59 protein-coding genes (2 of these 59 only partly in view) are annotated in these 55,444 nt (G+C 71.3%); 16 read left to right on the top strand and 43 right to left on the bottom strand.

Going from position 1 to position 55,444, the window contains the following annotated elements; all coding sequences use genetic code 11:
• On the bottom strand, positions 1-209 hold the start of the coding sequence (gene menD / locus L3Q67_RS08235) for a 2-succinyl-5-enolpyruvyl-6-hydroxy-3-cyclohexene-1-carboxylate synthase (RefSeq protein ID WP_499188955.1). Its footprint begins 1,456 nt before the window's first position; only the first 209 of its 1,665 coding nucleotides appear in the window; it begins with the start codon at positions 207-209; the stop codon falls past the left edge of the window.
• Positions 210-245: 36 nt separating this feature from the next.
• On the opposite strand from menD, the gene L3Q67_RS08240 reads away from it, so the two are divergent.
• From L3Q67_RS08240 to L3Q67_RS08255, 4 genes are all read left to right on the top strand, one after another.
• Positions 246-1,190 carry a 1,4-dihydroxy-2-naphthoyl-CoA synthase gene (locus tag L3Q67_RS08240; protein WP_499188956.1) on the top strand — a complete coding sequence of 315 codons (945 nt, stop codon included), beginning with the start codon at positions 246-248 and terminating at the stop codon, positions 1,188-1,190.
• The gene (gene menE / locus L3Q67_RS08245) at positions 1,190-2,311 is read left to right on the top strand and encodes an O-succinylbenzoic acid-CoA ligase family protein (RefSeq protein ID WP_499188957.1); all 1,122 of its coding nucleotides are present in this window, start codon (positions 1,190-1,192) and stop codon (positions 2,309-2,311) included. Before L3Q67_RS08240 ends, menE begins: the two co-directional genes overlap by 1 nt.
• 55 nt (positions 2,312-2,366) lie before the next feature.
• Complete coding sequence (locus L3Q67_RS08250; protein ID WP_499188958.1) at positions 2,367-3,473, top strand: DUF8814 domain-containing protein; 1,107 nt, start codon at positions 2,367-2,369, stop codon at positions 3,471-3,473.
• A 124-nt stretch (positions 3,474-3,597) separates the two neighbouring features.
• Entirely contained in the window at positions 3,598-4,473 is an 876-nt protein-coding gene (locus L3Q67_RS08255; protein WP_209663867.1) for a 1,4-dihydroxy-2-naphthoate polyprenyltransferase, read from the top strand.
• A gap of 138 nt (positions 4,474-4,611) precedes the next feature.
• Here the strand turns inward: L3Q67_RS08255 and cds1 are convergent, their stop codons facing one another.
• Genes cds1 through L3Q67_RS08270 form a run of 3 tightly spaced genes read right to left on the bottom strand, consistent with a single transcriptional unit; the run spans position 4,612 to position 6,454 of the window.
• Positions 4,612-5,685, bottom strand: a complete 1,074-nt coding sequence (cds1, locus tag L3Q67_RS08260; protein ID WP_499188959.1) for a PLP-dependent cysteine synthase family protein — start codon at positions 5,683-5,685, stop codon at positions 4,612-4,614.
• Positions 5,682-5,969 (bottom strand): DUF4229 domain-containing protein, encoded by a 288-nt coding sequence (locus L3Q67_RS08265; protein WP_499188960.1) that lies wholly within the window; start codon positions 5,967-5,969, stop codon positions 5,682-5,684. Before L3Q67_RS08265 ends, cds1 begins: the two co-directional genes overlap by 4 nt.
• Before the next feature lie 11 nt (positions 5,970-5,980).
• Positions 5,981-6,454 (bottom strand): Lrp/AsnC family transcriptional regulator, encoded by a 474-nt coding sequence (locus tag L3Q67_RS08270; protein ID WP_499188961.1) that lies wholly within the window; start codon positions 6,452-6,454, stop codon positions 5,981-5,983.
• A gap of 282 nt (positions 6,455-6,736) precedes the next feature.
• Here L3Q67_RS08270 and L3Q67_RS08275 point away from each other — a divergent pair, with 282 nt between their 5' ends.
• Positions 6,737-6,946 carry a BldC family transcriptional regulator gene (locus tag L3Q67_RS08275; protein ID WP_209663863.1) on the top strand — a complete coding sequence of 70 codons (210 nt, stop codon included), beginning with the start codon at positions 6,737-6,739 and terminating at the stop codon, positions 6,944-6,946.
• A gap of 149 nt (positions 6,947-7,095) precedes the next feature.
• Positions 7,096-7,281: a hypothetical protein gene (locus L3Q67_RS08280; protein ID WP_209663862.1), complete on the top strand. Its 186-nt coding sequence runs from the start codon at positions 7,096-7,098 to the stop codon at positions 7,279-7,281.
• Positions 7,282-7,305: 24 nt separating this feature from the next.
• Here the strand turns inward: L3Q67_RS08280 and L3Q67_RS08285 are convergent, their stop codons facing one another.
• From L3Q67_RS08285 to L3Q67_RS08355, 15 genes are all read right to left on the bottom strand, one after another.
• On the bottom strand, positions 7,306-8,598 hold the full coding sequence (locus L3Q67_RS08285) for a MinD/ParA family ATP-binding protein (protein ID WP_499188962.1): 1,293 nt from the start codon (positions 8,596-8,598) through the stop codon (positions 7,306-7,308).
• Between the two features lie 74 nt (positions 8,599-8,672).
• Positions 8,673-9,653, bottom strand: coding sequence for a cytochrome c biogenesis protein (gene ccsB / locus L3Q67_RS08290; protein WP_499188963.1), 981 nt, complete (start codon positions 9,651-9,653; stop codon positions 8,673-8,675).
• Positions 9,654-9,656: 3 nt separating this feature from the next.
• The gene (gene resB, locus L3Q67_RS08295; protein WP_499188964.1) at positions 9,657-11,303 is read right to left on the bottom strand and encodes a cytochrome c biogenesis protein ResB; all 1,647 of its coding nucleotides are present in this window, start codon (positions 11,301-11,303) and stop codon (positions 9,657-9,659) included.
• Positions 11,300-12,073 carry a cytochrome c biogenesis CcdA family protein gene (locus L3Q67_RS08300; protein ID WP_499188965.1) on the bottom strand — a complete coding sequence of 258 codons (774 nt, stop codon included), beginning with the start codon at positions 12,071-12,073 and terminating at the stop codon, positions 11,300-11,302. Before L3Q67_RS08300 ends, resB begins: the two co-directional genes overlap by 4 nt.
• A 47-nt stretch (positions 12,074-12,120) precedes the next feature.
• Positions 12,121-12,690, bottom strand: a complete 570-nt coding sequence (locus L3Q67_RS08305) for a TlpA family protein disulfide reductase (RefSeq protein ID WP_499188966.1) — start codon at positions 12,688-12,690, stop codon at positions 12,121-12,123.
• Entirely contained in the window at positions 12,687-13,313 is a 627-nt protein-coding gene (locus tag L3Q67_RS08310; protein ID WP_499188967.1) for a histidine phosphatase family protein, read from the bottom strand. The genes L3Q67_RS08305 and L3Q67_RS08310 overlap by 4 nt, the downstream gene beginning before the upstream one ends.
• Positions 13,310-14,620 (bottom strand): glutamate-1-semialdehyde 2,1-aminomutase, encoded by a 1,311-nt coding sequence (gene hemL, locus L3Q67_RS08315; protein ID WP_499191462.1) that lies wholly within the window; start codon positions 14,618-14,620, stop codon positions 13,310-13,312. The genes L3Q67_RS08310 and hemL overlap by 4 nt, the downstream gene beginning before the upstream one ends.
• Positions 14,621-14,758: 138 nt before the next feature.
• Complete coding sequence (locus L3Q67_RS08320) at positions 14,759-15,103, bottom strand: hypothetical protein (protein WP_499188968.1); 345 nt, start codon at positions 15,101-15,103, stop codon at positions 14,759-14,761.
• Positions 15,096-15,554 carry a transport-regulating membrane protein Mce1N gene (gene mce1N / locus L3Q67_RS08325; RefSeq protein ID WP_499188969.1) on the bottom strand — a complete coding sequence of 153 codons (459 nt, stop codon included), beginning with the start codon at positions 15,552-15,554 and terminating at the stop codon, positions 15,096-15,098. The genes L3Q67_RS08320 and mce1N overlap by 8 nt, the downstream gene beginning before the upstream one ends.
• Positions 15,551-16,021, bottom strand: a complete 471-nt coding sequence (locus L3Q67_RS08330; protein WP_499188970.1) for a hypothetical protein — start codon at positions 16,019-16,021, stop codon at positions 15,551-15,553. Before L3Q67_RS08330 ends, mce1N begins: the two co-directional genes overlap by 4 nt.
• 11 nt (positions 16,022-16,032) lie before the next feature.
• Entirely contained in the window at positions 16,033-17,004 is a 972-nt protein-coding gene (gene hemB / locus L3Q67_RS08335) for a porphobilinogen synthase (protein WP_499188971.1), read from the bottom strand.
• Between the two features lie 409 nt (positions 17,005-17,413).
• Positions 17,414-18,946, bottom strand: a complete 1,533-nt coding sequence (locus L3Q67_RS08340; RefSeq protein WP_499188972.1) for a bifunctional uroporphyrinogen-III C-methyltransferase/uroporphyrinogen-III synthase — start codon at positions 18,944-18,946, stop codon at positions 17,414-17,416.
• 62 nt (positions 18,947-19,008) lie between these two features.
• Positions 19,009-19,950: a hydroxymethylbilane synthase gene (hemC, locus tag L3Q67_RS08345; protein ID WP_499188973.1), complete on the bottom strand. Its 942-nt coding sequence runs from the start codon at positions 19,948-19,950 to the stop codon at positions 19,009-19,011.
• Positions 19,947-21,275, bottom strand: a complete 1,329-nt coding sequence (locus L3Q67_RS08350) for a glutamyl-tRNA reductase (protein ID WP_499188974.1) — start codon at positions 21,273-21,275, stop codon at positions 19,947-19,949. Before L3Q67_RS08350 ends, hemC begins: the two co-directional genes overlap by 4 nt.
• Positions 21,272-22,084 carry a redox-sensing transcriptional repressor Rex gene (locus L3Q67_RS08355; protein WP_499188975.1) on the bottom strand — a complete coding sequence of 271 codons (813 nt, stop codon included), beginning with the start codon at positions 22,082-22,084 and terminating at the stop codon, positions 21,272-21,274. Before L3Q67_RS08355 ends, L3Q67_RS08350 begins: the two co-directional genes overlap by 4 nt.
• Positions 22,085-22,353: 269 nt before the next feature.
• Here L3Q67_RS08355 and L3Q67_RS08360 point away from each other — a divergent pair, with 269 nt between their 5' ends.
• From L3Q67_RS08360 to L3Q67_RS08380, 5 genes are read left to right on the top strand one after another with little or no spacing between them, the layout of a single operon-like run.
• Complete coding sequence (locus L3Q67_RS08360) at positions 22,354-25,026, top strand: AfsR/SARP family transcriptional regulator (protein ID WP_499188976.1); 2,673 nt, start codon at positions 22,354-22,356, stop codon at positions 25,024-25,026.
• A gap of 36 nt (positions 25,027-25,062) precedes the next feature.
• Complete coding sequence (locus L3Q67_RS08365) at positions 25,063-25,353, top strand: YbaB/EbfC family nucleoid-associated protein (RefSeq protein ID WP_499188977.1); 291 nt, start codon at positions 25,063-25,065, stop codon at positions 25,351-25,353.
• Positions 25,350-25,535, top strand: coding sequence for a hypothetical protein (locus L3Q67_RS08370; protein ID WP_499188978.1), 186 nt, complete (start codon positions 25,350-25,352; stop codon positions 25,533-25,535). Before L3Q67_RS08365 ends, L3Q67_RS08370 begins: the two co-directional genes overlap by 4 nt.
• A gap of 58 nt (positions 25,536-25,593) precedes the next feature.
• Complete coding sequence (locus L3Q67_RS08375; RefSeq protein ID WP_499188979.1) at positions 25,594-25,917, top strand: type VII secretion target; 324 nt, start codon at positions 25,594-25,596, stop codon at positions 25,915-25,917.
• On the top strand, positions 25,914-26,573 hold the full coding sequence (locus tag L3Q67_RS08380) for a hypothetical protein (protein ID WP_499188980.1): 660 nt from the start codon (positions 25,914-25,916) through the stop codon (positions 26,571-26,573). Before L3Q67_RS08375 ends, L3Q67_RS08380 begins: the two co-directional genes overlap by 4 nt.
• Positions 26,574-26,651: 78 nt before the next feature.
• Here L3Q67_RS08380 and L3Q67_RS08385 read toward each other — a convergent pair whose 3' ends face one another.
• Genes L3Q67_RS08385 through L3Q67_RS08395 form a run of 3 tightly spaced genes read right to left on the bottom strand, consistent with a single transcriptional unit; the run spans position 26,652 to position 30,068 of the window.
• Positions 26,652-28,163 (bottom strand): molybdopterin-binding protein, encoded by a 1,512-nt coding sequence (locus tag L3Q67_RS08385; protein WP_499188981.1) that lies wholly within the window; start codon positions 28,161-28,163, stop codon positions 26,652-26,654.
• Positions 28,164-28,220: 57 nt separating this feature from the next.
• The gene (locus L3Q67_RS08390) at positions 28,221-28,457 is read right to left on the bottom strand and encodes a glutaredoxin family protein (protein ID WP_282772976.1); all 237 of its coding nucleotides are present in this window, start codon (positions 28,455-28,457) and stop codon (positions 28,221-28,223) included.
• Positions 28,458-28,466: 9 nt separating this feature from the next.
• On the bottom strand, positions 28,467-30,068 hold the full coding sequence (locus L3Q67_RS08395; RefSeq protein WP_499188982.1) for an acyl-CoA synthetase family protein: 1,602 nt from the start codon (positions 30,066-30,068) through the stop codon (positions 28,467-28,469).
• 183 nt (positions 30,069-30,251) lie between these two features.
• On the opposite strand from L3Q67_RS08395, the gene L3Q67_RS08400 reads away from it, so the two are divergent.
• Genes L3Q67_RS08400 through L3Q67_RS08410 form a run of 3 tightly spaced genes read left to right on the top strand, consistent with a single transcriptional unit; the run spans position 30,252 to position 33,040 of the window.
• Positions 30,252-30,899: a sigma-70 family RNA polymerase sigma factor gene (locus L3Q67_RS08400; RefSeq protein ID WP_499191463.1), complete on the top strand. Its 648-nt coding sequence runs from the start codon at positions 30,252-30,254 to the stop codon at positions 30,897-30,899.
• A 51-nt stretch (positions 30,900-30,950) separates the two neighbouring features.
• On the top strand, positions 30,951-31,991 hold the full coding sequence (locus L3Q67_RS08405) for a DUF5667 domain-containing protein (RefSeq protein ID WP_499188983.1): 1,041 nt from the start codon (positions 30,951-30,953) through the stop codon (positions 31,989-31,991).
• A gap of 59 nt (positions 31,992-32,050) precedes the next feature.
• Positions 32,051-33,040: an HAD family hydrolase gene (locus L3Q67_RS08410; protein ID WP_499188984.1), complete on the top strand. Its 990-nt coding sequence runs from the start codon at positions 32,051-32,053 to the stop codon at positions 33,038-33,040.
• A 115-nt stretch (positions 33,041-33,155) separates the two neighbouring features.
• Here L3Q67_RS08410 and L3Q67_RS08415 read toward each other — a convergent pair whose 3' ends face one another.
• From L3Q67_RS08415 to proC, 5 genes are all read right to left on the bottom strand, one after another.
• Positions 33,156-34,169, bottom strand: coding sequence for a lysophospholipid acyltransferase family protein (locus tag L3Q67_RS08415; protein WP_499188985.1), 1,014 nt, complete (start codon positions 34,167-34,169; stop codon positions 33,156-33,158).
• A gap of 62 nt (positions 34,170-34,231) precedes the next feature.
• Positions 34,232-35,281 carry a Rossmann-fold NAD(P)-binding domain-containing protein gene (locus L3Q67_RS08420; RefSeq protein ID WP_499188986.1) on the bottom strand — a complete coding sequence of 350 codons (1,050 nt, stop codon included), beginning with the start codon at positions 35,279-35,281 and terminating at the stop codon, positions 34,232-34,234.
• 290 nt (positions 35,282-35,571) lie between these two features.
• Positions 35,572-35,673, bottom strand: coding sequence for a 30S ribosomal protein bS22 (locus L3Q67_RS08425; RefSeq protein ID WP_017986394.1), 102 nt, complete (start codon positions 35,671-35,673; stop codon positions 35,572-35,574).
• Between the two features lie 117 nt (positions 35,674-35,790).
• A complete protein-coding gene (locus L3Q67_RS08430) occupies positions 35,791-36,009 on the bottom strand; it encodes a helix-turn-helix domain-containing protein (RefSeq protein WP_113695703.1) in 219 nt (72 codons plus the stop codon).
• Between the two features lie 245 nt (positions 36,010-36,254).
• Positions 36,255-37,061 carry a pyrroline-5-carboxylate reductase family protein gene (proC, locus tag L3Q67_RS08435; protein ID WP_499188987.1) on the bottom strand — a complete coding sequence of 269 codons (807 nt, stop codon included), beginning with the start codon at positions 37,059-37,061 and terminating at the stop codon, positions 36,255-36,257.
• 145 nt (positions 37,062-37,206) lie between these two features.
• On the opposite strand from proC, the gene L3Q67_RS08440 reads away from it, so the two are divergent.
• Positions 37,207-38,163, top strand: a complete 957-nt coding sequence (locus L3Q67_RS08440) for a hypothetical protein (RefSeq protein WP_499188988.1) — start codon at positions 37,207-37,209, stop codon at positions 38,161-38,163.
• 137 nt (positions 38,164-38,300) lie between these two features.
• Here L3Q67_RS08440 and L3Q67_RS08445 read toward each other — a convergent pair whose 3' ends face one another.
• From L3Q67_RS08445 to L3Q67_RS08480, 8 genes are all read right to left on the bottom strand, one after another.
• Entirely contained in the window at positions 38,301-39,122 is an 822-nt protein-coding gene (locus L3Q67_RS08445; protein ID WP_282772980.1) for a thioesterase family protein, read from the bottom strand.
• Positions 39,119-40,039 (bottom strand): proline dehydrogenase family protein, encoded by a 921-nt coding sequence (locus tag L3Q67_RS08450; RefSeq protein WP_499188989.1) that lies wholly within the window; start codon positions 40,037-40,039, stop codon positions 39,119-39,121. The genes L3Q67_RS08445 and L3Q67_RS08450 overlap by 4 nt, the downstream gene beginning before the upstream one ends.
• A gap of 66 nt (positions 40,040-40,105) precedes the next feature.
• On the bottom strand, positions 40,106-40,897 hold the full coding sequence (locus tag L3Q67_RS08455) for a sugar phosphate isomerase/epimerase family protein (protein WP_282772982.1): 792 nt from the start codon (positions 40,895-40,897) through the stop codon (positions 40,106-40,108).
• A 12-nt stretch (positions 40,898-40,909) separates the two neighbouring features.
• On the bottom strand, positions 40,910-42,409 hold the full coding sequence (locus tag L3Q67_RS08460; protein WP_499188990.1) for an Rv0497 family membrane protein: 1,500 nt from the start codon (positions 42,407-42,409) through the stop codon (positions 40,910-40,912).
• A complete protein-coding gene (locus L3Q67_RS08465) occupies positions 42,406-43,404 on the bottom strand; it encodes a Ppx/GppA family phosphatase (RefSeq protein WP_499188991.1) in 999 nt (332 codons plus the stop codon). The genes L3Q67_RS08460 and L3Q67_RS08465 overlap by 4 nt, the downstream gene beginning before the upstream one ends.
• 60 nt (positions 43,405-43,464) lie before the next feature.
• Positions 43,465-44,154, bottom strand: a complete 690-nt coding sequence (locus L3Q67_RS08470; protein ID WP_209663830.1) for a response regulator — start codon at positions 44,152-44,154, stop codon at positions 43,465-43,467.
• Positions 44,151-45,383, bottom strand: a complete 1,233-nt coding sequence (locus L3Q67_RS08475) for a sensor histidine kinase (protein ID WP_499188992.1) — start codon at positions 45,381-45,383, stop codon at positions 44,151-44,153. The genes L3Q67_RS08470 and L3Q67_RS08475 overlap by 4 nt, the downstream gene beginning before the upstream one ends.
• A gap of 107 nt (positions 45,384-45,490) precedes the next feature.
• On the bottom strand, positions 45,491-46,345 hold the full coding sequence (locus L3Q67_RS08480; protein WP_499188993.1) for an aldo-keto reductase family protein: 855 nt from the start codon (positions 46,343-46,345) through the stop codon (positions 45,491-45,493).
• Between the two features lie 67 nt (positions 46,346-46,412).
• On the opposite strand from L3Q67_RS08480, the gene L3Q67_RS08485 reads away from it, so the two are divergent.
• Positions 46,413-47,039, top strand: a complete 627-nt coding sequence (locus tag L3Q67_RS08485; protein WP_499188994.1) for a helix-turn-helix domain-containing protein — start codon at positions 46,413-46,415, stop codon at positions 47,037-47,039.
• 15 nt (positions 47,040-47,054) lie between these two features.
• Here the strand turns inward: L3Q67_RS08485 and L3Q67_RS08490 are convergent, their stop codons facing one another.
• The 8 genes from L3Q67_RS08490 to L3Q67_RS08525 form a co-directional block, all read right to left on the bottom strand.
• Positions 47,055-47,969: a GNAT family N-acetyltransferase gene (locus tag L3Q67_RS08490; protein ID WP_499188995.1), complete on the bottom strand. Its 915-nt coding sequence runs from the start codon at positions 47,967-47,969 to the stop codon at positions 47,055-47,057.
• A 181-nt stretch (positions 47,970-48,150) separates the two neighbouring features.
• Positions 48,151-48,894 (bottom strand): 2,3-diphosphoglycerate-dependent phosphoglycerate mutase, encoded by a 744-nt coding sequence (locus tag L3Q67_RS08495; protein WP_499188996.1) that lies wholly within the window; start codon positions 48,892-48,894, stop codon positions 48,151-48,153.
• Between the two features lie 961 nt (positions 48,895-49,855).
• The gene (locus L3Q67_RS08500; RefSeq protein ID WP_499188997.1) at positions 49,856-50,800 is read right to left on the bottom strand and encodes a DUF4349 domain-containing protein; all 945 of its coding nucleotides are present in this window, start codon (positions 50,798-50,800) and stop codon (positions 49,856-49,858) included.
• A gap of 55 nt (positions 50,801-50,855) precedes the next feature.
• Entirely contained in the window at positions 50,856-51,368 is a 513-nt protein-coding gene (locus L3Q67_RS08505) for a type III secretion system chaperone family protein (RefSeq protein WP_499188998.1), read from the bottom strand.
• The gene (gene mshA, locus L3Q67_RS08510) at positions 51,365-52,660 is read right to left on the bottom strand and encodes a D-inositol-3-phosphate glycosyltransferase (protein WP_499188999.1); all 1,296 of its coding nucleotides are present in this window, start codon (positions 52,658-52,660) and stop codon (positions 51,365-51,367) included. The genes L3Q67_RS08505 and mshA overlap by 4 nt, the downstream gene beginning before the upstream one ends.
• Before the next feature lie 29 nt (positions 52,661-52,689).
• Positions 52,690-53,520 (bottom strand): alpha/beta fold hydrolase, encoded by an 831-nt coding sequence (locus tag L3Q67_RS08515; protein ID WP_499189000.1) that lies wholly within the window; start codon positions 53,518-53,520, stop codon positions 52,690-52,692.
• A 9-nt stretch (positions 53,521-53,529) separates the two neighbouring features.
• Positions 53,530-54,705 (bottom strand): L,D-transpeptidase, encoded by a 1,176-nt coding sequence (locus L3Q67_RS08520; protein WP_499189001.1) that lies wholly within the window; start codon positions 54,703-54,705, stop codon positions 53,530-53,532.
• A 99-nt stretch (positions 54,706-54,804) separates the two neighbouring features.
• Positions 54,805-55,444, bottom strand: the 3' portion of a protein-coding gene (locus L3Q67_RS08525; protein WP_499189002.1) for a UDP-N-acetylmuramate dehydrogenase. It continues 434 nt past the right edge of the window; only the last 640 of its 1,074 coding nucleotides appear in the window; its start codon lies off the right edge, out of view; its stop codon occupies positions 54,805-54,807.

Below are 55,444 nucleotides of genomic sequence, written 5' to 3' on the forward strand. Positions count from 1 at the left end.
CCGGTGCGCGCGGCGATGCCCAGGGCCAGGAAGGCGGCGCTGCGCTCGTCGATCCGGACGTGCAGCCGCAGCTTGCCCGCCGACGCGGCGTCGTAGAGCGCCAGCGAGAGCGGCGCGTTGCGGGAACCGGGGCAAAGCACCACGTGGGAGACGGTGTTGCGGATCAGTTCGTCCACGATCACCCTGGCCTGCGCGGTCGACGGGTTCACCGGGCGTCCCCCGGCAGGTCCTCCGCGCACATGGCCATGGGTCCTATTCTCCCAGGTGTGAGTGACACCCAGATTTCCGAGCTGTTCGACCCCGCCTCGTGGTCCGAGGTCGAAGGGTTCGACTTCACCGACATCACCTACCACCGTTCCACGGAGAGCCGCTCAGGAAAACGCGTCGTCCGGGTCGCATTCGACCGGCCGGGCGTCCGCAACGCCTTCCGGCCGCACACCGTCGACGAGCTGTACCGGGCGCTGGATCACGCGCGGATGTCCTCGGACGTCGGCTGTGTGCTGCTCACCGGCAACGGCCCGTCGCCACGGGACGGCGGCTGGGCGTTCTGCTCCGGTGGTGACCAGCGTATTCGTGGTCGGTCCGGGTATCAGTACGCGGAGGGGGAGACCTCCGACACGGTCGACCCCGCGCAGGCGGGCAGGCTGCACATCCTCGAGGTCCAGCGGCTGATCCGGTTCATGCCGAAAGTGGTGGTGGCGGTCGTGCCGGGCTGGGCGGCGGGCGGCGGGCACTCGCTGCACGTGGTGTGCGATCTCACGCTGGCCTCGGCCGAGCACGCGCGGTTCAAGCAGACCGACTCCGCCGTCGGCTCGTTCGACGGCGGCTACGGCTCGGCGTACCTCGCGCGGCAGGTCGGGCAGAAGTTCGCCCGCGAGATCTTCTTCCTCGGGCGGTCCTACACCGCCGAGGAAATGCGGGCGATGGGCGCGGTGAACGCCGTGGTCCCGCACGCCGAACTGGAGGCCGAGGCGCTGCGCTGGGCGTGGGAGATCAACGGCAAGTCGCCGACCGCGCAGCGCATGCTCAAGTACGCGTTCAACCTGATCGACGACGGACTGGTCGGCCAGCAGCTGTTCGCCGGTGAGACCACCCGGTTGGCCTACATGCAGGACGAGGCGGTCGAAGGTCGCGACGCCTTCCTGGAGAAGCGGGAGCCGGACTGGTCGGGCTACCCGTACTACTACTGATGCGGGTGGTCACCTCGGTCCCGGAGCTGACCGGAGCGCTGGCCGCGGCGCTGGACGGTGGTCCGGCGGTGCTGCCGCTGGCCGCCGGGAACACCACGCTGCGTGACGCGATGCGGCCGGACCTGCCGGTCGAGGACGGCACGGCGGTGATCATCGCGACCTCCGGCTCGACCGGGGCGCCGAAGGGTGTGCTGCTCTCGGCGGACGCCCTGCGCTCGTCCGCCGGGGCGACGCACGAGCGGCTCGGCGGCCCGGGTCGCTGGCTGCTCGCGACGCCACCGCAGTTCATCGGCGGCCTCCAGGTGCTGGTGCGCTCGATGCTCGCCGGGACCACGCCCGTGGTGCTCGACACCAGCGCGGGGTTCCGGGCCGAGGACTTCGCCGCCGGGGTGCGCGAGCTGGTCCGGCAGCCGGGGCCGCACTACAGCGCGCTGGTGCCCACGCAGTTGTCGCGGCTGGTGGCCGCGGGCCCGGAGGTGACGCGCGAGGTCGCCCGGCTGGACGCGATCGTGCTCGGCGGGGCCGCGCTGGACCCGCGCCTGGCGGAACGCGCGGCCGACGCCGGGATCACCGCGGTGCCCGCGTACGGGATGAGCGAAACCGCCAGCGGCTGCGTCTATGCGGGCATCCCGCTGTCCGAAGTGGACATTCGTATCGGTACGGGCGGCCGGGTGGAGATCGCCGGTCCGGTGCTGGCACACGGTTATCGCCTGAACCCCGAGCTGACCGCGGAGTCCTTCGTGGACGGCTGGTTCCGCACCAGCGACCTCGGGCGGCTCGACGGCGGCAGGCTGGAGGTGCTCGGCCGGGCCGACGACGTGATCAACACCGGCGGGGTGAAGGTGCCCGCGGCCGCGGTGGAACGGGCGCTGCTGACCCATCCGGCGGTGCGCGCGGTGTGCGTGGTCGGCGTGCCGGACCCGGAATGGGGCGAGGCCGTGGTGGCCGCCGTGGTGCTCGCCGAAGCCACCCTTCCGGAGGACGACCTCCGCGCGCTCGTGCGGGCGGACTCGGGCGCGGCCGCGGTGCCGAAAAGGTTCCTCACGCTGGAGGAACTCCCGTTGCGCGGCCCGGGGAAGGTGGACCGTAGCGGCGTTCGCGCGCATTTCAAACACGGTTGACCCGGTCGGGTCCCCGCGTTGACAGATCACGGGGTGTCCCTTTTGCTGACTTTCCGTGATCAACAGAACCCGTGCTCTGGTGTTGTGCGTGCTGCTGGCCTTCAGCGGCCTGACCACCCCCGCCTTCGCCGACGGGCCGGTGAGCTGGACGATCGATCCGCCACGCGGCCGGCTCGAACCGTTGCCGGGGACGATGTTGCCGCTGAGCGTGGAAGACCTGCCGGTCAAGGAACTCCAGTCCGAAGTGGACACTGTGCGGATCGAGCACGGGACGCCGGGCGTGCTGGTGGACGTACGCGGCCTGCGCCCGGACGGCCGGTGGACCGAATGGATCGAGGCGGTGCCGGGGATTCCCGCCGAATTGCCGAGCGCGACGCGATCGGTGCAGGCGCGGCTGGTGCTGCCCGGTCAGGTCGGCGTCGAGATCGGCTCGCTGCAGGTGACCGCCTGGCACGCCGGGGTCGCGATCACCGACCCCACGCTCGCGGTCACCTACCGGGTCTTCGCCACGCGTGAGGGCCTGGTCGGCGGGACCACCGCGAACGGGCACAAGATCGTGCAGCGCGACCACTTCGTGGCCCTGCCCTCGCGGCGCGGGCTCGCGGGCAAGAACCAGGGCAACTACTCGGTGAAGGTGTGCACCGCGGGCCACGGGCGGTGCGAATGGGCGCCGGTGTGGGACGTCGGGCCGTGGAACACCAAGGACGACTACTGGAGCCCGGAGCGCGCGAGCTGGAGCGACCTGCCGCGCGGGTTGCCGCAGGCGCAGGCGGCGTACCAGCGCGGGTACAACGGCGGGAAGGACGAATTCGGCCGCGAGGTGGCGAACCCGGCGGGCATCGACCTGGCCGACGGCACCTTCTGGGACGGGCTGAAGCTGAAGGACAACGCCTGGGTCGACGTCACCTACCAGTGGACCGGCGGCGGCCCGTGGGGCACGGTGACCTCGTACGACTCGCTGAACGTGCGGATCGGGCCGCACAGCTCGCAGCCGCAGGTGGGCCTGGCCGCGCGGCACGCGCAGATCCGCCTCGAATGCGCCGCGCCGGGCGAATCCGTGCCGGGCACGGAAGGCACCGATGCCCGGTGGTACCGGTTGGCGCCGGGGATGTACGTCTCGGGCGCCTACGTGAAGGTCGCGCAAACCCCTCCACCCTGCTGAGGGCGCGGCTGATTGCTATGAATGGGGCATTACTTGCATTGAATGCTAGTAATGCCCCACTCATAGCAATCGTCACGGGCCCCTGCCGCACCGGCCGGTCGCCCCGGTGGCCAGAATGCTCGGTATGGCGACGCTGACCGAATGGATCGAGGGGGCGCGGCCGCGGACGCTGCCGAACGCGGTGGCACCGGTGGTCGCCGGGATCGGGGCGGCGACGGCGCTCGGGGCGTTCTCCTGGTGGCGGTCGCTGCTCGCGCTGGGCGTGGCGCTCGCGTTGATCATCGGCGTCAACTACGCCAACGATTACTCCGACGGCATCCGCGGCACCGACGCCGATCGCGTCGGACCACTGCGGCTGGTCGGCTCGGGCACCGCCAAGCCGAAGGCGGTGCTGGCCGCGGCCCTCACCTCGCTCGGCGTCGCGGGCGTGCTCGGGCTGGTGCTGGTCGCCGCGAGCGGGTACTGGTGGCTGCTCGCGATGGGCGCGTTGTGCCTGCTCGGCGCCTGGTTCTACACCGGCGGGCGGCGGCCGTACGGCTACGCGGGCCTGGGCGAGATCGCCGTCTTCGTCTTCTTCGGCCTGGCCGCCGTGCTCGGCACCGTCTACATCCAGGCCGGGCGCCTCAGCTGGGAGGCGCTGGCCTGCGCGGTCGCCGTCGGCAGCTTCTCCACCGCCGTGCTCACCGCGAACAACCTGCGCGACATCCCCACCGACGTCACCGCGGGCAAGCGCACGCTGGCCGTCCGCCTCGGCGACGACGGCACGCGGCGGTTCTACCTGGTGCTGGTGGCCGTGCCGTTCGTGCTCAGCTTCGCCCTCGGCCTGCTCACCGACCCGCGCCTGGTGATCGGGGTGCTCGCCGGCGCTCTGCTGATCCGCCCGGTGCGCGCGATCCGCTCCGGCGCCACCGGCCCCGGCCTGATCCCGGCGCTCAAGGACACCGGCCTGGCCATGCTCGCCTGGGCCGTGCTCACCTGCGTCGCACTCGTCCTGCTCTAGAGAGCGGCGCGAGGGCGCGCCGGTCACTGGAGTGAGGCGCGTCGGGCCGGCCACGGCACGGCGTGCCTTGCTCCAGTGACCGGCTCAAAAGCGCCCTCGCCGCCGCGCCGGAGGCGCGGCCGAAAACGCGGCCGAAGATCAAGGCAAGAATTTACCGCTGACCAGGAACTCTTCCATCGCGGCCCGGTGCGGTGCCAGGTCCATGCCCTGCGCGGCCACCCACTCGTCGCTGTAGTAGGTGTGCGCATAGCGGTCGCCGCCGTCGCACAGCAGCGTCACCACGCTGCCCGCCTGGCCTTCCGAGACCATGCGCGAGATCAGCTTGAACGCGCCGTAAAGGCTGGTCCCGGTCGACCCGCCGGCCCAGTACCCGGTGTGCTCGCGCAGCAGGCGGATCGCCGCGATCGACGCCGCGTCCGGGACCTGGAACATCTCGTCGATCACACTCGGCACGAACGACGGCTCGCAGCGCGGGCGGCCGATGCCTTCGATCCGCGACGGCATGCCGGTGCCGTAGTCGAGCGCGCCGGTCTCCCAGGCGCCGTAGAACGACGAGTTCTCCGGGTCGACCACAGCGACCTTCGTGGTGTGCCGCCGGTAGCGCACGTACCGGCCGAAGGTCGCGCTGGTGCCGCCCGTGCCCGCGCCGACCACGATCCACGCGGGCACCGGGTGCCGCTCGGCGCGCAGCTGCGCGAACACCGACTCGGCGATGTTGTTGTTACCCCGCCAGTCGGTCGCGCGCTCGGCGTAGGTGAACTGGTCCAGGTAGTGCCCGTTGCACTCCGACGCCAGGCGCTCGGCCTCGGTGTACATCTCGGCCGGGATGTCGACGAAGTGGCAGCGGCCGCCGTAGAACTCGATCAGCGCGATCTTCTCCGGGCTGGTCTTGCGCGGCACCACCGTGACGAATTCCAGGCCGAGCATCCTGGCGAAGTACGCCTCGGACACCGCGGTCGAGCCGCTGGACGCCTCGATCAGCACGGTGTCCGGGCCGATGTGCCCGTTGACCAGGCCGTACAGCAGCAGCGAGCGGGCGAGGCGGTGCTTGAGCGAGCCGGTCGGGTGCACCGACTCGTCCTTGAGGTAGAGGTCGACGCCCCATTCCGGCGGCAGGGGGAAGACCTTGAGGTGGGTGTCGGCGCTGCGGTTGGCGTCGGCCTCGATGAGGCGCACGGCCTCACGGGTCCACGCGCGGTTCTGCGGGCTCATTCGGCTTCCGCGGTGTCGCCCCGCAGCTGGGCGCGCAGCTTGGCGCGCTCGCGGGCGCGGCCCTCGTTGCGCTTGGCCAGCTGGGCGGTGACGCGGGTGTTGAGCCCGCGGAAGGCGAGCAGGCCCAGCGGCAGGCCGACCACGAGGCCGACCGCGAGGGCCACCAGCAGCGGCACGTTCACCAGCAGCAGGAGCCCGGCGACCACGGCCACCAGGCCGAAGCGCGCGAGCAGGTACAACGTCAGATCGCGACCCAGGTGGCCAGGAACAGCAGCGTCAGTCACATCAATGCAGGTTACGCGCCTTCTCCGGGCGGCTCGTCCAGGCCTTCGTTGTTCGGCCTGGCCTCGAAGCGGGTGGACAGCACCACGGTGGTGCGTGTGCGGGCCACCCCGTCGATCCGGCGGAGCCTGCCGAGGGTGCGCTCCAGCTGGTCGACCGTGGACACCCGGACCTTGACCACGAACGCCTCGTCACCCGCGACGGCGTAGCAGCTCTCGACCTCGACGAGGCTGCCGAGCGCTTCCGCGACGTCGTCGTCGGCGGCGGTGTCGGTCGGCTGGATGCCGACCAGGGCGGTCACGCCGAGGCCGACCGTGCTCGGATCCACCACGGCGTGGTAGCCGGTGATCACCCCGGCCGCCTCCAGCTTGCCGACGCGCTCGTGCACCGAGGACGCCGACAACCCCACGGTCCGGCCCAGCTCGGCGTAGGTCGCCCTGCCGTTGAGCCGCAGCGCGGCGATGATCCTGCGATCGAGTGCGTCCATAGCGGGTCACCCTAACCAGCCCCACCCCGCCCGGCCTCCGCGCTCACACCCCCGAGCCCACCTCCATGTGTGGAGTTCAGGCGCCCGAGTGTGGAACTCGGGTGCGCCAGTGTGGGGTTCGGCTACCTGAGTGTGGAACTCGGCTGCCTGAGTGTGGGGTGTCCGAAGCGGGTGTTTTATCCCTTACTACCTCTTTACTCTTCGACAACCGTTCGAGTACCTGACGGGGTGGATGCGACGATTGCGCCGTTGAGAGCCGCGAGGTCGTGAAGGAGGCGGAAAGTGACCGCGACCGTCGGAGGACGACTGCTCACCCCGGGTGAGGTCGCCGCATTGTTCCGAGTCGATCCGAAGACGGTGACCCGCTGGGCCACCGCCGGGCGGATCGGTTCCATCCGCACCCCGGGCGGCCACCGCCGCTTCCGGGAAGCCGAAGTCAACGAGTTGCTCGCCGAACTCACCACCGACGCCAGCGAGCCGACCCGCCGCTGACCGGCGCGCGAACCACGCGAACCCACGGGGATGTCTCACGACATCCCCGTTCGCTTTTCACGGCGCGGCCCCCGTCGCACCCGCAAACCCGGCAAAAGGGTTAACCTCGGGGGGAGACACCCGCGCACCACAGCCTGAAGGGATCGAGCATGCTCTACCTGCTCGCGGCGATCGGAGCACTGACGGTCGCCGTCGTCCTGTGGCGAACGTTCGGCGCCCCGCGCCCCGGAGTCCCGTCGTCACAGCCCCGCGTCGCCCCCGATGACGATCCGGACTTCCTCCGTGGTCTGTCCGAGCAGCACCGGAAGAGGAGCCGGGACGACGACGAGAAGTAAAACCCCGCTTTACCCGATCCCCCGCTAGCGCTCGACGGAGAAGCCGTCCGCGACGGTGGCCGCCAGTTCCAGCAGGGCCAGTCGCGTGTCAGCCTGCAGCCGGTCCAGTTCGATCTCGGCGCCCTCTTCGAGGTGCGGGTCGAACGGGATGCGGCACACGCCCCGCACCCGCGCGGCGAAGTGCGCCGCCAGCTTGTCCAGGTCGACCGAGCCGCCCTTGGGGCGCACCGAGTTGATCACCGCGACCGAGCGCTTCACCAGGTCGCCGTAGCCGTGCGCGTCCAGCCAGTCCAGCGTGGCCGAGGCGCTGCGCGCGCCGTCCACCGAGCCGGACGAGACCACGACCAGCGAGTCGGCGACGTCGAGCACGCCCTTCATCGCCGAGTGCATCAGGCCGGTCCCGCAGTCGGTGAGCACGATGTTGTAGAAGTGCTCCAGCAGGTTGACCGTGCGCCGGTAGTCGTCCTCCGAGAACGCCTCCGAGACCGCCGGGTCCTGCTCGCTGGCGAGGATCTCCAGCCGGCTCGAACCCTGTGAGGTGTACGACCGGACGTCGCTGTAGCGCGTGATCTTGTCCGCGTCCCGCAGCAGGTGGCGCACGGTGGCGGTGGTCTCGATGGGGATCTTCTGCGACAGCGTGCCGCGGTCCGGGTTCGCGTCGACGGCGACCACGCGGTCACCGCGCAGCGAGGCGAAGGTCGCGCCGAGCGTGGTGGTGGTCGTGGTCTTGCCCACGCCGCCCTTCAGGCTCAGCATGGCGATCTTGTAGCACCCCCGCAGGGGCTGGTTGACCTGCGCGATCAGCTCGCGGCGACGCCGGTCCGCCGGGCTTTCACCCGGGTTGATCAGCTTGCCGGACCCCACGTACAGCGCCTTGCGCCAGCCGGACTGCGGCCGCCGCTTGTTCGGCTTCACCAGGTGCGCGGTGGTCAGGTCGTCGCCGGGCAGCGGCCTGCCGAGCGGCTGGGGCAGCATGCCCGGCGGCAGCAGCGGCGCGGGCGGACCGGCCGGGGACTGCGGCTGCGGCAACGGCGGGAGCGGGGCGGACGGCTGCCCGTACTGCTGCTGTTGCTGCGGGTGCAGCGGCGGCAGTTGCTGGTCGTACGGATCGGCGTAGGGCCGCTGGTACGGCGGCACGGGTGGCACCTGCGGCACCTCGTACGGCCCGGAGGCCGCCGGGTGCGGTGCCGAGTCGGTGCGTTCCTCGGAGAAGTGCGCCTGGTCCTCGGCGGGGGGCGGTGGGGGCGCGGGTTGCCACTGGGTGGGCTCCTCGCCCGGTTCCGGCTGCCGACCGGGCACCTCGTCAGATCCGGTCACCGTCGCGGTCCTCCCACTTCCTCTCGTCGTACTGGCTGTACTGGCACGACGGTAGCCGGGATCCGCGTGAGATGTCAGCCGACCCCGGCGTAGGAGTGCAGACCGGTGGTGACCAGGTTCACGAAGAACAGGTTGAACACCGTGGCGGAGAAGCCCACCACGTTGATCCAGGCGGCGCGGTTGCCGCGCCAGCCCGCCGTGGCCCGCGAGTGCAGGTAGGCCGCGTAGATGACCCACGCGATGAAGGCGACCGTCTCCTTCGGGTCCCAGCCCCAGAACCGGCCCCACGCGGCCTCGGCCCACACCGCGCCGCACAGCACGCCGAAGGTGAACACCGGGAAGGCGAACACGGTGGTCCGGTAGGCGACGCGGTCCAGCACCTCCAGCGCGGGCAGCTTGGGCCCGAAGCGCGCGAACTTGGCCGGGTTCTTCTCGTGCCTGCTGCGGATCAGGTAGAAGACGCTGGCCACCCCGGGCACCAGGAACACCCCGGAGCTCAGGATCGCCGCCGAAACGTGGATGACCAGCCAGTACGACTGGAGCGCGGGCTGCACCGGCGCGGCGACCGCGTAGAGCATGGTGCCGCCGACGAACATCAGGATGACCACCGGCAGCAGCACGAACGCGGACAGGTGGCGGATGTCCGACTTGCGCAGCACCACCAGCCAGGTCACCACGGCGATCAGGCAGACCGCCATGATGTATTCGTACATGTTGCCCCAGGGCACGCGCTGCGTGGCGACCCCGCGCAGCACCAGCGCGGCCAGGTGCAGCAGCGCTCCGAGCACGGTCAGGGCCACGCCCATGCGGCCGATCCGCTCGGCCCGCTCGCGGCGGGCGGGCGCCTCGTCGATCGGGGGCACGGTGGAGGACAGCACGGACCCGCCGCCGGCGCCGACCAGTTCGGCGGACCGCTCCCTGGTGCGCTGGGCCGCCTGCCTGCCCTTGCGCCCGAAGGACTGCTCGACCAGGAAGAACATCATCGCCAGCACGTACACGGCGACGGCTGTGGTGTAGGACAGGTCGCTGAACTGCGACAGCGTCTCGTTGACCATGCTCTAGTCCTTCTTCTCGGGCGTTTCCCGGGGGTCCGGGGGTCGCCCCCCGTGCTCGGCACCGTGGAGCGAGACCGCGATCCGGTTGAACTCCTCGCCGTAGCCTGCCTGGTCCGTCCTGGCCAGACCGGCCACTTCTACTACAGTACGTCGTAGCTCGGCGCCACCGGCGGCTGGGGTGATCCGCACCCAGAACCGGCGCCGCTTGACCAGCAGCGAGCCGATCAGCCCGAGCAGCATGGCGATCGCGCAGACCAGCACCCACACCTGCGTCGGGTCGTAGGACACCTGGAGCGAGGCGTACTTCTCCACCCCGTCGAACCGGATCTTCGTGCCGTCGTCCAGCGCCAGTTCCTGGCCCAGCATCAGGTTCTCCCGAGCCACCTTGACCAGCCGCCCACTGTCCACCATGGACTGGTTGACCTCGAAGATGGACTGCCCGCGCCCGGAGTCGATGCCGAGGTCGCCGCGCAGCACGTCCACCGCGACCCCGGGTTCGGTGAGCACCGGGCTCGACGAGCTGAGCACGTTGCCGTGCACGAAGGCGGTCGGCGCGAACAGCCCGGTGATCGCCAGCTGCTTCTTGCGGCGCTCGTCGGTGTCGGTGATGCCCGGCGGGTCGAACTTGGTCGCGCCCTCCGACAGCATCGTGGCCGGGTCCACCAGGCGCCACTGGATCGCCTGCGTGCGGGTGGTGCCGTCGGGGTAGGTGACGGTGAACTTCGGGGCGTAGCCGTAACCGAGCACGTAGACGCGGTCCTCGCCCATGCGCAGCGGCTCGTTCATCTTCACCTGGTAGGGCAGCCAGGTGCCGGTTTCCAGGTCCGCGCCGGACTGGTACTCGATGTCGGCCTGGTAGTGGATCGGCTGCAGCTGCTCGGTGTACTCCGCGGTGAACTCGTTCACCTTCACGCAGAACGGGCTCAGCTCGGTGCCGTCCACCTGCAGGCCGGGGTCGAAGGCGTCGTAGGCGTAGATGCCGGAGTTGCAGAACTGCGAACCGTTGGCCAGCACGGTGACCTGGCCCTCGTAGCCGAACATCTTGCCGATGGCGAAGAACACGATCAGCCCGAGCATGGCGAAGTGGAACAGCAGGTTGCCGGTCTCCCGCAGGTAGCCGCGTTCCGCGCTGATCGTGCGGACGCCGCCCTCCTCCTCGCGCTCGGCCTGGCGCCACCCGCGCAGTCGCGTTCGGACGGTCGCGGCCACTTCGTCGGCGCTCGCACCGGTTTCGAAGTGGTGGTGGTGCGGCATGCGCCCGAGGCGGCGCGGGGTGAGCACCGGCTTGGCCCGCATCGCGCGGACGTAGTCGACGCTGCGCGGGCCCAGGCAGCCGACCAGCGACACCATCAGCAGCAGGTAGATCGCGGAGAACCAGACGCTGGAGTAGACCTCGAAGAACTGCGTCGCGTCGAGCAGCTCACCCCACCAGCCGTGGTTGGTGATGTATTCGTCGGTCTTCGGCGCGTTCAGCGCGCGCTGCGGCAGCAGGGCGCCGGGCAGCGCGGCGAGCGCCAGCAGGAACAGCAGGATCAGCGCGGTGCGCATCGAGGTCAGCCCGCGCCAGGTGTTGCGGACGAACGCGAGTGCGCGCCGGAGCGGGGTTTCGCGGTACGGGCCCTTCGGCGGTGCGTCCGAGGTGAGCGTCACAGCGGGAGCTCCACTTCGTTGACGACCGCCACCCGCAGCCAGCCGACCAGCTCGCCCCACAGCCCGGTGACCAGCAGCAGGCCGACCACCAGAAGCAGCGCGCCGCCGAAGATCTGCACGCGGCGGCCGTTGCGGCGCAGCCAGCCGGTGACCCGCACGGCCCAGCGGGCGCCCAGCGCGATCAGCAGGAACGGCACGCCGAGGCCGAGGCAGTAGAGCAGGATCAGCAGGAACCCGCGGGCCGCGGTGCCACCGGTGGAGCTGGCCAGCACCAGCACGCCGGTCAGCGTCGGGCCGATGCACGGGGTCCAGCCGAGGCCGAAGACCGCTCCGAGCAGCGGCGCGCCCCACAGCCCGCCGCGCGGCACGCGGTGCGAGCGGACGTCCTTCTGCAGCGCGGGAATCAGGCCGAGGAACACCAGTCCCATGGCGATCGTGATGACGCCGCCGATGCGCTGCAGCAGGTCCTGGTTCATCAGCATGGCGTCGGAGACCCAGACCAGGCTGCCGAGCCCGAGCGTGAACACCACGGTGAAGCCGAGGATGAACAACCCGGCCGCGCCGACCACGGCGAAGCGGCCCTTCTTCGGCGCCTCGTCCGGGCTGACCGCGGGCGCGTCCGCGCCGACCAGTGCGGAGAGGTAGGCGAGGTAACCGGGCACCAGCGGCACCACGCACGGCGAAGCGAACGAGACCGCCCCGGCCAGCAGGGCCACCCCGGCGGCGAGCAGCAGCGGACCGGAGGTCGCTAGCTCGGTCACTGGGTCCACCAGATCAGGGTAAGGAATGAAGAACCCGTGAACTCACCGGCTACCGGTTACTCGGCGGCGAGCCGCTGAACGACCGGCATCAGGTCGCTGGCGAGCAGGCCGCGCAGGAAGACCATGGCCACCCGGTGCTGCTTGTCCAGCACGATCGTCGACGGCACGGCGTTGCGCGGGTAGCCCTTGAGCGCCAGCAGTGACCGGCCGGGCGGGTCGTAGATGGACGGGAAGGTGAGACCGAAATTACGCACGAAGTCCTGGGGCGCGTTCCGGTTGTCCTCGCGGACGTCCAGCCCGATCACCTGCACGCCGGGCGCCTCGCGCTGCACCTTCTCCAGCTCTGGCGCTTCGGTACGGCACGGCGGGCACCACGAACCCCAGAGGTTGAGCACCACGACCTTGCCAGGGAAGTCCGCGACCGAGATCTGCTTGCCCTCGACCATCAGGTCCTCACCGGACATCGGCGGCAGCGGCTTGCGCTGGTCGCCTTCGTAGGTGATGTCGACCTGCCCGCCCGGTGAGACGAACTCGAAGTTGGTACCGCGCGCGACCGCGTCGGACCCGCCGGAGCAGCCCGCCAGCAGCAGGACCAGCGCGGCGAACGGAGCGACGAGCTTCCTCATGCCCCGGTGACCTTCGGGTCGGTGTACCCGGCGGGCTCGCTGTAGACGATCCGGTCGAGCCGGTCGCCCTCGAAGACCAGGCTGGTCAGCGAGGCCAGCGAGCACTGCCGCTGCCGCGGGTCGTGCCAGAGCGGGCGCCGCTCCAGGAACCGCCGCAGCGTCCAGATCGGCAGCTGGTGTGAGACGCACAACGCCTCGAAGCCCTCGGCCTCGGTGCGCGCGCGGTGGATCGCGCCGAGCATCCGGTGCGCGATCTCGAGGTACGGCTCACCCCACGACGGTTTGAACGGGTTGACCAGCTTCGGCCAGTGCCGCGGCTCCCGCAGCGCGCCGTCGCCGACCGCGACCCGCTCGCCCTCGAACTGGTTGCCCGCCTCGATCAGCCGCTCGTCGGTGGCCACGTCGAGCCGGTGCGCGTCGGCGATCGGCGCGGCCGTCTCCTGCGCGCGCTGCAGCGGCGACGCCACCACGTGCACGATCTGGTGCCCCGCCAGCGCTTCGGCGACGGTGAGCGCCTGCCGCTGCCCGCGCCCGGACAGCCGGAAACCGGGCAGGCGGCCGTAAAGGATGCCTTCGGGGTTGTGCACCTCGCCGTGGCGGAGCACGTGCACGATCGTCGTCATGACGCCTGCTCCGCGGCGGCGGCCGCTTCCGCCGCCGGGGTCAGCGCGGCTTCGATCAGCTCGAACGCGGCGTCGTCCATGGCGGCGTTGACGAACCACGCCTCGAAGGCGCTCGGCGGGGCGTAGACCCCGCGCTCGAGCAGCGCGTGGAAGAACGGCGGGAAGCGCCAGATCTGGGCGGTGGTCGCGTCGTGGTAGTTCCGCACCGGCTCCTCGGTGAAGAACACGCTGAGCAGGTTGCCCGCGTACGCCACGTGGTGCGCCACCCCGGCGGCCGAGAGCGCCTGGCCGAACAGCGCGCCGAGCCGCTGCGAGTTCGCGTCGAGCGCGCGGTAGACCGCGTCGTCGGCGTGGCGCAGGGTGGCCAGGCCGGAGGCCACCGCCACCGGGTTCCCGGACAGCGTGCCCGCCTGGTAGACCGGGCCGGTCGGAGCGAGCCGGGCCATCACTTCCGCGCGGCCGCCGAACGCCGCCGCGGGCAGGCCGCCGGACATCACCTTGCCGAAGGTGTAGAGGTCGCCGGGCACGCCTTCGATGCCGAACCAGCCGGCGGCGTTGACCCGGAACCCGGTCATCACCTCGTCCATGATCAGCAGCGCGCCGTCTCCGTGCGCGAGCTCACGCAGGGAGGCGTTGAAGTCCCGGTCCGGGGCGACCGCGCCCATGTTGCCCGCGGCGGCCTCGGTGATGATCGCGGCGATCTCGCCGGGGTTGTCCGCGAAGGCGGCCCGCACGGCGTCGACGTCGTTGTAGGGCAGGACGATCGTGTCGGCGGCCTGCGCGCCGGTGACCCCCGGCGAGGTCGGCAGCCCGAGCGTGGCCACGCCGGAGCCCGCCTGCGCGAGCAGCGCGTCGACGTGCCCGTGGTAGCAGCCGGCGAACTTGATGATCTTGGACCGTTCGGTGAAGCCGCGGGCCAGCCGGATGGCGCTCATCGTCGCCTCGGTGCCCGAGTTGACCAGCCGCACCTGCTGCACCGGCTCGACCCGGCCGATGATCTCCTCGGCCAGTTCGACCTCGCCGATGGTCGGCGTGCCGAAGGACAGCCCGAGGCTCGCGGCCTCCCGCGCGGCCTCGACCACCGCGGGGTGGGCGTGCCCGAGGATCATCGGCCCCCACGAGGACACCAGGTCGACGTATCTCGTGCCGTCGGCGTCCCAGAGGTACGCGCCCTCGCCGCGGACCATGAACCTCGGCGTGCCGCCGACCGCGCTGAACGCGCGCACCGGCGAGTTGACGCCGCCGGGGGTGGCGGCCGACGCGCGCGCGAACCATTCCTCAGACTGTTCGACTGTCACGTTCGCCAGTCTGACAGAGCAGACCGACAGTCGGCGCACCCGCGGCCGGGCGGGCGGTCCCCGATGCCCGGCGGCCGTGGTGAGCATCACGTCCGGCACGCGCGCGACCGGCCGTCACTGTCCACAATGGCCGGTCAGGCCGAGGGGTCAGCCGTGCGCGGGCTGGGTTTCCGGCTTCGGCTTGCGTGGTCGGGTACGCACCGCGAGCAGGACCTGGCGCACCGCGTCCACCAGCAGCAGTGTGGCTGCCAGGCCGAGCGCGATCGCCGCGAGCACCCAGTTGCCTGCGTAGTGGTACGAGGTCAGCTCGGCGCCGTCCGAAGCGCGGACTCGCACGGTGCTGACCGACGCGGCCCAGGCCAGCGTCGCCGTCCAGACCGCCAGCCCGGCGAGCACCAGCTCCACCACGGCCACGATCGCGCGCCGCGGGCGGTGCAGCCGATGGGGCGCGGGAGCGGGCTCCGGCGGCCAGTCCGGTTCGGTTTCACTCACCGTCAGACTCTCTCACGATGCCGGTGACCCTGCGCAACGCGTCGCGCAACTCTTCGGCGTCGCGGGCCCAGGCGAGGACCACGCTGCCGTCGTCGAGGCGGAGCGGTACGTCCTCGAACTTGCGCGGCACGGCCGGACCGCCACCGAGCACCTTCGCCCCGACCGGCGTCCCGACGTCGTCGAGTTCCTTGATCCGCGACACCGGCAGGCTTTCGCGGCCCTGCCACAGCGCTTCGGTGGTCACCTTGACGCTGAGGAACCGGCGGCGCGCGTACACCCAGAGCATGGTCACGCCGAGCAACGCCAGCCCGACCAGCACCCATTCGACGGTGTGCACCGGGCCGCCCGCGAGCAGTTCGAGCAGGAATCCGGCCAGCGCGAAACCGGGCCCCCACAGCAACGGCGCCCCGCCGGCGCCCGGCTCGTCGAGCACCACCCCCGGTTCGCTCATCGCTTCGGCAACTTCGGGAAGTAGGGCAGGGCGCTGGGCAGGTAGAGGCAGGCGGTGGCGGCGACGACCAGCGCGCAGGCCGCGAACTTGACCCAGTTGGGGTAGATCACCGCCTGGAAGACGATGGTGGCCACCGCGAGCACGGTCAGCACACCGCGCGCCGACCGCGTGCCGTCCTGGGCCTTCCAGGCGAACAACAGGAACAGCAGGGCGAACACGACCGCGCCGACGAGGAACTGCCACAGCGACGCGTGCACACCCGCGCTGACCTGCGCCGCCGTCACGCGCGGATCACGTGGCTGCTCCAGCATCAGGTTGACCACGCGTGGCTCGTCGGCCAGCGAGTACACGAACCCGGACACCATCACCACGCAGGCGGCGATCCACAGGTACCAGGACACCCGGACCGGCTGCGGCAACGGCGGCCTCGGCGGGGCGGGCGCGTCGGGTTCGGGGGGCTCGGTCACGAGCGCAGACTCTAGTCGAGCCAGTGCGCCGCTTCGGCCGCCCAATAAGTGAGGATCATGTCCGCGCCGGCGCGGCGGATGGACGTGAGCACCTCGAGGACGGTCGCCTGGCGGTTGAGCCAGCCGTTGGCCACGGCGGCTTCGACCATCGCGTACTCGCCGGAGATGTTGTACGCGGCCACCGGTACCGGCGACGCCTCCGCGGCGGCGCGCACGACGTCCAGGTACGCGAGCGCGGGCTTGACCATCACCATGTCGGCGCCCTCGGCGACGTCCAGCTCGATCTCGCGCAGCGCTTCGCGGGCGTTGCCCGGGTCCTGCTGGTAGGTCTTGCGGTCACCCTTGAGCTGCGAATTGACGGCCTCCCGGAAGGGGCCGAAGAACGCGCTGGAGTACTTGGCGGAATAGGCGAGGATGCCGGTGTCGGTGAATCCGGCGTCGTCCAGCGCGCGGCGGATCACGCCGACCTGGCCGTCCATCATGCCGCTGGGCCCGAGCAGGTGGGCACCCGCCTGCGCCTGGGCCAGCGCCATTTCGGCGTAGCGCTCGAGGGTGGCGTCGTTGTCCACGGCGCCGTTCGCGTCGAGCACGCCGCAGTGGCCGTGGTCGGTGAACTCGTCGAGGCAGGTGTCGGCCATCAGCACGGTCTCGTCGCCGAGTTCGGCCTTGAGGTCGCGCAGGGCGACGTTGAGGATGCCGTTCTCGTCGGTCGCGCCGGAGCCGACGGCGTCGTGGTGCTCGGGAATGCCGAAGATCATCAGCCCCCCGACCCCGGCACGCACGGCGTCCACCGCGGCCTTGCGCAGCGAGTCGCGGGTGTGCTGGACCACGCCGGGCATGCTCGCGATCGGCCGCGGCGCGTCGGCGCCCTCGGCCACGAACATCGGCAGGATCAGCTGCCGTGGCCGCAGCGTGGTCTCACTGACGAGGCGCCGCATCGCGGGACTGACACGCAACCGGCGGGGACGATGCTCGGGAAACACCCCCTCGACGGTACTCCCCGCCATTTCCCGAATTCGCCGCCCCCACCCCATTTTATGACAATTTGTCAGAATCCCACGCCCGCATTCCACCCCATGCAGAAATCCCCGCCGCATGAATGGAGAACTCGCCCACCCGAACGCAGAACTCAGCTACCCAAGTGTCGAACTCAGCTTCCCGAACGTAGAACTCGGCTTCCTGAACGTAGAACTCGCCAAAACCCCCGCCCACCCGAACCCCACACTCACGCACCCGAACCCCACGTTCGTGCAGCCGAACCCCACACTCAGGCAGCCGAACTCCACGTTCAGGCGGCTGAGTTCTACGTTCGGGTGGGTGAGTTCTACGTTCGGATGCGCGAAGGCGGCCTTGTCCGGGGGGACAAGGCCGCCGTGGCGTAGCGAAGGGGGGTTACGAGCGGCGCGCGCGCTTGGCTTTGCGCGGCGGCGGCAGGGCACCTTCGGCGCGCAGGCGGGCGGCGTGCTCGGCGAGCGCGTCCACCAGCGCGGTCACGTTCGCGGTTTCCGGCTGCACGTCCACGCGCAGGCCGAACTCGGTCGCCGTTTCCGCGGTCTTCGGGCCGATGCAGGCCACCAGGGTCCGGGTGTGCGGCTTGCCCGCGATGCCGACCAGGTTCCGGACGGTGGACGACGAGGTGAAGCACACCGCGTCGAAGCCGCCGGTCTTGATCATCTCGCGGGTGTCGGCGGGCGGCGGGGCGGCCCGGACGGTGCGGTAGGCGGTGACGTCGTCGATCTCCCAGCCCCGCTCACGCAGGCCGGCCGACAGCGTCTCGGTGGCGATGTCCGCCCGCGGCAGCAGCACCCGGTCGACCGGGTCCAGCACGTCGTCGTACGGCGGGAACTCGGCCAGCAGGCCTTCCGAGGACTGCTCCCCGCTCGGCACCAGCTCGGGGATGATGCCGAACGAGCGCACCTTCGCCGCGGTCGCCGCGCCGACGCAGGCGATCTTCACGCCGGAGAACGCCCGCGCGTCCAGGCCGAACTCCTCGAACTTCTCCCACACCGCGCGCACCGCGTTGGTCGAGGTGAACACCAGCCACTGGTACCGGCCGTCGACCAGGCCCTTGACCGAGCGCTCCATCTGCGCCGGGCTGCGCGGCGGCTCGACCGAGATGGTCGGCACCTCGTGCGAGGTGGCGCCGTGGCTGTGCAGCCGGTCGGCCATGTCGCCCGCCTGCTCCTTGGTGCGCGGCACCAGGACCTTCCAGCCGTACAGCGCGCGCGACTCCCACCAGGACAGCTTCGAGCGCTGCCCGGCGGCCTGCCCCACGGTGACCACCAGCGGGCCGACCAGCTCACCGGCGTCGGCCGAGAGCGAGGCCAGCGTCGAGTCCACCGTGCGCTGGGTGTTGATGGTGCCGTTCGAGGTCACCGCGACCGGGGTGGCCGGGGCGAGCCCGTGCTCGGTCAGCGCGGAGGCCGCCTCGGCGAGGTGGCTGGAGGTGGCGTGCAGCACCAGCGGAGCACCGGTGGCGGCCAGCGCGGCCCAGTCGACCTCGCCGCGCACGTCCACCTCGGTGTGCGTGCCGCCGAGCGCGACCCCGGCGTAGGCGGGCACCGCGGCACCGGGCGAGACCCCGGGCACGATGTCGAACACCACGCTGCTCTTGGCCACGGCCTGCACCTCGGCCACCGCGGCGGGCTGGGTCAGCGGGTCACCGGCGACCAGCCGGAGCACCAGCCTGCCCGACTTGGCCTCGTTGCCCAGGTCCTTGGCCACCTCGGCCGGGTCCCCCACCGCGGGGCGCACCTCGGCGTCGGGGTGGGCGAAGGCCAGCACACCGGCGGGTACGTCCGGATCGGTCACCACGACCTCGGCCTTGCCCAGCAACTCCTGGGCGCGGACGGTCAGCAGACCGGCGTCTCCGGGGCCCGAGCCCACGAAGGCGACGCGCCCGGTGGTCTTGCGCGCGGGGGTCATCTCTACGTCTCTCCTCTTTACCTGGCATGCGGTTCTCCCGGGATGGCCGGGGAGAACGAGAATCAGTTCGCGGTCAGCGCACCGGCGCCGAGATCGAGCAGCTCCGCTGCCAGCTCCCGGCCCAGCTTCTCCGCGTCGGCCTTGCCGGCCACCGCGGAGGCCCGCAACATGTCGACCGCTTCGCCGTCGCCGCCGACGGCCGCGGTACCCCGCAGCGAGATCCGCTCGATCACCGAGCCGTTCTCGTCGAGGTCCTCCACCACCTCGGCCAGCGCTCCGACCGGGGCACTGCACCCGGCTTCGAGCGCGGCCAGCATGGCCCGTTCCGCGGTCACCGCGAGCCGGGTCGACTCGTCGTCCAACGTGGACCGGAGCAGCTGCTCGACCTCGGCGTGGTCCGAGCGGCACTCCACCGCCAGCGCGCCCTGGGCGGGCGCGGGCAGCAGCTGGATCGGGTCCAGCGTTTCGGTGATCTCGGCGAGCCTGCCGACCCTGGCCAGTCCGGCCCTGGCCAGCACCACGGCGTCGAGCTCACCGCTGCTCACCTTGCCCATGCGGGTGTCGATATTGCCCCGGATCGGCACGATTTCCAAACCGAGCCCCAGCGCGCGCAGCTGCGCGGTGCGCCGCGGCGAGCCGGTGCCCACGGTCGACCCCGGCGGCAGTTCGCCCAGAGTCAGGCCGTCACGGGCGATCAGCGCGTCACGCGGGTCGGCGCGCGGCGGCACGGCCGCGATCACCAGTCCGGGCGCGGGCGCGGTGGGGAGGTCCTTGTACGAGTGCACCGCGACGTCGATCTCGCCGGCGGTCAGCGCGTCACGCAGGGCGGAGGTGAACACGCCGACGCCGATCTCGGTGATCGGCGCGCTGGAGCGGTCGCCGGGGGTGGAGATGGTGACCAGCTCCACGCGCGCGCCTGCGGCTTCGAGCGCCTCGGCCACGGTGCCGGTCTGGGCCAGCGCCAGCTTGCTGCCGCGCGTGCCGATCCTGATGGTCCTGCTCACTGGGGTTCACCGTCGGTTTCTCGGGGTACGGACTCGGAGGGGCGCGCGACCACCCGCGGCGCGGCCGGGTCGAGCTCGAACAGCTCGCGCAGCGCACTGGCGTAGTCGGTCCCGGCGTCCTGTCCGGCGAGTTGCTTCACGCGCACGGTCGGCGCGTGCAGGAGTTTGTCCACCACGCGGCGGACGGTGCGGCCCAGCTCTTCGCGGACCGCGCTTTCGAGCTCCGGCAGCCGGTTGTCCAGCCGCAGCAGCTCGGCGTCGACCACCTCCGCGGCTCGCTTGCGCAGGGCGGTGACGGTCGGCGTGACCTCGGCGCTGCGCTGCCCGGCGAGGTACTCGCGCACCTCGTCGAGCACGATGCCGGTGGCCTTGGCCAGCTGGCGATCGGTCTCGGAGGTACCGGTCGCCGCGCTCATCCGGCGGCGGACGGTCTCCAGGTCGACCACCCGGACCCCGGGCAGTTCGCCGACGGCGGGGTCGACGTCCCTCGGCAGCCCGAGGTCGCAGACGACCAGCGCCCGGCCGTCGCGCGGGAGCACGTGGGAGGGGTCGAGCACGGCGTCGGCGGCACCGGTGCTGGTGACCACGACGTCGGCCTTGGCGACCGCGGCGGTCAGCTCGCCCATGCCCACCGCGGTGGCGGGCACGCCCTGCTCGGCGATGGAGGCGGCCAGGCGCTGGGCGTTCGCCGTGGTGCGGTTGGCCACGGTGATCGAGCCGATGCCCGCCTTGCGCAGGTGCGACCCGGTCAGCGCGCCCATCGATCCGGCACCGACCACCAGCGCGTGCTTGCCCGCCAGTTCACCGGCGGCACGCAGCGCCTCGGAGACCACCGACGCGCCCAGGTCGCCGAGCCCGGTTTCGGTCTGCACGCGCTTGCCGACGCGCAGGGTGGTCTGGGTCAGCTCGTGCAGCACGCGGCCGACCGTGCCCGCCTCGCGCGCGGTGGCGTAGGCGGTGCGGACCTGGCCGAGGATCTGGGACTCGCCGATGACCATCGAGTCGAGGCCGGAGGCGACGGAGAAGATGTGCTCGACGGCGGCACCGGCGTAGTGCACGTAGAGGTTGTCGTAGAGCTCGGCGGGTTCGACCCCGGCCTGGCGCGCGAGCACCGCGGAGACGTCGGACAGCCCGCCGTGGAAGGCGTCGACGACCGCGAAGACCTCGATGCGGTTGCAGGTGGACAGCACCATGACCTCGGCGATGTGCGGGGCCTGCTGGAGCTCGTGCAGCACCTTGCCCAGCTCGGCGGCGGGCACCGCGGCCCGCTCGAGCATGGCCAGGTCCGCGGTCCGGTGGGAAAGCCCGATGGCCAGAATGCTCACGATCGCACCACCATGCCGTTGTTCGCCACGCCGTTCACACCTGCTTCTTCGTCGGCCCTGCGCGCCACGTGGAACGACAGGATCTGCAGCTCGACCGCCAGATCTACCTTGCGGACCTCGACGTGCGGTGGAGCCTGGAGCACCACCGGCGCGAAGTTGAGGATGCACTGGACGCCACCGGCGACCAGGCGGTCGCACACCGACTGCGCCGCGGTCGGCGGGGTGGCGATCACGCCGATGGAGATCTCGCGCTCGGCGCACACCTTCGGGATCTCGTCCAGGTGCGACACCGGCAGCCCGCCGACCGGCACGCCGATCAGGTCGGGGTCCAGGTCGAACAGGGCCTCCACCGGGAACCCGCGGCCGGGGAACCCGCCGTAGTTCGCCAGCGCGTGGCCCAGGTTCCCGATACCGACCACGGCGACCTTGTGCTTGCGGGTCAGCCCGAGCGTGCGCTCGATGTGCCCGACCAGCACGGAGACCTCGTAGCCGACCCCGCGGGTGCCGTAGGAGCCCAGGTAGGACAGGTCCTTGCGCAGCTTCGCCGAGTTGACCCCGGCCGCCGCGGACAGCTCTTCGCTGGAGACGGTGGTCGCGCCCTGCTCGGCCATCGCGGACAGCACCCGCAGGTAGACGGCGAGGCGGGCGACGGCGGCTTCCGGGATCGCCTTGGCGCGGACCGGGTCGGCCGCGGCACCGTTCACCGGGACGGCCGGCATCTCCGCGGTCGGCGCGTTGTCGGCGTCCGGCGTGTCCGCCTGCCTGGCCGAGCCACCCCGGCGGCCTCGCTGGCCCCGCTGTGCGACCACGCCTGATCTCCTCGTTGCTGCCGTTCGGGTGCTGCTGCCGGAACCGGTCGAAAAATCAACCCTTGACCCGGGGGGCGACTCAGTGTTCGATGCCCGGCGCCGCACGGGTGATGGCACTACGGTAGCCACTTGTGAACGCATGCACAAAGTGACTGGTAGAGCGCTTGAAAGCCAGGTTACCCGGACCGCGGCCCAGGGGTTCCACACGGCGAAAACCGCCCCCGCGCACGGGTAATACCCGTCACACTGGGCGATCAGGGGGTGGCGGGGTGGAATTCGAGGTGCTCGGCCCGTTGCGGATCCGGCGGCCCGGTGGCCGGTCGGCGCCCACCGGGAGGTTGCAGCGGATCCTGCTGGCGGTGCTGCTGACCAGGGCGAACCGGCCCGTCACCGTCGATCTGCTGAGTGACGCGCTGTGGGGTGAACACGCCGACCGGCGGGCGGCGCAGAAGCTGCAGCTGCACGTCCACCGGTTGCGCGGACTGCTCGGCGAACCGGACCGGCTGCGCTTCGACAGCGGCGGTTATCTGCTCCGGGTGCTGCCCGGCGAGCTGGACGCGGAGCGATTCGAATCACTCGCCGAAGAGGCTGACGAAGAGCCGAACCTCGCCAGGAAAGCGCTGGACCTGTGGCAGGGCACCCCGTTCGACGGGCTCGACGTGCCGTTGCTCACGGACGAGGCGCGGCGGCTCTCCGAGATCCGGCTGCACCTGCTCGAAACGCTCTTCGACGCGGAGCTGACCGCCGGGCGGCACCTGGCGATCGCCGGGGAACTCCGTGTGCTGGCCGGTACGCACCCGCTGCGCGAACGGCTGCACGCGCTGCTGGTGCGCGCCCTCTACCGCAGCGGCAGGCAGGCCGACGCGCTCGCCGCGTGCCGCGAAGCCCGCCGCGTGCTGCGCACCGAACTGGGCTTGGAACCGGGCGCTGAGCTGCGGGAGCTCGAGCAGGCGATCCTCGAAGGCCGGGAGGCCGAGCCCGCCGGAGCGGCACCCGTTCCGGCGCAGCTGCCGGCGCAGGCGCGCGGCTTCACCGCCCGTGAGGAGGAACTCGCCGAGCTGAACGAACTCGCGCCGGTGACGGTGATCACGGGCACCGCCGGCGCGGGGAAGACCGCGCTCGCCCTGCGCTGGGCCCACCGCTCACGGGAACGCTTCCCCGACGGCCAGCTCTACGCCGAACTGCACGGCTACGGCCCGGACCGCCCGGCCGATCCGGCGGACGTGCTCGCCGGGTTCCTGCGTGCGCTCGGCGCGGACGGCGCCGCGCTCTCGCCCGGGCTCGCGGAACGTTCGGCGAAGTTCCGCACGCTGGTCGCCGGGCGGCGGCTGCTGATCGTGCTCGACAACGCGCGGACCGCGGAGCAGGTGCGCCCGCTGCTCCCCGGCTCCGGCGCGTGCGTGGTCCTGGTGACCAGCCGCGACACGCTGACCGGGCTGGTCGCGGTGGACGGCGCCCGGCGGCTGGCGCTGGACCGGCTGCCCGCGGCGGCCTCGCTCACCCTGCTCCGCGAACTGACCGGCGACCGGGTCGACGCCGAACCGGCGGCCGCCGCCGAGCTGATCGACCTGTGCGCCCGGCTGCCGCTGGCGCTGCGGATCGCCGCGGAGTCCATCCGGGACCGCCCGGCCCGCAGCATCGAGGCGCTGGTCGAGGAGCTGGTGGACGAGCGCGCCCGGCTCGACCTGCTCGACGCCGACGGTGATCCGCGGGCGGCGGTCCGCTCGGCGTTCTCGTGGTCGTTCCACCACCTGCCACCGGAAGCCGCGCGGGTGTTCCGGCTGCTCGGCCTGCACCCCGGCCACGACACCGGTGAGCAGGCGGTCGCCGCGCTGGCGGACACCGGCCTGCGGACGGCGCGGCTTGCGCTCGGGCAGCTCCGGCGCGCGAACCTGGTCGAGTCGAGCGCCGACGGCCGGTACGCCATGCACGACCTCCTGCGGGCGTACGCCGGTGAGTCCGCCGGCGCGGACGACGCGGCCTCGCGCCGGATCCTCGGCTGGTACCTGCATTCGGCGATCCACGCGCGGGCGGTGCTCGACCCGTACGCCCGGCCGATGTGGACAGACGCGGTCCCGGCACCGTCGAACCTGCCCGTCTTCGAGCACCGCGACGCGGCGCTGGCGTGGTTCGAACTCGAGCGGCCGAACCTCGGCGCGGCCGTCCGCGACGCCGTGGCCCGCGGTTATCCCACGGTCGCCTGGCAGCTCGCCTCGGCGCTGCTCATCTACTTCTTCTCGTGCCGCCGGTGGGACGACTGGCTCGGCACGCACCTGACCGCGCTGGCCGTCGCCGATCCGCTCGGGCGCGCGCACATGCTGAACGGGCTCGGCGTCGCCTACGACGACCTGCACGACCAGGAGCGGGCGATCGAATGCCACGTCGAGGCCGCGCGGCTGTTCGAGCAGGCGGACGAAGGGCTGGCCGCCGCGTGGAACCAGAACAACCTGGGCGTGGCCTACGACAACGCGAAGCGGTTCACCGAAGCCGCCGCGAGCTACCAGGACGGGCTGCGGCGCTTCCGCGAACTCGGCGACCCGCGCGGCGAGGGGTACTGCCTCAACAACCTCGGCGACGTGCACCGGCAACTGGGTTCCTTCGCCGAAGCCGAGTCCTACCTGCGCGAGGCGATGTCCGTGCACCGCCGCGCGGCCGACATCCCCGCGCGCCGCTTCACCCTGTGCACGCTGGGCGATCTGCACCGCGACGCGGGAACCCCGGAACGCGCGCTGGAGGCGTACCGGGAAGCCCTGGAGATCAGCCGCTCGCTCGGCGAGGACTGGCGCGTCGCGCGGTTCCAGGCGCGCCTCGGCTCGGTACTGCACACCCTCGGCCGCGACGGCGAGGCCCGCGAATACCTGCGGGAAGCGCTGGAAGTGTTCACCAGGAACGCCGATCCGGAGGCGGTGGAGGTGCGGAAGCTGCTCGCCGAGATCGGGTGAAACCGCCGTGAAAGCGGCACCCGGCACGCTTCCGGCATGGTGTCTTCGCTGAGCGCGCTGGCCGCGCGGACCAACCGTGCCGACGAGGGCCTGCTCGCGCTGCGCAAGGACCTCGCGCAGCGCACCGTCACCGCGCGGGACCGCGGTGACCTGGTCGAAGTGGAGGCGGACGCGGCGGGCAAGGTGCTCGCGGTCTCGGTGAACTCGACGCTGATGCGCCGGGTCGACGCCAGGACGCTGGCGAACGCGATCCTGGAGGCGACCACCGGCGCCCAGCGGGCCGCCGCCGACCTGGTCGCGCAGCGGCGCGCCTACCACCTCGGATGAGCTGGGTCAGGGCGCACGTCGGCGAATCGCTGGAAGTCCGCGTGCCGGTGGCCGGAAAACCGGTCTGGGTCAAGGCAGACGGCTCCGGCTCGGCGCCTTTGGCCCGGGTCGTCCCGGGTCCCACCGAAGAGGACCCTCCGTCGACCTGGCTGGTGCCGGCTTTCGACCTGCCCTCGCCGTGAAAGCGCGGGGAAAGCGGCGCCCGGCACCCTGTGCCGCACCAGCACGGAGGGGAAAAGCATGACGGGATCAGGGTTTCGCGTCGACACCGGGCGGATTCGCGGTGCGGCGGGCGGGTTCCGCGAAAGCGGGGCGTCCGTCAGCACGGCGGCGGAGGCGATTGCGGCGGTGAAGGTGCCCATCGAGGCGTTCGGCATCTCGGGGCCGGGACCGGAACTGGCACGCGACATCGAGGCGGCCGTCGGGCGGCGGCTGGACCGGCTGCGCACGCGGCACACGCGCCTCGGCGAGTTCGCCGGGAAGCTGGAGGTCGCGGCCGACGACTACGACCGCGCGGACACCGGTGCGCAGGACGACCTGCGAGCCGCGGGACGGCCGGAATGACCCACCCCGCACTGGAAACAGCCATCGCCGCCTGCCAGACCCTGGCGGAAGCCGCGAAACAACTCGGGGCCGGCGACCCGATCGAGGCCATCGAACACATCGACTGCGACCCCGCGGCGATCACCGACTACGCCGCCAAGCTCAAAACCACGCTCGCCGAACTGGACAAGGCGATCGACCAGCAGCTCGACGCCATCGCCGAACTGGAGGCGGACAGCGGCGGCGAAGGCACGGAAAGCGCCATCGACGAGGCGAAGAGGGAACTGACCGAACTCCAGCAGGACCGCGCCGAACTGGACAAGCTCGCGCTCCGGATCACCGAAATCGGTGAGCAACTGGAGAAATCGGTCGTCAACACGGCGGCGCAGATCAGCCAGCTCGCGGGCCAGGCGACCCCGGCCGCCAGGGACGTGCTCGACGGCAGCAGCTGGATAGACCTGAGCGAGGCCGAAAACACGGTCGTCACCACCGTCGCCGAGATCATCCGGCTGGCCGGGGTGTTCCAGCAGCAGGTCGACGGGTTGCGGGAGGAGTTCGCGCAACTCACCCAAGACGAGGCGAGCGCCGCCGCCGGTACCGGCTCCGGAGCCGAAGGGCAGCAGGGCCCGCAAGGCGGCGGCAGCACGGGAAGCGGCACCGGTGATGTCCCGGACTGAGCCCCCTCCGAGGGGCGGGGCGCTGCTACAAATGTGGCTTTGGGGGCGGATTCGGCCCCCAAAGCCACATTCGTGACATCAGGAAGCGGTGATCGAGATCGAGTGCCAGCCGGTGGCGCCGTCCGGGACGGTGTCGGCGACGTCCTCCGTCTGCACGTAGCCCGATCGGTCCACCGCCCGGCAGTACACCTGGTGCGGCCCCGGCGGCACGTCCAGTTGTACCCACCACATCCGCCAGGTGTCCGCGTTCACCTCGGCGGTCAGCGTCGCCGGTTGCCAGGGGCCCTGGTCCAGGCGCACTTCCACGCGCTCTATGCCGGTGTGCTGCGCCCAGGCGATCCCGGCCACGATCGTCTTCCCGGCCGCCTGCGCGGCGAACGGCTTCGGCACGTCGATCCGCGACTGCGTCTTCACCGGCCCCTCCCGCGACCACCCGCGGTCCAGCCAGTACGCCCGCCGCGCCGACCAGGTCGTCACTTCCAGGTCGGTGACCCACTTGGTGGCCGACACGTACCCGTACAACCCCGGCACCACGAGCCGGGCCGGGAAGCCGTGTTTGACCGGCAGGGGTTCGCCGTTCATGCCGAGCGCGAGCATCGCGCCCCGGCTCGGGTCCAGCACCGCCGAGATCGGCGTGCCGCAGGTCCAGCCATCCGAACTGGTGGAGAACAGCTGCTCGGCTTCCGGCCGCAAACCCGCCTCGGTCAGCAGGTCCCGCAGGTCGACGCCGACGAACGTGGCCGTGGAGATCAGCTCGCCGCCCACCTCGTTGGACACGCAGCACAACGTCACCGCGCGTTCGACCAGCGGCCGGTCGCGGATGTCGGCGTAGCTGAACGTGAGCTCCCGCTCGACCAGCCCGTGCACCCGCAGCCGCCAGTCCTCGGCCCGCACCTGCGGCAGCGCCAGGGTGGTGTCGATCTTGTAGAAGTCCGCGTTCGGGGTCAGGAAGGTGGGCGTGCCGAGCTTGCTGAAGTCGGCGTCGGCGGGCAGGGGCGGCGCCGGACGGGCGGGCACCGGTCCGCCGACCGCGGCCCGTGACACCTCCGCGTCCCGGCTCACGCCGATCACTTCACCGGCGACCGCGGCCACCCCGGCACCCGCGCCGGCGATGAGGAACCCGCGACGGCTCAGCCCGCCGTCGACCGCCTCCTCCTGGAAAGCCCGCCCGTGCAGCCACGAGAACACCCCGCACCCGACGAGCAGCGTGGCCAGCGGCGCGACGATCGCCAGCTGCCCGAGGTCCGGGCGCCGCAGCACGGCGACCACCCCGAGCACGCCGAACACCCCGATGAGCACCAGCCCCGGCGTGCGCGACCGCCGCGAAACCAGCCCGGCGACCGCCGCGAGCACCAGCATCACCACGCCCATGCCGACGAAGAGCGCGAGCTTGTCGTAGAGGTAGAAGGTGTCCTTGCCGAACTCGGTCAGCCAGCTCGGCGAGAACTCCGCGACGGTGTTGCCCACCGCGACCACCGGCGAGGAGTTCCGCCCGAGGAAGGCCGACAGCAGGTGACCGGCCGCGGCCGCCGCGCCGACGGCGACCACCCCGATCGCGGCCGCGTGGAAGCGGGGGAGGTCGGTGCGCATGTCTCCATCGTGGGCGCACCAGGGCCGGAAGACCGCTCCCGGGCCCTTACGAGTGCATTACGCGAGTGCCGCGCGCAGCCGGTCCTCCTCGACCGACCAGTACCCGTGCTCGTCCCCGTCGATGAGGATCACCGGCACGCGGTCGCCGTACTCGGCCCGCCACTCCGGATCACTGTCCACATCGAACGTCCGCCACGCGACGCCCAGTTCACCGCAGATGCGTTCCACGTCGGCCTCCGCGCGCACGCACGCCGAGCAGCCTTCCCTGGTCACGACCGTCACTTCCGATGCCATGGGTCCTTCCTACCGAAGTCGCAGGCGGCGCAGCTTGCCGGTCGCCGAATGCGGCAGGTTCTCGGCGAACTCGACGCTGTGCGGGACCTTGTACCCGGCGAGCTTGCCCGCGCAGTGGTCGACCACCTGCTGCGCCGACAGCGAAGCACCCGGCGCGACCACGACGACGGCCTTGACCGCCTCGCCGCTGCGCTCGTCGACCACGCCGACCACCGCCGCCTCGACCACCTCGGGCAGCTCGGTGAGCACCGACTCGACCTCGTTCGGGTAGACGTTGAACCCGTTCACGATGATCAGGTCGTTGGCGCGGTCGACCAGGTGCAGGTCGCCGTCGGTGTCCAGGTAGCCGACGTCGCCGGTGCGGAACCAGCCCTCGCCGTCCGGGCCGTGCGCGCCGTCGGGCCAGTACCCGGAGAACAGGTTCGCGCCGCGCACCGCGACCAGCCCGGTGCCGCCGTCCTCCTCGTCGAAGCTGTCCACGAAGTCGTCGGGATCGGACAGCACCGGCCCGGCCGTGCCGTCGCTGTCCACCAGCCGCAGCTCGACACCGGGCAGCGGCCGCCCGACCGAGCCGGGCTTGGGGTAGCCGGTGACCAGCGTCGTGGTCACCACCGGCGCGGCTTCGGTCAGGCCGTAGCCCTCGTAGACGTCCATCCCGGTCGCCGACCGGATCGCCGCCAGCACCCTCGGGTGCAGCGGCGCCGCGCCCGAGGTCATCCGGCGCACGGTGGCCAGCCCGGCGCCCAGTTCGTCGGCGTCCAGCGCGGCGAACTCGGCGTACATCGCGGGCACACCGGCGATCGTGGTGACGCGGAACTCGGCGCAGTCGGCCAGCGCGCGCCGGGCGTCGAACCGCTCGGACAGCACCACGGTGGCCCCCACCGAGGCCGCCTGCAACAGGCCGGGGCCCAGGCCGTAGACGTGGAACAGCGGGATCGCGATGAACACGCGGTCGGAGTGCTGGAGCACCGCGGGCCGCACGGCCGAGAGCTGCTCGATGTTCGCCAGCAGCGCCCGGTGCGACAGCATCACGCCGCGCGGCGGCCCGGTGGTGCCCGAGGTGTACGACACCACGGCGATGTCCTCACCGGCGCCGACCGGCTCGACCGGGTCCCCGGTGGCGGTCGCCTCGCCGGGCGGCAGCGCGGTGACGCCCTCCGGCAGCTCCTCGGCCTCCGGGTCGTGGCTGATCACCAGCTTCGCGCCGCTGTGCTCGACCAGCGGCTGGACCTCGGCGGCCGGGGCCTGCGGGGACAGCGGCACGGCGATGCCGCCCGCACGCACCACGCCGAACAGCGAGACGGCGAACGCGGTCGAGGTCGGCAGCCGCACGATCACCCGGTCGCCCCGGCTCAGCCCGGCGTCGAGCAACCGGCGCGCTTCGGCGTTCACCGCCGCGTCGGCCTGTGCCCAGGTGCTCCGGCGGCCGGTTCCTGAATCGATCAGTGCGAGTGAATCCGGCCAGTTCCCTGCGGCTCTCGCGACCAGCTCCGAGACGTTGCCCACGGTGCCGGACGCCGCCTGGTGGTCCTGGTGATTCCCCTGTTCGGACGACAAATCCCAACCCCTTCCGCGAGCCCACTCACACCGTAACCAGTCTGTCATCCCCATCCCCCGGTGCGGGGATATCGCCCAGTCGTGGCTGTTACGTCACCGGAACACCACTACCTACTTCGCGGTAACAACACGTATGCTGCACTGGTCCTGGGGTGGTGTCGATCACTCGATGGCTCGCCAAAAGGGCCTGGGAGGTGCGAAACGATGAGCCTGCAAGTCGCCATGGCCGGCGGTTCGATGCCGCTCATCGGCGCGAGCGTGCCGAGCCGGCGGGACGTTTCCGCGCAGCGCACCGCGCAGGCCGAAGCCGCCAAGGCCGAGGCGTGGGACCTGGTGCACGCCGCGCAGCAGGGTGACGCCGGCGCCTTCGGCAAGCTGTACGACCGGTACGTGGACATGGTCTTCCGGTACGTGCTCTTCCGGCTCGGCGATCGCGATCTGGCCGAGGACGTGACCAGCGAGACCTTCCTGCGCGCCCTGCGCCGGATCACCTCGGTCAGCTACCAGGGCCGCGACGTGGGTGCCTGGTTCGTCACCATCGCCCGCAACCTGATCCTCGACCACGTCAAGTCCAGCCGGTTCCGCCTCGAAGTGGTCACCGACGAGGTCTCCGAAGGCGGGGCCAGCCCGTTCACCGGCTCCACCGCACAGGCCCCGGCGGGTCCCGAGCAGCAGGTGATCAGCCGCGCGACCAACTCCGAACTCTTCCGCTGCATCGACCAACTCGGCACTGACCAGCGCGAATGCATCCTGCTGCGGTTCATGCAGGGGCTCTCGGTGGCCGAGACGGCGGAGATCATGCAGCGCAACGAAGGCGCCATCAAGGCCCTGCAGCACCGGGCGGTCCGCCGCCTGGCCCAGCTCCTCCCGAGTGGTTTGCGGTAGGTACTCGGGAGTATCCCGTAACTGTCGTTATCGGCTGTTCGTTAGCCAGCCGTGAAGCTGCCGTGGGAGCGCGAGCGCGACCGATTCGCGCGAGCCGTCGAGGACCCGTCGTCCGAGGACGACGAGTTCCGCCACGAGCTCGATCTGGTCAGCCAACTGCGCCTGCTCGGCGACACGGCGGCCCCCGGCCCGGAGGTCAAGGAGCGCATCGCCGCCGCCATCGAGGCACGTCCGGAACCGCCGCCTCCCCCGCGCCGCCGCCTGCGGCTGGGACCCGCGGTGGTCGGCGGGCTCACCGCGGTGCTCGCGCTGGGCGGGCTTGGCCTGGTGCTCGCCGGGGACGCACTGCCCGGCGATTCCCTCTACGGAGTGAAATTGGCGGGCGAGACCGCGACGGTCGGCCTGACCTTCGACGACGAGGCCCGCGCGGGCAAACGGCTCGACCACGCCGGAAGCCGGCTGGCGGAGCTGCGGGCGATCGGCGACCGCGGGGTCGCCGAGTTCCGGACCGCCTTGGACGGCTTCGGCGACGCGACCCGGCGCGGGACCGCCGAGCTGACCGCGGTCGCCACCGGAACTTCGGGCGACCAGCTGTCCGGCCTGCGCGGATGGGCCGCCGAGCAGTCGCGGCTCCTGGTCGAGCTGCGACCGTCGGTCCCGGCGGGCGCCGGTACGGCCTATGACAACGCTGTCGTGCTGGTGGACCGGGTCGACCAGCGCGCGGCCGCGCTCGCCGGGCGGATGGACTGCTACCAGATCACCTCGGGCAGGCACGACGATCTGGGCGCGCTGCCCGCTTCGGGCGGCTGCGGCGACGGCGGTCCGCCGCAGCCGGGCGCGGTCGAGGAGGAACCGGCCCGCGTACCGGTCGACCGGCCGGAGTCGCAGACCGTGGTCAGCCCGCCGGTCGACGACCGTCCGGTGACCGCCTCGCCGGTGCTCACCGAGGCGCCCGTGCATGCACCGCCGGTGACCGGGGCGCCACCTCCGGTGACCTGGCCGCGGCCGCCGATAACCCCGCCGCCACCTGGTGAACTGCTGAGACTTCCCCCACTGTTGCCGGGATTGCCCGAGGTGAGGGTCGGCTGGTAACCCGTCGGCCACCCCGGCTCGCTACCCTGTGCACAGGCGTTTCCCACTAATCGGAGGCGGTGAGCGTGGCGCGGTGGGGCAAGGATAAGAGTCAGGAGCTGGAGCGGCTCGCGGAAATGGCCGGTGAGGCCTCCGCCGAAGCCGCCGTCGCGATGGAGCAGGCTCCGTCGGCCGTGCTGACCGTGCCCGCGCAGGACCTGGCTTCCGGTGAGGTACCGCCGGAGCCGGTCGCCGGGCCCGCCGAGGTCGGCCAGATCGGGCCCCCGGCCGCCGCCACCCCGCCGGACCTGACCGCCGCCGCCTTCTTCGACGTGGACAACACGATGATGATGGGCGCGTCGATCTTCCACTTCGTCCGCGGGCTGGCCTCGCGGAACTTCTTCACCACCGCCGACCTGGCCGGGTTCGCCTGGCAGCAGCTGAAGTTCCGGATCGGCGGCCGGGAGAACCACGACGACATCAAGTCCCACCGCGAGAAGGGCCTGTCCTTTGTGGCCGGTCGCACGGTGCAGGAGATGGTCGACGTCGGCGAGGAGATCTACGACGAGCTGATGGCCGAGAAGATCTGGTCCGGCACCAGGGCGCTGGCGCAGATGCACCTCGAAGCCGGGCAGCGCGTCTGGCTGGTCACCGCGACGCCGGTCGAGCTGGCCGCGATCATCTCGCGACGCCTCGGCCTGACCGGTGCGCTCGGCACGGTCGCCGAAAGCGTCGACGGTGTCTACACCGGACGGTTGGTCGGGGACCTGCTGCACGGCCGCGCGAAGGCGCACGCGGTGCGCGCGCTGGCCGCCCGCGAAGGCCTGAACCTGCGGCGCTGCACGGCGTACTCGGACTCGTCGAACGACATCCCGATGCTTTCGGCCGTCGGCACCTCGGTCGCGGTGAACCCGGACTCGGGCCTGCGGGAGGTCGCCAGGGCCCGGGGCTGGGAGATCCGGGACTTCCGCACGGGCCGCAAGGCCGCCAAGATCGGCGTGCCCTCCGTCCTGGGCGCCGGTGCCGTGGCCGGCGCCGTCGCCGCCGGCCTCGCCTACCGCCGCCGCTGACCCACCCTCACGCAACCGAGTCCCACGTTCAGGAAGCCGAGTCCCACGTTCGGGCAGGCGAGTTCCGCGTTCAGGCGGCTGAGGTCCACGTTCGGGCAATGACCCCGGGCGGGGATCAGTCGCGGAAGATGCTGCGGCGTTGTGAGAGGCGCTGGTAGAGGGTGTGCTGGATCGATTCGCGGACCTGGTCGGTCAGGTTGAACACCAGCATCGGGTCGTCCTCGGCTTCCGGGCCGAACTGGTCCGTGCGGATCGGCTCGCCGAATTCGATGTGCCACTTCGTCGGCAGCGGAACGGCGCCCAGCGGGCCCAGCAGCGGGAAGAACGGCGTCACCGGGAAGTACGGCAGCCCCAGCAGGCGCGCCAGCGGCTTGATGTCGCCGATCTTCGGGTAGATCTCCTCCGCGCCGATGATCGAGCACGGGATGATCGGCACCCCGGTCCGCATCGCCGCCGAGACGAAACCGCCCCGGCCGAAGCGTTGCAGTTTGTACCGCGACGAGAACGGCTTGCCGATGCCCTTGAAGCCCTCCGGCCACACGCCCACCAGCTCCCCCGCGCGCAGCAGCCGCTCCGCGTCCGGGTTGCAGGCCAGCGTCTGACCCGACTTGCGCGCCAGCGAACCGACCAGCGGCATCCGGAACACCAGGTCGGCGCCGAGACCACGCAGGTGCCGGTGCTCGGGGTGCTCGTCGTGCACGGCGACCGCGGTCATCAGCGCGTCCAGCGGGACGGTGCCCGAATGATTGCTGACCAGCAGCGCGCCACCGTCGACCGGCAGGTTGTGCACGCCGTGCGTGCTCACCCGGAACCACTTCTCGTAGAGCAACCGGAAGGGCGGCATCAGCAGCGCGTCGGTCAGCTCGGCGTCGAACCCGAACTCGTCGACGACGTAGTCGCCGGTGAGCCGGTTGCGCACGAACTTCAGCAGGGAGACCAGCGCGTCGGGCAGGTCGGCCTCGACCTCGGCGGCGGTCGGCGCCGGCCGGGCCTTCGGGAACGGGACGACCGGGGCGTCGGCGTGCCTGGTCGCTTCCTCCGCGGCGCCTTCGGGCCGCGGGGGCGCGGCCGACGGCTCGGGGGCCTTCTCGCGGCCCGGTCCGTGCAGCGGGATCACCTGCGCGCTCATGCTCGTGGTCACTTCCTGCGCCCTGCCTTCCTTTCTGCTGTTCCTGACCCCATCCGCGCGGCTCATCGCCCGCCGGCCTGGCCCGTGGCGGCCGCGACGGCCACCTTCCCGGCGAGCTTGGCCAGTCGCGGGCCGTCGACCACCGGCCGCAGCCCGCGGCCCTGCACGTAGTCGTCGAACGCCTCCCGCGTGGTCCAGCGCGGGGTGTAGCCGAACTCGCGCTTGAGCTTCGTGATGTCCACCACGCGGCCGAAGTTGAGCAACCGCACCTGGTCGGCGGAGAAGTCCACCAGCCGCGCCCCGCGCAGCATCCGGCCCACGGAGGGCATCACCCCGCGCGGCATGGGGAGCTCGACCCGGCCCGCGCGGCGAATGGCCTGCGACAGGGTGAGTACCCCTTCACTGCCCACGTTGAACACGCCGGGCTTGTCCTCCACCGTGGCCTGCTCCAGCACGGCCAGCGCGTCCGAGGAGTGCAGGAGCTGCATCCGGGCGTCGTAACCGAGCACGGTCGGCACGACCGGCAGGGAGAAGTAGCGGGAGAGCACGGTGTCGACCTCGGGGCCGATCAGGTTGGTGAACCGCGCCATGGTGACGGTGATGTCCGGGCGGCGGCGCGAGAGCCCGCGCACGTAGCCCTCCATCTCGACCGCGTCCTTGGCGTAACCACTGGTCGAGGCGGGGATCAGCGCGGAGTCCTCGGTGAAGACCGCCTGCGACCGCGAGCTGGCGCCGTAGACCGCCGCGGAGGATTTCACCACCAGCTTGCGGACCTTCGGCGAACGCTGGCACGCGGCGAGCAGCCGCATGGTGCCGATCACGTTCACCTCCTTGATCGCCGTGCGGCGACCGGGGGCGGCCGGGTGGCAGGTCGTGGAAGCGTGCACCACGGTGTCCACCCCGGCGGTGCTGATCACCTTGGCGATCAGCGGGTTGCGGATGTCGGCACGGACGAACTCGGCCCGGCCCATGCGCTGCAGCACGGCCTTGGCCGGTGGGGTGGTGTCGACGCCGATCACGCGCTCGAAGCCGGGGTTGTTGCCGAGGCGGGCGAGCAGCCGGCCGCCGAGCTCTCCGCCGACTCCGGTGACGAGCACGATGTTGGACGGCATTCGGCCCCCTGGGCGGGTTTTTGTGTGCGGGCATCGGTTCACGGGCGGGACAGCCGCGGCTCCGGACGCTGTCACTCGGGTGCGCGGCTGGTCACGCAAGACCGTATCGCGCTGACGCACCCGAGATGTTACCTCGCGACGGGCGGCCAGGAAGACCCTCTTACATGCTGTTAACCCTGTTCAACCGATTCCGGGGACAGACCACACGAATGGCGGCGGCCCGCCCGGCTGAGCCGGACGGGCCGTTCGCTGCGTGGGTCACGCAGCCGATGGAACCTGTGGTTCGCCGCTCACTTGCCCTGCTTGCGACGCTGCATCCGCGTGCGGCGCAACAGTTTGCGGTGCTTCTTCTTCGACATGCGCTTGCGGCGCTTCTTGATGACCGAGCCCACAGGTGCTCCTTAACCTCTCGTCAGTGATCACCCGGCCCGGCGCGGCGTTCAGCGCATCAGGACGAGCGGCCTTCTAGGTTACCGGTGGCCGGACGGCCACCGATCGGCGGGGGAGTGTCATCCCACGTCGTAGTAGGCGCTGTCCAGGTATTCGTGTACTGCCTTCTCCGGCACCCGGAACGATTTCCCGACTCTGACGGCGGGTAGCTCGCCCGAGTGCACCAGTCGGTAGACGGTCATCTTGGAGACCCGCATCAGCGTGGCCACCTCGGCGACTGTCAGGAACTGGACCTGGCGTGGTGGTGTCAGGTCCTCTTGTTTTTTCTTCGTCGGCATAGTCACCGCGTCCTTCGACACGTGTCGCGCCGCGCGGCTTCCCCACCGGCGGTACCGACACGCACGTGCTTCTTGCGAGAGTAGCGGGACAGGTGAGACTAATGCGACGCCTGTCACCGGAAATGCCCCGAACCAGGCCCGATATCCCCAACATTCGCCCGTTTGCAGGCCAACCACCTAGGCGAACGCGGGCCCACCCGTCACCCGCCACCACCCTCGACGGAGCTGCGCGCCGCCTTGACCGGTCAGTCGTGCGCCCTGCCCAGATCCACCGACCGGTCGCGCGCGGCTTCGATGGCCGCGATCAGGGCCGCGCGGACGCCGTGGTTCTCCAGTTCGCGGATCGCGTTGATCGTGGTGCCCGCCGGGGAGGTGACCGCCTCACGCAGGGTGACCGGGTGCTCGCCGGTTTCCGCGAGCATCTTCGCCGCGCCGACGGCCGACTGCACGATCAGCTTCTCGGCGATGTTGCGCGGGAGGCCGAGCAGGATGCCCGCGTCGATCATGGCCTCGACCAGGAAGAAGAAGTACGCCGGGCCGGAGCCGGAGAGCGCGGTGACCGCGTCCTGCTGCGACTCGGGCACGCGGACGACGGTGCCGACGCAGCTGAGCAGCTCCTCGACGAGCGCCAGGTGCTCACCGGTGGCGAATCGACCGGGTGAAATCGCGCTCATCGCCTCCCCGACCACCATCGGGGTGTTCGGCATCACCCGGACGACGGGCGTACCCTCGGCCAGGCGGCGCTCGTACAACGCGGTCGGCAGGCCCGCGCACAGGGAGACGACGAGGGTCTCGGGGCGCAGGAGCGGGCCCAGCTCGTCGAGCAACGGCTCGATGTCCTGCGGCTTGACCGCGACGACCAGCACGTCGGCCAGCTTGGCGGCCTCGGGCACGTCGACCCCGCGCACCCCGTAGCGGCGGCTCAGCTCCTCGGCCCGCTCCGGGTACCGCTCGGTGAACAGCAGCTCGCCGGGCTTGCGCCCACCGTGCAGCAACCCCGACAACAGGGCCTCGCCGATCTTTCCCGCTCCGAGCACCGCGATGACAGCCATACCCTAATTATCACCGCGCGCCCCACCGCCCCCAGCCCCGGGTTGATTGCTATGAGTGGGGCATTACTTGCATTGAACGCTAGTAATGCCCCACTCATAGCAATCGAGCCGAAACTGTCGGTGTTCGGCGGCAGGATCGGCCGGCATGAGCCGACTACCGCATTCGACCGACCTCTACCTGCACGAACACGCCAGGTACGGGGTGATTCGCGCCGCGAACCTGCGGCGATTGAACGTGCCGGAGAGCACGACCTACCGGCGCTGTCAGCCAGACGGGCCGTGGACCCACCTGTTACCGGGCATCGTCCTGCTCGCGAGAGCCAGCCCGACCGCGCGACAACGCGTGGAAGCCGCGCTGCTGCATGCCGAAGGGCACGGCATCGTGACCGGGTTCGAGGCCGCACGCCGCTACGGCCTGCGGAACGTACCCACCGGCAGTGAGATCCACCTCCTGATACCCGCCGCTCACCAGGTGCGCAGCTCCGGTTTCACGTTCGTCGAACGAACGGTCCATCCACCCGAGCCGCGGTGGGTCGACGGCATTCCGCTCGCGCCCCCGGCCCGTGCGGTGCTCGACGGGGTAAGACGCGTGCGCAAGCGAGATCCGGTCCTCGCCTTGTTGATCGAAGCGATCCACGACGGCCTCTGCTCACACGCTGGTCTGTGCGCCGAACTGGAGACCGGCAGCCGTCGTGGCACCGCGCTGCCGCGTGCGTTGTTGAAGCTCCTCGGTGAGGACGTTCGCTCGGTCCCGGAGGCCACGGCCGCCGCGATCTGGCGGAAGGCCGGGCTGCCACCGGCCAAGCAGAACGTGCCGCTGTTCGACCTCGGTGGTGCCCGCGTCGCCGTGCCGGATCTGTGGTGCGACGAGGTGGGCTTCGCCTGGGAGATCGACTCGTTCGAGCACCACTACCGGCGCAGCGACTATCGCCACACGCTCGACCGCAACGCTCGTTATACGAGCCTGGGCATCGTGTTCCTGCAGACGCTGCCCAGCCGGTTGAAATCCGAGCCGGAGAAGGTCGTCATGGAACTACGCGCCGCCTACGCGGCCGCGAAGAAGCGCCCACGCCCCCCGGTCATGCTCCAGCGCCCCGCCTAGCAACCCCTCGCCCCCGGTTTCGAGCCGGGCAAACGCTATGAATGGGGCATTACTTGCGTTAGATGCAAGTAATGCCCCACTCATAGCATCCGTCGGCCACCCCGATGCCGGGGAGCCGGGGCGGGCGCGGGGGCGGGTTAGGAGCCGGGGGCCAGGGCCAGTTGGCGGGACTGGCAGACGAGGCGGCCCGCCGAGTCGATGACGGTGGCGTCCGAGTCGAACCAGGATTCGTGGATGGCGCGGCAGTCGACCTGGACGCGCAGCCAGCCGGGGGCCGGGCGGCAGCGGACGAGGGCGGTCAGCTGGACGGTCGGCGCCCAGCCCATGCGCCCCACGTTGAACACCACCGGCGGGTTCACGTCCCCCGCGAGCAGCGCGAAGAACGGGTCCGGCTGCCCGGCGCGCGGCCGGACCCACAGCCGGATGCGGGGCGCGTCCGCGGTCCGGCCCGCCAGGTAGCCCACGGTCGACGGGTCCAGGCGCACGTCGCACGCCTTCGCCAGGTTGAACGCGCCTTCGGCGGTGTTGCCGCCGATCTGGATCGCGCCGGGCGGCGGCTCGGCCGGGACCGGCGGGACGTCCGTCCACTCCGGACGGCGGACGGGCAGCCGCCCGGTGGTCACCCTGGCTTCGACGCAGTTGCGCCCGCGTTGCTCCAGCCGCACCCCGACCACCGTCGCGCGGCGGCCCAGCTTGTGCAGTTCGGTGCGCAGCAGCACCGGGCCGATGGCAGGCGGGTGCAGGAACTCGGCCGAGACCACCAGCGGTTCGGCCTGCGGCTCACCGCGCTCGGCCAGCAGCGCCTGCGCGGCCTTGGCCAGCAGCGCGATCAGGAAACCGCCGTGCGGGTGCGTGCCGATCGACCACTCCGGGCGCAGGTCGGCGGTGAACGTGCCGTCCCCGAGCGAGCGGGTCGAAATCGCCGCGCCGAAGGGCACGGCCTCTTCCCCTGCGCTCACGAACGGCTGGCCAGCGCGCGCAGGAAGAAGCTCAGGTTCGCCGGCCGCTCGGCCAGGCGCCGCATCAGGTAGCCGTACCACTGCTCCCCGAACGGGACGTAAACCCGCACGGTCTCCCCCTCCCCGGCCAGCCGGCGCTGCTCGTCCGGCCGGATCCCGTACAACATCTGGAACTCGTAGCTGCCCTGCTTGCGCCCGTACCAGCGCGCCCGCTCGCCGAGGATCTCCACCAGCCGCGGGTCGTGGGTGGCGAACATCGGGTACCCGTCACCGGCGAGCAGCGCGTTCGCCGCGCGCACGTAGCTCCGGTCCACCTCGTGCCCGTCGGAGAAGGCGACCGACTCCGGTTCCGCGTAGGCCCCCTTGCACAACCGGACGCGGGAACCGGCCAGCGCCTTCGCGTCCGCCTCGGTCCGCCGCAGGTACGACTGCAGCACCGCGCCCACCCACGGCCAGGTCCGCCGCAGGTCCGCGACCGTGGCGAGGGTGGCGTCGGTGGTGGTGTGGTCCTCCATGTCGATGGTCACCGTGGTGCCGCACCGCTCGGCGGCGGCGCAGACGCGCCCGGCGTTGTCCAGCGTCAGCCGTTCCCCCAGCTTCTGCCCGATGGCCGACAGCTTGACGCTCACCTCCGCGTGCGGCGCCAGCCCCCCGTCGTGCAGCCGGTCGAGCAGGTCCACGTAGGTCCGCACGGTGCGCTCGGCCTGCTCGGCGTCGGTGGTGTCCTCGCCGAGGTAGTCCAGGGTGGCGGTCAGCCCGGCGTCCGCCAGTGACCGCACCGCTTCGACCGCCTGGTCGTGGCCTTCCCCGGCGACGAAGCGTTCGACCACCGCCCGGGTGCCCGGCGCGGTGGCCACGAGCCGGCGCAGCCGCTCGTTGCCCGCGGCGGCGAGGATCGTTGATCGCAGGGGGTTCACGCCGGGAACTTTACGTGTTCGTGGCGCCGAAACCGAGCCGCCTGGCCGGACAAGTTGATCTTGAACTCACTGGCCGAGGTGCAGGCGCGCGTACAGCAGCGCTTCGGCGAGGTCCTTGACCCGCCGCGCGGGCTCGGCGGCCCGCCGCGTGTTGATCTCCAGCACGACCTGCCCGTCGAACCCGGTGCGCAGCAACAGCTCGAGCAGTTCGGCGCACGGCTGCCCGCCGCGGCCGGGGACCAGGTGCTCGTCCTTCGGCACCCCGGTGCCGTCGGCCAGGTGCACGTGGGTCAGCCCGGCGCCCATGCGCCCGGCCAGCGCGATCGGGTCCATCCCCGCGGCCGCGGTGTGCGACAGGTCGAGCGTGTAGTTGCGGTACCCGACGTCGGTCGGGTCGATCGACGGCCGGAACGCGGACACCCTGGCGTCCCGGTTCCGGCCCGGCGGGCGGACCTTGAACATGTTCTCCACCGCGATCGCCACCCCGCTGGCGTCCTCCAGCTCGGCGACCAGGTCGGCGAAGCCGTCGCCGTAGCGGCGCTGCCAGCGGAACGGCGGGTGCACCACCACCGTGCGCGCCCCCAGCTCCTGCGCGGCCTCCACGCTGCGGCGCAGGCGAATCACCGGATCGGGTGACCACACGCGCTGGGTGATCAGCAGCGACGGCGAGTGCACCGAGAGCACCGGCATGCCGGTGCGCTTCGACCACTTCCGCAGCTCCCCGACGTCCTGGCTGACCGGATCGACCCAGACCATCACCTCGACGCCGTCGTAGCCGAGGTCGGCGGCCAGTTCGAAGCCCGCCCCGGCTTTCAGCGGCCACACCGAAGCGGTGGACAGGCCAATGGGAATGCTCACGCGGGCATGGTCCTACTTGGACAACAGGAGCAGCGCGGCGGGGGACACCGTCACCACCAGCCCGACCAGCACCGCCAGCACGGTGGTCTGCAGGTCGTCGGCGCGGCGGATCTTCCGGACGATCCAGACCAGCGCGACGATCACCACCAGCGCGGCGATCAGGGCGGCGGCGGGCAGCCTGCCCCACAGCCAGTTGAAGCCCAGCCAGACCCCGGCACCGCCGATGACGCCCAGCGCGAGCTGCGCGGCCATCACCAGCCACTGCTTGCCCGGCGAAGCTTCCTCGTACCGGTCTTCGACAGCGTCGAGACCGGCGGCGCCGGCGTACGGGTCGTCCAGCTCGTCGACCTCGGCTTCGAGTTCCGCGTCGAACCCGTCGTCGTAGTCGGCCGAGCGGGTGCGGTTCGGTGGCCCGTCGAAGTCGTCGGCGTAGGCGGGCCCGCCGAGTTCTCCGGCCACCGGCCGCTGCACGGCTTCGAAGTCACCGGTGCTGAACCGGCCGGAGGCGAACTGGCCACCGGCGGGGTCGGCGTCGATCGGGTCGTCGCCGACCGGGGTCATCGCGGCCTGGGTGTCCTCCAGGCGCTCCTGGTCCCGGCGCTGGCGCCAGCCCGCCAAGCCGGCGGGCGGCTCGTCGGGCTCGGCCTCCGGCGGCGGTGGTGGCGGTGGTGGCGGCACCGGCTGCGGCGGTCGCGGGGTGAACCCGCTCTGGTAACCGCTGGCGTAGCCGCTCGAATATCCGCTGTTGTAGCCGCTGGGCGGGCCGTTGGCCGGCTCGTCGGGGATCACCGGGATCTGCTCGGTGTGCTCCTCGCGCGTCGGCGGCGCGGGACGGCGGACCGGCCCACCACGACGGCGCGGCGCGCGCGGGGGCACCGGGTAGGCGCCCGAGGGCGGCGGACCGGGCTCCGGCTCGACGGGAGGCGCCTCGACCTCGTCCAGGCCGTCCAGGCGGGCGGACAGCCCACCTGAGGGCGGACCGGCCGGCTGGGGCGGCGGAGGTGGCGGGGGCTGCTGACGGCGAGACCGCGTCGGGACCCGCCGGGTGGGCGGGTCGATCGGGGACTCGGCCTCGGGGGCTCCGCGACGCGAACCGCGCCGGGGCGGCGGCTCGTCCTGCGGCGGCCGGGGCAGCGCGCCCGACTCCTGCTGCGGCGGGCGCGGCAAGGCACCCGATTCCTGCTGGGGGCGCGGCAGGGCGCCGGAATCCTGCGGCGGGCGCGGGAGCGCGCCGGAGTCCTGCCGGGGCGGGACCGGCAGCGCGCCAGAGTCGTGCCGCGAGCCCGAGCGGCGAGGGGTGCCGTTGCGCCGGTTCGCCGGGGGCGGGGTGTCGCCCTGGATGCGCTCGATGATCGCCTGCGGAGCGGTGTCGCTGATGTCGCGCCGCGGAGCTTCTTCCTCATCGTCGGCACGACGACGACGGCGGCGTGAGCCACCGCCCTGGCCACCGTGTTGGGCGAGCAGTTCGGCCACCGTCTTCTGGTGCTGCTCGCTACCGCTGTCTTGGGTCATCCCTTCCACCGTGCCTGTCGCCCGTCGTCGAAGTCCAGTCCCCGTCCGCCCAGTGCAGTGTCCTCGGCACCGTTGGAATGGTCCAGCCGTCGCAGGATCACTCCCTCCCGCAACGCCCACGGGCAGATCTCGAGTTCCTGCAGTGACAAAGCTCGCATGGCGGCCTGCGCCACCAGCGCGCCGCCCACCAGCTGGTGGGACCGGCTGGCGCTGACCCCCTCCAGCTGGGCCAGATCGGCGGCGGTCATCCGCGAGATGAACGAGATCAGCTGCCGCAGCGCGGTGTCGGTGAGCGCCCGGCGCACGCGCTGCCCCTCCGCCGACGGCGCCGCGCCGGTCAGCCTGGCCAGTGAGCGGAAGGTCTTCGAGGTGGCCACCACGCGGTCGGGGAACCCCAGTTTGGCCACCTTCTTCGCCAGCCCGGCGAGCTGCTCCTCCAGCCACGCGGAGGTGGCGATCAGCTCGGCACGGCTCGGCGGGTCGTGCTTGAACCGCGTGCGGGTGATCCGCCCGGCACCCAGCGGCAGCGACTCGGCCAGTTCCGGCTCCTCGTCGATGCCCATCGCGACCTCGAGCGAGCCACCGCCGATGTCGAGCACCAGCAGCTTGCCCGCCGACCAGCCGAACCACCGGCGGACCGCGAGGAAGGTCAGCCGCGCCTCGTCCACCCCGGAGAGCACCTGCAGGTCGACGCCGGTTTCGTCGGTGACCTTGCGCAGCACCTTCGCCGAGTTCTTCGCCTCGCGCACGGCCGAGGTGGCGAAGGCCATCACCTCGGCGCAGCCCAGCCGCGAGGCCGCCGCCTTCGCCGAATCCACCGCGCGCACCAGGTCGTCCGCGCCCGCCTTGGTCAGCTCACCGGACCCGGTGATCTGCTCGGCGAGGCGCAGCACGGTCTTCTCCGAGTGCATCGGCAGCGGGTGGGCACCACGGTGCGCGTCCACCACGAGCAGGTGGACGGTGTTGGAACCGACGTCGAGGACCCCAAGGCGCACGGGGGTAAACGGTACCCGGCTGAGCAGACCCGCTGGTCGGCAACCGAGATTAAACCGAGATCATGACTCGAACTTGTACCCCAGGCCACGCACGGTGACCAGGTGCCGCGGCGAGCCCGGGTCCGGTTCGATCTTCGACCGCAGCCGTTTGACGTGCACGTCCAGCGTCTTCGTGTCGCCGACGTAGTCCGCGCCCCACACCCGGTCGATCAGCTGCCCGCGGGTGAGCACCCGGCCCACGTTGCGCAGCAGGTACTCGAGCAGGTCGAACTCCTTGAGCGGCAGCGAGACGTCCACGCCGTCGACGGTCACCACGTGCCGCTCGACGTCCATCCGCACCGGACCGGCGGCCAGCACCAGCGGCGCGAGCTCACCCTCGGCACCCGGCTCACCACCGCGCCGGAGCACCGCGCGCACGCGGGCGATCAGCTCGCGGGCCGAGTACGGCTTGGTCACGTAGTCGTCGGCGCCGAGTTCCAGGCCGACCACCTTGTCGATCTCGCTGTCGCGCGCGGTCACCATGATCACCGGCACGCCGGAGCGCTGGCGGAGCTGCTTGCACACGTCCGTGCCGCTCATGCCCGGCAGCATCAGGTCGAGCAGCACGATGTCGGCGCCGTTGCGGTCGAACTCCTCCAGCGCCTGCTGGCCGGTCGTGGCCACCGCGGCGGTGAAGCCCTCCTTGCGCAGCAGGAAGGCCAGTGGGTCGGCGAACGACTCCTCGTCCTCGACGATCAGCACCCTGGTCACAACTGTCCTCCATGATCGGTGACGTCCTGGGCACCCACGAGGCGGGGAGTCCGCTCGGGGGGAATTTCGGCGCGGGTGGGCGCGGATTGCTTGCCGGCGGCCGGTCGGCCGTTGTCCGGCGTGTGCGCGGGTATGCGCAGCGTGAAGGTGGAGCCGGTTCCCGGGCTGCTCCACAGGCGCACGTCCCCGCCGTGGTTGGCGGCGACGTGCTTGACGATGGCGAGGCCGAGGCCGGTCCCGCCGGTGGCCCGCGAGCGGGCCTTGTCGGCGCGGTAGAAGCGCTCGAACACCCGCTGCTGGTCCGCCTCGTCGATACCGATGCCGCGGTCGGTCACGGCGATCTCGACCGCGCCGTCGACCAGCCTGCGGCTGACCGAGACCGGGCTGCCCGGCGAGGAGTAGTGGATGGCGTTCTCCAGCAGGTTGGACAACGCGGTGACCAGCAGCGTGCGGTCGCCCTCGATGAGCAGGCCGCTGGGCTGGTCGGTGGTCACCTGGATCTCGGCGGACTCGGCCGAGAGCCGGACCCGGCCGAGCGCCTCCCGCACCACCGCGTCCACCTCGACCACGTTGAGGTCGGGCAGCCGCTCGGCCCCCTGCAGCCGCGAGAGCGCGATCAGCTCGGTGACCAGCTGCCCCAGCCGCGTCGACTCGCGCAGGATCTTGCCGCCGAAGCGGCGGACCTCCTCGGTGTCCTCCGCGGCGTCGAGCACGGCCTCGGTGAGCAGCGCGATCGCGCCCACCGGGGTCTTCAGCTCGTGGCTGACGTTGGCCACGAAGTCACGGCGGGTGGCTTCGAGGCGGACCGCGTCGGAGTGGTCCACCGCCTCGACCACGGTGAAGCCGTCGCCGAGCGGGCGCACCTCGCCCAGCACGGCTTCCGGCTGGCGGCCGCGGGTCTCCACCGGCGACAGGTCGATTTCGAGCGCTTCGTCGGTTTCGACCACCTGCTCGGCGGCGGTGCGCGCCCGGACGTCGGCCCGGTTGTCCCGGACCAGGCCGAGCTCCTCGGCGCGCGGGTTGTGCAGCACCCGGTCGCCGAACCGGTTGAGCACCACCACGCCGTTGTTCGACGAGTGGATCAGCCGGGACAGCAGTTCGGCGACGGTGGGGCCGGGCGGCCGCCGGCGCACGGTCCGCCGGCGGCGCAGCGAGGCCGCGAGGAATCCGGCGACCGCGCCGGCCACCAATGCACCGACGGCCAGAACGAGTGAAGCGGGCACGGTCACGGGAGGATCGTAGGCAGATAGGTGGCCGTTCGGCCTAGTGCTGGATGCCTCGTCGTGACGCCCGTGACACCTTTGCGCGGTTTGTTCGCGCGTGCTTCAGTGCGCGTTCACACTTTCGTAGCCGAATTCAGCCGGTCGAGTTCCTCCTTTCCGAGTTCGACCGACGCCGCGGCGACGTTTTCCGCGAGATGGGTGACGCTGCCGGTGCCCGGAATGGCGAGCACGTTGGGTGCCCGGTGCAGGGTCCACGCGAGCAGTACCTGAGCCTCGGTGAGGCCGTGCGCGGCGGCGATCCCGGCCACCACGCCGTCCGGAGCTCCGCTCTGCACCGAGAAGAACGGCACGAAGGCGATCCCCTGCTCGGTGCAGCGCTCCAGCAGCGCGTCGTCGTCCCGTTTGGACAGTCCGTACCAGTTCTGCACGGCGGTCACCGGCGCGATGGCGGTCGCCTCGGCCAGGTGTTCCTCGCCGACGTTGGAAATGCCGAGGTGCCGGATCAGGCCCTGCTCACGCAGATCCGCGAGCACGCCGAACCGCTCGGCCAGCGAACCGGCACCGCGGTCGAGCGAATTGCCGATCCGCAGGTACACCAGGTCGAGGTGGTCGCGGCCGAGTTCGCGCAGGTTCTGCTCGACCTGCGCGCGGAGCTGGTCCGGCCGGGCTTCCGGCTGGTGCTCGCCCGCGGCGTTCCGGCTCGGGCCGACCTTGGTGGCGATCACCAGGTCTTCGCGGTAGGGCCGGAGCGCCCGGTTGATCAGTTCGTTCGCCGAGACGGCGCCGTGGAAGTAGAAGGCGGCCGTGTCGATGTGGTCGACGCCGAGTTCGACGGCCTTGCGCAGCACCGCCACGCCCTGCTCGGGGTCGCGTTCGGCGCCGTCGGGGCCGAGTGCCAGCCGCATCGCGCCGAAGCCGAGGCGGTGCACCGTCTTGTCGCCGAGCGTCCAGAGGGGAGAGATCGTCATGGGTTCCAGCCTGCGCGGGCGGAGATCGCCGCTCCACCTTCGGCAACTTGCTGCCAGAATCGACGGGATGAGCACCGTGGTCCGGGGTGAGGAAGAGCTGTTCGCGCGCACCGCGCACCTGTTCGAGAGCGCGGCCGAGGTCGCCTGCGCCGCCGCCGATCTGAACACCTTCGCCGCGTCGCACCGGGGCAGGCAGCCCACCGGCGACCACCGGGCGAAGCGGGTCCGCAAGATCTACCGGCCCGCGCTGCTGCTGGACCGCGCCGCCGCCGGGCACCTCGGCGAGCTGGTGCGGCTCGGCGCCGAAGTCCGGATCAGCGCCGACGAGATCAACGAGACGATCATCCTGGACCGGCGGGTGGTGATCCTGGCCGGTGACCGGACCGCGGGCCCGCGCGGCTACAGCGTGCTGACCGGCGAGGAGGCCGTGCAGGGTGTGGTGTCGCTGTTCGAAGCGGCCTGGCGCGGGGCCACCGAACTGGCCGTCTACGACGCGAGCGTGGCCGAGATCCGCACGCTGGCGCCGCGCATCCTCGACATGCTCGCCTCCGGCTGCAAGGACGAGACCGCGGCCCGCTCGCTCGGGCTCGGCCTGCGGACCTACCGCCGCCGGGTGGCCGAACTGATGACCGCGCTGGGGGCCACCTCCCGCTTCCAGGCGGGGGTCAGAGCAGGCGAGCTGGGCCTGCTCTGACGCCTCGCCGGGCAGCTACGCGGGCCACTCCAGCACGGCTCGTTCCTGGGTCACCGGATAACCGGCACGCTCGAACGCCGCCGCCATCGCCTTGTTGCCGACGTCGGTGGCCGCCACCACGCGGGTTTCACCGGCCTCCACCAGCAGGTGCGTGCACTCCACCAGCAGGTCGTAGCCGTAGCCGTGCCCGCGGTGCTCGGGCACCACGCCGATGATGCCGACCACCGCGCCGCCGTAGTTGCGACCCGGGACGGTGATGCCGACCAGGTCGCCCTCGGGCGTGTAGGCCAGCCGCCACCACTCGCGCGGGGACGGCATCCAGTGCAGGAACTCCATCTCCTCGTCGGCGGCCTGCTTGAGCCCGCCTTGGGCGATGGCACGCCGCGCGTGGGCGTCGAGCGTGCCCTCCTGGATACGCACGAAGGCGGCGTGGAAGACCTCGTCGTCCGGCTCGGGCCGGTACTCCAGGCGGCCAGGGCGCTCGGGCAGGCCGTCCTCGAGGGTCCAGGTGTAGCGGAACCGGTCGACCAGCGGCCGCATGCCCGCCGCCACCGCGGCATCGATGCGGTCCTGCCGGGCAGCCACGACCTCAGGCCGCTCCCGCCAGTCCGCGGGCAGCGCCAGTTCGTACTCGGCTTTGTGGAAACCGGGTGCGCGCAGCAGCTCGACGGCCGCTTCCCGGTCGGTGAAGTCGAACCAGTCCAGCGCGACGGGCTCGGTGTCTTCGGGACCACCCCACCACGCGGCGCGGGCGACCACCTCGCCGTCGCGCAGGGCGACCCAGGTCCACTCGGGGCGGTACTCACCCTTGGCCCACATCTCGGCGAACTTCCGGCCGAAGACGCCGAAGCCGACCAGCTGCGGAACGTCCAGGGTGTCGAACAGGGAACCTTCGCCCGCGTGGAGCGGGCGGATGACCGGATCGGTCAAGTGCTTGGCCTTTCAGGAGCGGTGCGGGACCCGCTCCCGGTCAGCCTTCGGCAAGCTGACGACGCCCGGTGGCGGCAGGAGCGGTGAATCGAGTCGGACCCATCGCTCTCACCTCTTCCTCGTCCCAGCGGGCGTCACGGACACCGTATCCCGATGTCCGTGACGCGCGTCAAGCCATTTGTCAGCGGCCCTGGTTCGCGACCGCGGCCGCGGCCTTCTTGGCGGCTTCCGGATCGAGGTAGGTGCCACCGGCGGTGATCGGCTTCAGGTCCTCGGTCAGGTCGTAGCGCAGCGGGATGCCGGTGGGGATGTTCAACCCGGCGATGTCGGTGTCGGAGATGCCGTCGAGGTGCTTCACCAGCGCCCGCAGCGAGTTGCCGTGCGCGGCGACCAGCACGGTCTGGCCGGCGCGCAGGTCCGGCACGATGTCGGACTCCCAGTACGGGATGAACCGGTCGACCACGTCCTTGAGGCATTCGGTCAGCGGCGCGTCGATGCCCGTGTACCGCGCGTCACCGGCCTGGCTGAACTCGTCGCCGGGGTCGATCTCAGGCGGCGGGGTGTCGTACGAGCGGCGCCAGAGCATGAACTGCTCCTCGCCGAACTGCTCGAGCGTCTGCTTCTTGTTCTTGCCCTGCAGCGCGCCGTAGTGCCGCTCGTTGAGGCGCCAGTCCCGGCGGACCGGGATCCAGTGCCGGTCGGCGGCGTCGAGCGCGAGGTTCGCGGTCGAGATCGCGCGGCGGAGCAGCGAGGTGTGCACCACGTCGGGCAGCAGGCCCGACTCGGCGAGCAGCTCACCGCCGCGCTTCGCCTCCGCGGCGCCCTGCTCGGACAGCGGCACGTCCACCCAGCCGGTGAACAGGTTTTCCGCATTCCACGTGCTCTGCCCGTGTCGGAGGAGCACCAAGGTCCCTAGATCGGCCATGGTGGTCAGCCTGCCAGCCGGGGACGGGGCGGTCACCCCCGGGTACGGGCTGAACAGGGTTCTACCCACAGTGCGTTACCGCCGGGTAGACCTATCCCCCGAATGCTGGGAATGACACGCAGGTCCGCATTGGGTTGCCCGCTGAACTGCGTTGAGTTAGCCCAGTGGAAGAATTTCACTCGAATGGAGTAGCCAGTAGTCTTGTGATTACAGACCTGCTTCTGCCAAGTTGGCTATCGACTCGCTCGGCTGGTTTCCACGCACTCCCCGGCCTGAGCGAGCGAGGACGCAGCTCGTCTCCCCCCTGCCGAGCTGCGGCCCGCCGGCCCCGTTGGCACCCCCCTCGTCACCGGGTCCACTAGCGGCGGGAACGTTATGCGGGGCGGCTCGAGTTCGCGACTCCCCCCTCCCTCGAGCCGTCCCGCCGTTCCGCGGCGGTGTTCGCGGCTTCGCCGCTTCCCGCCGCGGCGGGACGGCGTGTTGGTAGCGGGGGGCCGAGCCCCCCGGACCCCCACGGTGCGAGCTCCTCACCCTGGCGAGCGCTGGCCGCTTTTCGCCTGAACCAGCCCCCGGAGGTTCGCCGCGCTTCGCTGCGAACGTGGTGCTCACCCCCTGAACGTGACCTTCAACTTCCGAACGTGTCCGTCAGCTGCTGAACGTGGAGTTCAGCTGCCTGAACGTGAGGTTCGGGTGCCTGAACGTGGAACTCGGCTTCCTGAGTGTGGAACTCGGGTGCGTGAGTGTGGGGTTCGCCCGTCGGGCCTGCATCCGGGCGAGTCCCACGTTCAGGAAGCCGAACCCCGCACTCCAGCAGCCGAACCCCACGTTCAGGAAGCCGAGTTCCACACTCGCGGCCACCCCACTGTCACAAATGTGGCTTTCGGGGCGGATAACGCCCCCAAAGCCACATTCGTGACACCCCAGCCCATCCGCCGCCCGGGCACAAAAACCGGGGTGGTCCCTACGAACTTTCGGGGGGTACAACCGGAGTCCGGCGCCGCAGGTAATACCGAATGGCGAAGTACAGAGGCACCCCGAACAGAACAGCGAAGGGCAAAACCGCACCGACGACCGTCAGCAAACCCGCGCCGAAGTCCAGGAAGGCGTCCCAGCCGCCGGCCAGGCCGCCGACGAAGCCCCGGTCCTCCTCGACCGTCGCCGGGCCCACGGCCACGGTGCTGACGTTCAGTGAAATGGTCGCCATCGCCACGCTCCCCGCCAGTGCTTTCTGCCGTCCCTGCAAGGACTCCAGCTCCGCTTCCCGCGAAGTCAGTTCCCGTTCGACCGAGGTGATCTCGCTGATCGAGCTCGCCTGCCCGAGCAGCCCCCGCACCCGGTCCACGCTCGCGCGCTGCGTGGTCAGCCGCGACTCGACGTCCACCACTTCTTCGGTGACGTCCTTCGTCTGCAGTTCGCGTCGCAGCAACTTCTCGCCGGTGCCCGAAATTTCGGCCAGCACCTGGTCCAGCTTCTCCGCGGGCACCACGATGCTCAGCGAAGCCTGCTTGTCGTCCGTGCGTTCCTGCCCGGTGTACCCGCCCGCGGTGAGCGCGATCTGGGTGGCTTTTTGCACGGTCGCGCCGACATCACCCGAGCTGATCGACAGCGTGGCCGAGCGCGCGAGTTTCCGGTCGGTGATCGCCAGTGCTTGCCCGGGCTGAACCGGAGCCGGGGCCGAATCGCCCGACTGCGGCTTGGAGGCACCCTTGTCGGACGAGGCACCCTTGTCCGACGAGGTGCCTTTTTCCGACGCGGCATTCGGTGCCGCCACACCCGGCGTGGCCATTTCCGGCGGTGCCATTTCCGGCGCCGCCGCGCCCGTCGACGCCTTGTCCTGGCCGGTGCACCCGCCCAGCACCATGGCCCCCAGTACGAGCGCCGTCACCGCCCAACGTCTCTGTCCCATGCGCTTCATGGGCGGGTAGACGGAACGCGGGGTCAGGACAGTTGCACGCCGGGTATCACGAATCCATCACCGGTCCCGCGGCCGCCGACTCCGGCTCCATCAGGTGCTTGAACGCCTGAAGGTTCGCCAGCGACTCACCCCGCGAGACCCGCCAGTCCCATTCCCGCTTGATCGAGGTGGCGAAGCCGATCTCCAGCAGCGTGTTGAAGTCGCCGTCGGCGGCTTCGAGCACCTGGCCGAGGATCTTGTCCAGCTCCGCCTCGGTGACCGCGCCCAGCGCCAGCCTGCCGACCAGGTAGATGTCCCCGATCGCGTCCACTGTGTAGTGCACCGAGTAGAGCTTCGCGTTGCGGCGCAACAGGTATCGGTAAACCTCTTCGTGTGCTTCGTCCGGTCGGCGGCAGACGAACGCCTCCACCGAGAACGCGTGCTCACCGGCGATCAGCCAGCAGTTGGTCTGCAGCTTCTTGGTTCCGGGCAGGGTGACGAAGTACCGCCCCTCACCCTTCTGCTCGTAGGACAAGCCCGCTGCGTCCAAAGTGGACTTGATCACGCTGTCCGCGGTCAAACCGCTACCTCCGTCCGGAACGCCCCGAAGGACACCGACGCCTCGGCGTAGGCGTCCAGCAACGCGTCGGTGGTGCGCCGCCAGGAAAAGCGGCGCGCGTGCTGCACGGCGTTCGCCGCCAGTTCTGCGTGCCACCCGGGTTCGAGCGCGACCGAAGCCAGCGCACCGGCCCAGTCCCGCGCGCGGTGCGTCGGCACCAGCAACCCGGACACCCCGTGCGCCACCGCCACCGGCAGCCCGCCGACCTCGGCGGCCACCACCGGCGTGCCGCAAGCCTGCGCTTCCACCGCCACCAACCCGAACGACTCGTTGTAACTGGGCACGGCTACCACGTCGGCCGCCCGGTAAACATCCACGAGCGCCGCACCGGGCTGCGGCGGCAGGAACCGCGTCTGCCGTTCGATACCGAGGGTGACCGCCAGTTCCTTGAGCGCCTGCGGCTGGTCGAGCCCGCTGCCGGACGGCCCGCCGACGATCAGCACCACCAGCCGGTCGGCCAGCCCCGGGTCGCGCCGCAGCATGGCCGCGGCCGCGTGCAGCAGCACATCGGGCGCCTTGAGCGGCTGGATGCGCCCGGCGAAGGCCAGCACGACCGCGTCCCGCGGCAGGCCGAGCGCGGCGCGGGCGACGTGCTTCGACCCCGGGGTGAAGCGGTCCAGGTCAACGCCCGGCGAGACGGTGTGCACGGCCGTCGGCGACGCGCCGTACAGGCTGACCAGCTCACGGGCTTCGACCGCGGTGTTCGCCACCAGCCGGTCGGCCTCGGCGACGATCTGCTCCTCGCCGATCACGCGGGTGCGCGGCTCCGGGGTGTCCCCCTCGGCGAGCAGCGCGTTCTTCACCTTGGCCAGCGTGTGCGCGGTGTGCACCAGCGGCACGCCCCAGCGGTCGCGCGCGAGCCACCCGACCTGGCCGGACAGCCAGTAGTGCGAATGGATCACGTCGTAGTGGCCCGGGTCCTGGAAGGCCTCGGTGCGCAGCACGCCCGAGGTGAACGCGCACAGCTGCGCGGGCAGTTCGTCGCGCCCGAGCGGCTCGAACGGCCCGGCGGGCACGTGCCGCACCAGCACGCCCGGCGCCAGCTCGGCCACCGGCGGCTGGTCGGAGGAGGTGGCGCGGGTGAACACCTCGACGCTGATCCCGCGGCGGGCCATCTCGGTGGCGGTCTGGCTGATGTAGACGTTCATCCCGCCGGCGTCACCGGTACCCGGCTGCTCCAGCGGCGAGGTGTGCACCGACAGCACCGCAACCCGGCGTGGCCAGCGCGTGGCCCTGTGCAACGTGACCGTCACGTGGTCGCTCCTTGTTCACTCCGCGCAGCTCAGTGGGCGAGCCGTTCGCCGGCGAACTGGCTGAGCGCCGAGTTGAACTCCGCGGCGGCCTCGACGAACGGAAGGTGCCCTGTCCCTGGCATCCAACGCGTCCGGGCACCCGCAATCTTCCCCGCGGCGTATTCGGAGGCGGAAAGATCCACCACTTGGTCGTCCGTGCCGTGGATGACCAGCGCCGGGACGTCGAGCCCGGAGAGCACCACCGAGCTGTCCACGTCCCGGCGGAACAGCGCCGCGCGCACCGCGGGCGGCACCGAAAGGCTGGTGCCCAGCAGCGACTGCGTGAACGGGCCGTCGACCGGCCGAGCGGACATCCCCGAGCACAGGGCGGTGAGCGCGGGCACGGCTTCACCGGGGTCGTCGGACAGCGCGGCGGGCAGCGCGGCACGCATGGCCGGGCCGATCCGGCCGCCGGGCCGGTTCCGCCCGATCTCGGTGATCGCCCCGGTCAGCACCACGCCCGCGATGTTCGTGGTGCCGTGCACCCGCAGGTAGTCGGTGATCACCAGCCCGCCGTAGGACCAGCCGACCAGCACCACGGGCGCGCCGTTGCCGGCGAAGTCGAGCACCGCGGCGAGGTCCTCGGCCCAGGCACGCGGGTCGTCGTAGCCGAGTGCGGGCACGTCGGAACCGCCGTGGCCACGCAGGTCCACCGCGACCAGCCGGTAGCGGCGGGTCAGGTCCTGGTCGGCCAATTGCGCCGACCAGGCCAGCGACGACTGCGCCCAGCCGTGCACGAGAACGATGGCCGAGGCGTTCGCCGCACCCGCTACGCGCAGGCTGAGCCGCACACCCCCGGCACCGACGACTTCGGTGAGCAAGGAGGGTCCTTAGATTGCCGACTTGGACTGCCAAGTCTTCCAGTCGAGCAACCAGTCCATCACATCGGAGGTCGTCGGCATACTGGCCTGCGAGCCGGTGATCTCCACCGGGTCGCCGATCAGCGCCGAGTCGAAGTACGCCTTGGCGTCGGCTTCGAGCAGATTGATGCAGCCGTGCGAGGTGTTGGCCTTGCCGATGTTGGCGCGGTTCTCCTCGTTCTCGTGGATGTACTCGCCGTGGTTGGAGATGCGGCAGCACCACTTCTTCTTGAGGTTGGTGTAGCCGTAGCGCGCGTTGTCGAAGATCGAGGTGGGTTCCTTGGTCATCACGATCAGCGTGCCGTTCGGCGTGTTCAGGTTCGGGTCCGCGTCCTTGCCGTTGCTGCACGGGTAGCTCGCGTGCTCGGAGCCGTCGCGGTAGACCTTCATCACGTGGTCGGGGGTGTTCACCTTGACCACCTGGTTGCGGCCGATCTTGAACTTCGTGGTGACGTCGGCCTTGGCGTAGACGCCCTTGCCCAGGTCCACGCCGTAGAGCCGGGCGGCGACCTCGACCACGGTGCCGGCCGGCCAGTACTCCTTCGGCCGCCAGTTGACCTGCCGGTCGGACAACCACGCCCAGCCGCCTTCGACCTCCTTCGAGGTCTTCACCTCCAGCGCGGCCTGCGCGGCCTTGCGATCGCCGACCGCGGCCTCGAACTTCACGCTGATCGGCATGCCGACGCCGACCTCGGCGTCGTCACCCGGGTTGAGCGTGGCGCGGATCACCTTGGCTGGCTTGACCGTGTCGAACTTGCCCGCCAGCTCGACCGGCTTGCCGTCGCTGCCCGAAGCCTTCGCCGCGTAGGTGTAGGACTTGCCGTACCCGAGCTGCTCCGAACTGGTCCAGACCGTTTTTTCCGGGTTCAGCGCGCCTTCGAGCTCCTTGCCCTCCGGATTGGTCACCTTGACCTCGGTCAGTGTGCCGTCGGTCACCTTCACCGTGACCGGCTTCACCACCGGCGCGTCCTTGGCGTCCACCGCGGGTTCCGCGGTGAGCACGGCCTTGGGCGGCTCGGGTTGCTGCCCGTCACCGCCGGGATTGGTCCCGCCACCCTCGTCACCCGAGCAAGCGGCCAGCACGATGGGCGAAAACACCACCGGAGTCACCGCCGCCGCCCGCAGAACCGTCCGCCGTTCGAACACCGCACACCTCCATGTCCCCGGTCCTCCGGCCCCTGCTCCCGGAGAACCCACTCGTCCCCTAGACGCCGCCGGACCGGTCGCGGTTGCTTGCGGCCCAGCTCACAACCGGCAATTGATCAGCAGGGGTTCTGGGTGGAGTTCCACCCCGAAGCGCTTCTCAACCCCGTCGCGCACCTCGCGCGCCAGCGCCAGCAGTTCCGCCGTGGTGGCCGAGCCGCGGTTGGTCAGCGCGAGGGTGTGCTTGGTGGACAAGGAAACCCGGCCACCGGCACCGGGATGCCCCTTGCCGAACCCGGCCCGTTCGATCAACCACGCGGCGGACAGCTTCACCCCGTTGTCGGCCGGGTACTGCGGCACCTGCACGTCCGCGCCGACCACGCCGGCGATCCGCTCCAGCACCGCCGGGACGTTCGCCTCGGGCAGGATCGGGTTGGTGAAGAAGGAACCCGCGCTCCAGGTGTCGTGATCGTCCGGATCGAGCACCATGCCCTTCCCGCGGCGGAGTTCGAGCACCGCCTCGCGCACGGTGCCAGCCGGCACCCGCGCGCCGATGTCCACGCCGAGCTTCCTGGCCAGTTCCGCGTACCGGATGGGGCTGGACAGGCCGTCGCCGTGCAGGTCGACGTCGATCGAGAGCACCACGCCGTGGTCGGTGCCCTTGAGCACGCTGGTGCGGTAGCCCAGGCGCAGCTGCTCCTTGACCAGGGTCCGCACGTCGCGGGTGCGGCGGTCCAGCAGG

The sequence above is a fragment of the Saccharothrix sp. AJ9571 genome (assembly GCF_021725495.1).
Classification (GTDB): Bacteria; Actinomycetota; Actinomycetes; order Mycobacteriales; family Pseudonocardiaceae; genus Amycolatopsis; species Amycolatopsis magusensis.

What these genes read in the sequence shown, in the direction of transcription:
- L3Q67_RS08240 (WP_499188956.1), top strand. Translation starts at nt 246, where the DNA reads ATGGGTCCTATTCTCCCAGGTGTGAGTGACACCCAGATTTCCGAGCTG.
- menE (WP_499188957.1), top strand. Translation starts at nt 1,190, where the DNA reads ATGCGGGTGGTCACCTCGGTCCCGGAGCTGACCGGAGCGCTGGCCGCG.
- L3Q67_RS08255 (WP_209663867.1), top strand. Translation starts at nt 3,598, where the DNA reads ATGGCGACGCTGACCGAATGGATCGAGGGGGCGCGGCCGCGGACGCTG.
- cds1 (WP_499188959.1), bottom strand. Translation starts at nt 5,685, where the DNA reads ATGAGCCCGCAGAACCGCGCGTGGACCCGTGAGGCCGTGCGCCTCATC.
- L3Q67_RS08270 (WP_499188961.1), bottom strand. Translation starts at nt 6,454, where the DNA reads ATGGACGCACTCGATCGCAGGATCATCGCCGCGCTGCGGCTCAACGGC.
- L3Q67_RS08280 (WP_209663862.1), top strand. Translation starts at nt 7,096, where the DNA reads ATGCTCTACCTGCTCGCGGCGATCGGAGCACTGACGGTCGCCGTCGTC.
- ccsB (WP_499188963.1), bottom strand. Translation starts at nt 9,653, where the DNA reads ATGGTCAACGAGACGCTGTCGCAGTTCAGCGACCTGTCCTACACCACA.
- L3Q67_RS08305 (WP_499188966.1), bottom strand. Translation starts at nt 12,690, where the DNA reads ATGAGGAAGCTCGTCGCTCCGTTCGCCGCGCTGGTCCTGCTGCTGGCG.
- L3Q67_RS08310 (WP_499188967.1), bottom strand. Translation starts at nt 13,313, where the DNA reads ATGACGACGATCGTGCACGTGCTCCGCCACGGCGAGGTGCACAACCCC.
- mce1N (WP_499188969.1), bottom strand. Translation starts at nt 15,554, where the DNA reads ATGAGCGAACCGGGGGTGGTGCTCGACGAGCCGGGCGCCGGCGGGGCG.
- L3Q67_RS08340 (WP_499188972.1), bottom strand. Translation starts at nt 18,946, where the DNA reads ATGACCCCCGCGCGCAAGACCACCGGGCGCGTCGCCTTCGTGGGCTCG.
- L3Q67_RS08365 (WP_499188977.1), top strand. Translation starts at nt 25,063, where the DNA reads ATGGTGTCTTCGCTGAGCGCGCTGGCCGCGCGGACCAACCGTGCCGAC.
- L3Q67_RS08370 (WP_499188978.1), top strand. Translation starts at nt 25,350, where the DNA reads ATGAGCTGGGTCAGGGCGCACGTCGGCGAATCGCTGGAAGTCCGCGTG.
- L3Q67_RS08375 (WP_499188979.1), top strand. Translation starts at nt 25,594, where the DNA reads ATGACGGGATCAGGGTTTCGCGTCGACACCGGGCGGATTCGCGGTGCG.
- L3Q67_RS08380 (WP_499188980.1), top strand. Translation starts at nt 25,914, where the DNA reads ATGACCCACCCCGCACTGGAAACAGCCATCGCCGCCTGCCAGACCCTG.
- L3Q67_RS08385 (WP_499188981.1), bottom strand. Translation starts at nt 28,163, where the DNA reads ATGCGCACCGACCTCCCCCGCTTCCACGCGGCCGCGATCGGGGTGGTC.
- L3Q67_RS08390 (WP_282772976.1), bottom strand. Translation starts at nt 28,457, where the DNA reads ATGGCATCGGAAGTGACGGTCGTGACCAGGGAAGGCTGCTCGGCGTGC.
- L3Q67_RS08395 (WP_499188982.1), bottom strand. Translation starts at nt 30,068, where the DNA reads ATGGGGATGACAGACTGGTTACGGTGTGAGTGGGCTCGCGGAAGGGGT.
- L3Q67_RS08400 (WP_499191463.1), top strand. Translation starts at nt 30,252, where the DNA reads ATGCCGCTCATCGGCGCGAGCGTGCCGAGCCGGCGGGACGTTTCCGCG.
- L3Q67_RS08415 (WP_499188985.1), bottom strand. Translation starts at nt 34,169, where the DNA reads ATGAGCGCGCAGGTGATCCCGCTGCACGGACCGGGCCGCGAGAAGGCC.
- L3Q67_RS08420 (WP_499188986.1), bottom strand. Translation starts at nt 35,281, where the DNA reads ATGCCGTCCAACATCGTGCTCGTCACCGGAGTCGGCGGAGAGCTCGGC.
- L3Q67_RS08430 (WP_113695703.1), bottom strand. Translation starts at nt 36,009, where the DNA reads ATGCCGACGAAGAAAAAACAAGAGGACCTGACACCACCACGCCAGGTC.
- proC (WP_499188987.1), bottom strand. Translation starts at nt 37,061, where the DNA reads ATGGCTGTCATCGCGGTGCTCGGAGCGGGAAAGATCGGCGAGGCCCTG.
- L3Q67_RS08440 (WP_499188988.1), top strand. Translation starts at nt 37,207, where the DNA reads ATGAGCCGACTACCGCATTCGACCGACCTCTACCTGCACGAACACGCC.
- L3Q67_RS08460 (WP_499188990.1), bottom strand. Translation starts at nt 42,409, where the DNA reads ATGACCCAAGACAGCGGTAGCGAGCAGCACCAGAAGACGGTGGCCGAA.
- L3Q67_RS08480 (WP_499188993.1), bottom strand. Translation starts at nt 46,345, where the DNA reads ATGACGATCTCTCCCCTCTGGACGCTCGGCGACAAGACGGTGCACCGC.
- L3Q67_RS08485 (WP_499188994.1), top strand. Translation starts at nt 46,413, where the DNA reads ATGAGCACCGTGGTCCGGGGTGAGGAAGAGCTGTTCGCGCGCACCGCG.
- L3Q67_RS08495 (WP_499188996.1), bottom strand. Translation starts at nt 48,894, where the DNA reads ATGGCCGATCTAGGGACCTTGGTGCTCCTCCGACACGGGCAGAGCACG.
- L3Q67_RS08500 (WP_499188997.1), bottom strand. Translation starts at nt 50,800, where the DNA reads ATGGGACAGAGACGTTGGGCGGTGACGGCGCTCGTACTGGGGGCCATG.